Source organism: Catonella sp., assembly GCF_052173895.1.
GTDB lineage: Bacteria > Bacillota > Clostridia > Lachnospirales > Lachnospiraceae > Catonella.
Genome location: NZ_JBQMXS010000010.1, coordinates 1 through 57,671, shown reverse-complemented (window position 1 = coordinate 57,671; position 57,671 = coordinate 1). Strand labels below are relative to the sequence as shown.

General features: G+C 34.5%; 55 protein-coding genes and 1 tRNA gene (1 of these 56 running past the window's edge). 2 read left to right on the top strand and 54 right to left on the bottom strand.

The genetic code is table 11. From position 1 onward, the window contains the following. The 17 genes from der to yfcE form a co-directional block, all read right to left on the bottom strand. Positions 1-595 carry the 5' end (the start) of a ribosome biogenesis GTPase Der gene (gene der / locus ACTTG8_RS03950; RefSeq protein WP_442560822.1) on the bottom strand. The gene continues 743 nt to the left of window position 1, outside the view, so the window shows 595 of its 1,338 coding nt (coding positions 1-595); it begins with the start codon at positions 593-595; its stop codon lies beyond the left edge, outside the window. Positions 596-638: 43 nt separating this feature from the next. After that, complete coding sequence (locus tag ACTTG8_RS03945) at positions 639-1,019, bottom strand: toxin-antitoxin system HicB family antitoxin (protein WP_442560821.1); 381 nt, start codon at positions 1,017-1,019, stop codon at positions 639-641. Beyond that, a complete protein-coding gene (locus ACTTG8_RS03940; protein WP_442560820.1) occupies positions 1,006-1,257 on the bottom strand; it encodes a type II toxin-antitoxin system HicA family toxin in 252 nt (83 codons plus the stop codon). The genes ACTTG8_RS03945 and ACTTG8_RS03940 overlap by 14 nt, the downstream gene beginning before the upstream one ends. 61 nt (positions 1,258-1,318) lie before the next feature. Continuing rightward, positions 1,319-1,789, bottom strand: coding sequence for a hypothetical protein (locus ACTTG8_RS03935; protein WP_442560819.1), 471 nt, complete (start codon positions 1,787-1,789; stop codon positions 1,319-1,321). Further along, positions 1,786-2,250, bottom strand: a complete 465-nt coding sequence (locus tag ACTTG8_RS03930) for a DUF3990 domain-containing protein (RefSeq protein WP_442560818.1) — start codon at positions 2,248-2,250, stop codon at positions 1,786-1,788. The genes ACTTG8_RS03935 and ACTTG8_RS03930 overlap by 4 nt, the downstream gene beginning before the upstream one ends. A gap of 204 nt (positions 2,251-2,454) precedes the next feature. Further along, entirely contained in the window at positions 2,455-5,055 is a 2,601-nt protein-coding gene (locus ACTTG8_RS03925; RefSeq protein WP_442560817.1) for a hypothetical protein, read from the bottom strand. A gap of 25 nt (positions 5,056-5,080) precedes the next feature. Then, the gene (locus tag ACTTG8_RS03920; RefSeq protein ID WP_442560830.1) at positions 5,081-5,344 is read right to left on the bottom strand and encodes a putative toxin-antitoxin system toxin component, PIN family; all 264 of its coding nucleotides are present in this window, start codon (positions 5,342-5,344) and stop codon (positions 5,081-5,083) included. A 157-nt stretch (positions 5,345-5,501) separates the two neighbouring features. Then, positions 5,502-6,152 carry a cupin domain-containing protein gene (locus ACTTG8_RS03915; RefSeq protein ID WP_442560816.1) on the bottom strand — a complete coding sequence of 217 codons (651 nt, stop codon included), beginning with the start codon at positions 6,150-6,152 and terminating at the stop codon, positions 5,502-5,504. Positions 6,153-6,340: 188 nt separating this feature from the next. Further along, positions 6,341-7,006: a Crp/Fnr family transcriptional regulator gene (locus ACTTG8_RS03910; protein WP_442560815.1), complete on the bottom strand. Its 666-nt coding sequence runs from the start codon at positions 7,004-7,006 to the stop codon at positions 6,341-6,343. Next, on the bottom strand, positions 6,978-7,586 hold the full coding sequence (locus ACTTG8_RS03905) for a YdcF family protein (protein ID WP_442560814.1): 609 nt from the start codon (positions 7,584-7,586) through the stop codon (positions 6,978-6,980). Before ACTTG8_RS03905 ends, ACTTG8_RS03910 begins: the two co-directional genes overlap by 29 nt. 612 nt (positions 7,587-8,198) lie before the next feature. Continuing rightward, positions 8,199-10,283, bottom strand: coding sequence for an elongation factor G (locus ACTTG8_RS03900; protein WP_442560813.1), 2,085 nt, complete (start codon positions 10,281-10,283; stop codon positions 8,199-8,201). Between the two features lie 161 nt (positions 10,284-10,444). Continuing rightward, a complete protein-coding gene (locus tag ACTTG8_RS03895; protein WP_442560812.1) occupies positions 10,445-11,323 on the bottom strand; it encodes a DUF5688 family protein in 879 nt (292 codons plus the stop codon). A gap of 119 nt (positions 11,324-11,442) precedes the next feature. After that, positions 11,443-12,912 (bottom strand): diguanylate cyclase domain-containing protein, encoded by a 1,470-nt coding sequence (locus tag ACTTG8_RS03890; RefSeq protein WP_442560811.1) that lies wholly within the window; start codon positions 12,910-12,912, stop codon positions 11,443-11,445. Positions 12,913-13,153: 241 nt separating this feature from the next. After that, on the bottom strand, positions 13,154-14,554 hold the full coding sequence (gene gltA / locus ACTTG8_RS03885) for an NADPH-dependent glutamate synthase (protein ID WP_442560810.1): 1,401 nt from the start codon (positions 14,552-14,554) through the stop codon (positions 13,154-13,156). 26 nt (positions 14,555-14,580) lie between these two features. Next, positions 14,581-15,477 (bottom strand): sulfide/dihydroorotate dehydrogenase-like FAD/NAD-binding protein, encoded by an 897-nt coding sequence (locus tag ACTTG8_RS03880; protein WP_442560809.1) that lies wholly within the window; start codon positions 15,475-15,477, stop codon positions 14,581-14,583. A 144-nt stretch (positions 15,478-15,621) separates the two neighbouring features. Further along, the gene (locus tag ACTTG8_RS03875; RefSeq protein ID WP_442560808.1) at positions 15,622-16,290 is read right to left on the bottom strand and encodes an HAD family hydrolase; all 669 of its coding nucleotides are present in this window, start codon (positions 16,288-16,290) and stop codon (positions 15,622-15,624) included. After that, entirely contained in the window at positions 16,283-16,843 is a 561-nt protein-coding gene (yfcE, locus tag ACTTG8_RS03870) for a phosphodiesterase (protein WP_442560807.1), read from the bottom strand. Before yfcE ends, ACTTG8_RS03875 begins: the two co-directional genes overlap by 8 nt. A gap of 292 nt (positions 16,844-17,135) precedes the next feature. On the opposite strand from yfcE, the gene ACTTG8_RS03865 reads away from it, so the two are divergent. Next, on the top strand, positions 17,136-17,312 hold the full coding sequence (locus tag ACTTG8_RS03865) for a hypothetical protein (protein ID WP_442560806.1): 177 nt from the start codon (positions 17,136-17,138) through the stop codon (positions 17,310-17,312). Here the strand turns inward: ACTTG8_RS03865 and ACTTG8_RS03860 are convergent, their stop codons facing one another. The 26 genes from ACTTG8_RS03860 to ACTTG8_RS03735 form a co-directional block, all read right to left on the bottom strand. After that, a complete protein-coding gene (locus ACTTG8_RS03860) occupies positions 17,313-19,088 on the bottom strand; it encodes a helix-turn-helix domain-containing protein (RefSeq protein WP_442560805.1) in 1,776 nt (591 codons plus the stop codon). 78 nt (positions 19,089-19,166) lie between these two features. Beyond that, positions 19,167-20,966: an oligoendopeptidase F gene (pepF, locus tag ACTTG8_RS03855; protein WP_442560804.1), complete on the bottom strand. Its 1,800-nt coding sequence runs from the start codon at positions 20,964-20,966 to the stop codon at positions 19,167-19,169. A 38-nt stretch (positions 20,967-21,004) separates the two neighbouring features. Further along, on the bottom strand, positions 21,005-22,726 hold the full coding sequence (locus tag ACTTG8_RS03850; RefSeq protein WP_442560803.1) for a phospho-sugar mutase: 1,722 nt from the start codon (positions 22,724-22,726) through the stop codon (positions 21,005-21,007). A gap of 9 nt (positions 22,727-22,735) precedes the next feature. After that, positions 22,736-23,983: a peptidase U32 family protein gene (locus tag ACTTG8_RS03845; protein ID WP_442560802.1), complete on the bottom strand. Its 1,248-nt coding sequence runs from the start codon at positions 23,981-23,983 to the stop codon at positions 22,736-22,738. A 19-nt stretch (positions 23,984-24,002) separates the two neighbouring features. Next, positions 24,003-24,656: an O-methyltransferase gene (locus tag ACTTG8_RS03840; RefSeq protein ID WP_442560801.1), complete on the bottom strand. Its 654-nt coding sequence runs from the start codon at positions 24,654-24,656 to the stop codon at positions 24,003-24,005. Beyond that, complete coding sequence (locus ACTTG8_RS03835) at positions 24,653-25,087, bottom strand: hypothetical protein (protein WP_442560800.1); 435 nt, start codon at positions 25,085-25,087, stop codon at positions 24,653-24,655. The genes ACTTG8_RS03840 and ACTTG8_RS03835 overlap by 4 nt, the downstream gene beginning before the upstream one ends. Continuing rightward, complete coding sequence (locus tag ACTTG8_RS03830; RefSeq protein ID WP_442560829.1) at positions 25,074-26,792, bottom strand: ribonuclease J; 1,719 nt, start codon at positions 26,790-26,792, stop codon at positions 25,074-25,076. The genes ACTTG8_RS03835 and ACTTG8_RS03830 overlap by 14 nt, the downstream gene beginning before the upstream one ends. A gap of 244 nt (positions 26,793-27,036) precedes the next feature. Further along, positions 27,037-27,498: a Fur family transcriptional regulator gene (locus ACTTG8_RS03825; RefSeq protein WP_442560799.1), complete on the bottom strand. Its 462-nt coding sequence runs from the start codon at positions 27,496-27,498 to the stop codon at positions 27,037-27,039. A 41-nt stretch (positions 27,499-27,539) separates the two neighbouring features. Further along, positions 27,540-27,848 carry a DUF1292 domain-containing protein gene (locus tag ACTTG8_RS03820; RefSeq protein ID WP_442560798.1) on the bottom strand — a complete coding sequence of 103 codons (309 nt, stop codon included), beginning with the start codon at positions 27,846-27,848 and terminating at the stop codon, positions 27,540-27,542. 20 nt (positions 27,849-27,868) lie between these two features. Beyond that, the gene (ruvX, locus tag ACTTG8_RS03815) at positions 27,869-28,291 is read right to left on the bottom strand and encodes a Holliday junction resolvase RuvX (protein ID WP_442560797.1); all 423 of its coding nucleotides are present in this window, start codon (positions 28,289-28,291) and stop codon (positions 27,869-27,871) included. Further along, positions 28,291-28,584 (bottom strand): IreB family regulatory phosphoprotein, encoded by a 294-nt coding sequence (locus tag ACTTG8_RS03810; RefSeq protein WP_442552865.1) that lies wholly within the window; start codon positions 28,582-28,584, stop codon positions 28,291-28,293. Before ACTTG8_RS03810 ends, ruvX begins: the two co-directional genes overlap by 1 nt. An 85-nt stretch (positions 28,585-28,669) precedes the next feature. Continuing rightward, positions 28,670-29,518 (bottom strand): YitT family protein, encoded by an 849-nt coding sequence (locus tag ACTTG8_RS03805; protein WP_442560796.1) that lies wholly within the window; start codon positions 29,516-29,518, stop codon positions 28,670-28,672. 119 nt (positions 29,519-29,637) lie between these two features. Continuing rightward, on the bottom strand, positions 29,638-30,369 hold the full coding sequence (locus ACTTG8_RS03800) for a pseudouridine synthase (RefSeq protein WP_442560795.1): 732 nt from the start codon (positions 30,367-30,369) through the stop codon (positions 29,638-29,640). Positions 30,370-30,436: 67 nt separating this feature from the next. After that, entirely contained in the window at positions 30,437-31,765 is a 1,329-nt protein-coding gene (locus ACTTG8_RS03795; protein WP_442560794.1) for an ATP-binding protein, read from the bottom strand. A gap of 417 nt (positions 31,766-32,182) precedes the next feature. Next, positions 32,183-32,401 (bottom strand): DUF1902 domain-containing protein, encoded by a 219-nt coding sequence (locus tag ACTTG8_RS03790; RefSeq protein ID WP_442560793.1) that lies wholly within the window; start codon positions 32,399-32,401, stop codon positions 32,183-32,185. A 134-nt stretch (positions 32,402-32,535) separates the two neighbouring features. Continuing rightward, positions 32,536-33,942, bottom strand: coding sequence for an RsmB/NOP family class I SAM-dependent RNA methyltransferase (locus ACTTG8_RS03785; protein WP_442560792.1), 1,407 nt, complete (start codon positions 33,940-33,942; stop codon positions 32,536-32,538). 6 nt (positions 33,943-33,948) lie between these two features. Continuing rightward, entirely contained in the window at positions 33,949-34,764 is an 816-nt protein-coding gene (locus tag ACTTG8_RS03780; RefSeq protein ID WP_442560828.1) for a GTP pyrophosphokinase, read from the bottom strand. 22 nt (positions 34,765-34,786) lie between these two features. Further along, positions 34,787-36,151, bottom strand: a complete 1,365-nt coding sequence (locus ACTTG8_RS03775) for a PFL family protein (protein ID WP_442560791.1) — start codon at positions 36,149-36,151, stop codon at positions 34,787-34,789. Positions 36,152-36,235: 84 nt separating this feature from the next. Then, positions 36,236-36,508, bottom strand: coding sequence for an ACT domain-containing protein (locus tag ACTTG8_RS03770; protein ID WP_442560790.1), 273 nt, complete (start codon positions 36,506-36,508; stop codon positions 36,236-36,238). A gap of 65 nt (positions 36,509-36,573) precedes the next feature. Next, positions 36,574-37,407, bottom strand: a complete 834-nt coding sequence (locus ACTTG8_RS03765) for an MBL fold metallo-hydrolase (RefSeq protein WP_442560789.1) — start codon at positions 37,405-37,407, stop codon at positions 36,574-36,576. Further along, positions 37,400-39,706: a cell division protein FtsA gene (locus tag ACTTG8_RS03760; protein ID WP_442560788.1), complete on the bottom strand. Its 2,307-nt coding sequence runs from the start codon at positions 39,704-39,706 to the stop codon at positions 37,400-37,402. The genes ACTTG8_RS03765 and ACTTG8_RS03760 overlap by 8 nt, the downstream gene beginning before the upstream one ends. After that, positions 39,690-40,304: a dephospho-CoA kinase gene (gene coaE / locus ACTTG8_RS03755; protein ID WP_442560787.1), complete on the bottom strand. Its 615-nt coding sequence runs from the start codon at positions 40,302-40,304 to the stop codon at positions 39,690-39,692. The genes ACTTG8_RS03760 and coaE overlap by 17 nt, the downstream gene beginning before the upstream one ends. Positions 40,305-40,319: 15 nt before the next feature. Then, the gene (polA, locus tag ACTTG8_RS03750; RefSeq protein ID WP_442560786.1) at positions 40,320-43,199 is read right to left on the bottom strand and encodes a DNA polymerase I; all 2,880 of its coding nucleotides are present in this window, start codon (positions 43,197-43,199) and stop codon (positions 40,320-40,322) included. Beyond that, on the bottom strand, positions 43,189-43,626 hold the full coding sequence (locus tag ACTTG8_RS03745) for a hypothetical protein (protein ID WP_442560785.1): 438 nt from the start codon (positions 43,624-43,626) through the stop codon (positions 43,189-43,191). The genes polA and ACTTG8_RS03745 overlap by 11 nt, the downstream gene beginning before the upstream one ends. A gap of 61 nt (positions 43,627-43,687) precedes the next feature. After that, entirely contained in the window at positions 43,688-44,206 is a 519-nt protein-coding gene (locus ACTTG8_RS03740) for a peptidylprolyl isomerase (protein ID WP_442560784.1), read from the bottom strand. Between the two features lie 93 nt (positions 44,207-44,299). Continuing rightward, entirely contained in the window at positions 44,300-45,508 is a 1,209-nt protein-coding gene (locus ACTTG8_RS03735; RefSeq protein WP_442560783.1) for a ribonuclease E/G, read from the bottom strand. A 146-nt stretch (positions 45,509-45,654) separates the two neighbouring features. On the opposite strand from ACTTG8_RS03735, the gene ACTTG8_RS03730 reads away from it, so the two are divergent. After that, the gene (locus ACTTG8_RS03730) at positions 45,655-46,215 is read left to right on the top strand and encodes a hypothetical protein (protein ID WP_442560782.1); all 561 of its coding nucleotides are present in this window, start codon (positions 45,655-45,657) and stop codon (positions 46,213-46,215) included. Between the two features lie 85 nt (positions 46,216-46,300). Here the strand turns inward: ACTTG8_RS03730 and lysS are convergent, their stop codons facing one another. The 11 genes from lysS to ACTTG8_RS03675 all read right to left on the bottom strand — a co-directional run bounded on the left by lysS (position 46,301) and on the right by ACTTG8_RS03675 (position 57,413). Next, positions 46,301-48,211 carry a lysine--tRNA ligase gene (lysS, locus tag ACTTG8_RS03725; protein WP_442560781.1) on the bottom strand — a complete coding sequence of 637 codons (1,911 nt, stop codon included), beginning with the start codon at positions 48,209-48,211 and terminating at the stop codon, positions 46,301-46,303. Then, a complete protein-coding gene (gene greA, locus ACTTG8_RS03720; protein WP_442560780.1) occupies positions 48,186-48,692 on the bottom strand; it encodes a transcription elongation factor GreA in 507 nt (168 codons plus the stop codon). Before greA ends, lysS begins: the two co-directional genes overlap by 26 nt. Positions 48,693-48,804: 112 nt before the next feature. Next, positions 48,805-48,875 (bottom strand) — tRNA-Gln (locus ACTTG8_RS03715). A gap of 136 nt (positions 48,876-49,011) precedes the next feature. Continuing rightward, positions 49,012-50,322: an alpha-amylase family glycosyl hydrolase gene (locus tag ACTTG8_RS03710; protein WP_442560779.1), complete on the bottom strand. Its 1,311-nt coding sequence runs from the start codon at positions 50,320-50,322 to the stop codon at positions 49,012-49,014. A 13-nt stretch (positions 50,323-50,335) separates the two neighbouring features. Continuing rightward, positions 50,336-51,676 carry a serine hydrolase gene (locus tag ACTTG8_RS03705; protein WP_442560778.1) on the bottom strand — a complete coding sequence of 447 codons (1,341 nt, stop codon included), beginning with the start codon at positions 51,674-51,676 and terminating at the stop codon, positions 50,336-50,338. Positions 51,677-52,043: 367 nt separating this feature from the next. Beyond that, a complete protein-coding gene (locus tag ACTTG8_RS03700) occupies positions 52,044-52,238 on the bottom strand; it encodes a hypothetical protein (protein ID WP_442560777.1) in 195 nt (64 codons plus the stop codon). Between the two features lie 97 nt (positions 52,239-52,335). Further along, complete coding sequence (locus tag ACTTG8_RS03695) at positions 52,336-52,935, bottom strand: zinc-ribbon domain-containing protein (protein ID WP_442560776.1); 600 nt, start codon at positions 52,933-52,935, stop codon at positions 52,336-52,338. Between the two features lie 6 nt (positions 52,936-52,941). Continuing rightward, entirely contained in the window at positions 52,942-53,571 is a 630-nt protein-coding gene (locus ACTTG8_RS03690; RefSeq protein ID WP_442560775.1) for a zinc ribbon domain-containing protein, read from the bottom strand. Positions 53,572-53,618: 47 nt separating this feature from the next. Further along, entirely contained in the window at positions 53,619-55,514 is a 1,896-nt protein-coding gene (locus tag ACTTG8_RS03685; protein WP_442560774.1) for a hypothetical protein, read from the bottom strand. A 52-nt stretch (positions 55,515-55,566) separates the two neighbouring features. Beyond that, positions 55,567-56,928 carry a WG repeat-containing protein gene (locus tag ACTTG8_RS03680; protein WP_442560773.1) on the bottom strand — a complete coding sequence of 454 codons (1,362 nt, stop codon included), beginning with the start codon at positions 56,926-56,928 and terminating at the stop codon, positions 55,567-55,569. Positions 56,929-56,930: 2 nt separating this feature from the next. Next, positions 56,931-57,413, bottom strand: a complete 483-nt coding sequence (locus ACTTG8_RS03675) for a zinc-ribbon domain-containing protein (RefSeq protein ID WP_442560772.1) — start codon at positions 57,411-57,413, stop codon at positions 56,931-56,933. Between the last annotated feature and the right edge of the window lie 258 nt (positions 57,414-57,671).

Genomic DNA, 57,671 nt, shown 5'->3' with positions numbered 1-57,671 from the left:
CACCTAAAAGCCTATTTATAATAGAAGATTTACCTACATTAGGCTTACCTATTATTGCAATTTTAGGAGTATCATCTTCCTCGGCCTCTGGGCTGTCCTCAGGAAAATACTTAATTACCTCATCAAGCATATCACCTATTCCTGTCTGGTTTACAGAAGATATTGGAAAAGGCTCACCAAGTCCAAGGTTATAAAACTCAAATACATCAGCCTGCTGTTTAACAGGATTGTCTACCTTATTAACTACCAAAACTACAGGTTTTTTAGACTTTCTAAGCATCTGAGCCACCTGATTATCCGAGTCTACAAGTCCGGTTTTTACATCTGTTATAAATATGATTACATCTGCAGTATCTATAGCTATCTCAGCCTGCTTGCGCATATTGGCAAGCATCATATCACTTGTATTCGGCTCGATACCGCCAGTGTCTATCATTGTAAATGCTTTGTTAAGCCACTCCGCATCTGCATAAATCCTATCTCTTGTGACACCCGGAGTATCCTTTACTATGGATATTTCACTTCCTGCAAGTTTATTGAAAAGTGTGGACTTACCCACATTCGGTCTTCCTACTATCGCTACTATTGGTTTCAAATTTCACCTCTAAATCTATCTTATTTTATACTACTCTGTAATTTTACCTTATTGGTGAGTTTTTGTAAAGGTTGGAAGCATTATTCATTGAAAGTAAGTACACGCAGTACTGATTCATACTTACACCTTCTTCCTTAGACTGATCAGCCAGTAATTTATGCAAGCTTTTTGGCAATCTTAACTTAAATTGTCCGGAATAATCATCATAGGTTGAAGGTTCAGGAATAGTGTTTCCATCTTCCAAAGCTGCAGTAATCCATTCTATTTTTGCATCATTCAAATTCTTAACAACTGCTTCAATTGTATCACCAACCGTTATACATCCCGGAAGCTCCGGATATCTTGCCACAAATCCTCCTTCATCTATGTCTGGAACGATTTCCAACTTATATGGAAGCTTCAAGTAATAATCAATTGTCTTCATATAACATTTCCTCCTCAACTATATCTCGCACCATTTCAACATATATCTTTTTAATTGGTTCATGTTTAGGAATTGTAATCGGATTCTTACCTGATTTACGAAAAGTATAATGGCTACTTCCACTTCTCGGTGCATTCATAACATATCCATAGTATTCCAAGATTTTTTGTAATTCATTAAACCTCATATCTTTTGACAAAGATAATAACTTTTTTAAAAGTTTTTCCCATTTGGACATTGTAAACTCCTAACATTATTATAGTTGGTGTCGTATTTGGTGTCAAGTTTACCTTAAAATTTTAGAACCCACCCTGATTATAAGCCCTTGCTATGAAATAAGACGGCTCATAATAGGCACTGCAGTTATAATCATCAAGTTTATCGCAAAGCTTATTATTATAAACTCTTATAATTCCTTCAACTTCACTCTCATTCGGCTGCGCTGTATTATAAATCAGGCGTTCATAAACTTTGCCCATTTGGAGAGGAGTAGGTATTCTATCCACCAGTTCATAATTCACATCAGTCACATCTACATTGCCCTTTTCTAAACCATACTCACTAATCCACTCATCTTCTACATCCAAAGGATTTTTGGAATGAAGTACATTAGCCACACTTATAAGATGATTCAAATTTTCCTCTCCCAGCTTATTTACAACATAACTATTACGCTGATGAAGCCTTCTTGCTACACGCTCTATCATATAACATATAAATTTTACATCATCTCTTGTTATTTCTTCATCCGGGAAATATATATTTGTCATAATTCCTCACTTCCTTCAAAATTTAAAGTTTTCAAAGCTTCTTCTGTACAAAAAACTATCTGATGTGTAGGATATTTGAACTTAACCAGTTCCCAAAAGGCTGCTTTTGAAATATTGCCGTCTATATAATCTTCTACATAGTCCCAAACCTGATCATCTGCCATAGGTCCTTCTACAATATCAAAATTATGTTCTTTTCCTAAACGGCAGTTCACCACAAATTCCAGCCATTCTTCCGTCATAGTTTCAAATATACAAATTTTTAATTTAGAATTTTCTTTATATGTATAATTATTAACATATGATTTACCAGACTTAGAACTTGCCCACCTCATAGCCTGTCTTTTTATATTAGTACAGTAAAATCCATATCCAAAGTCTTTATAATGACTGTTTATTAATATTTTAGGATTTTGCACTATAACATTACTTCCATGATAGAGTATAATGTTTTTGTCCATATATTTAACTCTCCTGTTTTAATATACTACTTAGCTCTTTCAAAAGAAGTATAATGTACTTTCTAACGTACTTCAACATATTTTTATGTATAAATATAATTCTTCTCCCAGCTAAATAGTCCACATTCTATGGAGTGTTTAAAAAATGAGATTCCTATAGACTACCCATTATCCGGTAATCTACAGGAATCCCTTTATTTTGCATTATTTTTTTGTATATCCTATTCCAAATACAGCTAAACTTTTTGTATTAAATACCATTGCACCGCTTTCTTTATCATAGTAAGAACCTTTAGCCTTCCTTACTTTTCCTTTTTTGTCAAGGTAGAAAACATACAGTCCGTCTGCCTTTTCATTTTTCTTAAGGTTATAAGGAATGGAGGCTTTTATGCTTCCTTTTCCAAGAGCGTTTATATTTTTCTTTCCCTTTGCATAGCTTATGCTTATGTCGTAAACTGGTCTGTTTCCGGTAATCTTTTTAACATTTTTAGAAAGCTTTTTAGCAGGAGTTACATTTAATAAAATATTTCCCTTGCTCTTTTTCTTAATTTCTGAAAGGGCTGTTTTATCAAATTCCATTTTTGAAAGAGGACTGTCTATAGTGAAATTGTTAATTTTTTCACTTGTAAGCGTTTCTAAAGCACCCTCGGTAAGATTTACCTTTACTTTATCAGTACCCTTTGGCATATCTACTTTTACTTCAAGAGATATTTTTTCTGCTTCCTTACCGTTTTTCTTAGCTTCTTCCAAAGCCTTTGTAATTGTATCCTCTACAGTTTTTTCAGAAATTTTGGCCGTTGCTGTTTTGTTTTTTCCTTTTTTTGCTTCTATGCTGACTTCTGCTTTTTCAGGTGCAGAGGCTTTTTCAGGTGCAGAGGCTTTTTCAGGTGCAGAGGCTTTGTCAGTATTTTCTGTTTTATTCTTATCATCTTTTTCATTTTTTTGTGATGAAGAAGCTCCAATCCAATAGCCTCCGCCTATACTCTCACCCTGCATTATTTCTATTTCTGCTGATTTACTCGCAAAGGCGGTGTCAGTTGCAGTTATTCTCACTAAATATTTGCCCGGTGCCAGCGAAATAACTGCACCTTCTGAACAGGTTTTCCATTCAGTCGAAGTAGAAAATCTGTACTGCATTTTATCTGTTGTACCTGTAATTTTGCCATCTTTTCTTCCTGAAACACTCTCTTTTTCAGCCTTTAAGCCTTCTGGAGCTTCTGCTCTTGCTTCAATAGATAAGTTTTGAGGTTGGCTTTCAAGTTTTCCTTCATCTTCTTTTACCTTAATTGATAAAGCTTTACCAAACCACTCATCAGCAATGTCTGTTTTCCCCTCAGCAGGGTTATTTACTGTCTGCTCAATACCGTCTTTAGGAGTGATTACATACGAAAGATTAGCATCAAGTCCTGTAAGCTTGCCGGATTTAAAATCTCTTACTGCAACAGGCTTATCATAACGGGTATTTAAGAACTTTCCTGTTCCGCTTACTTTACCCTCATCAGTAATTGTACCAAACTTTCTTATTTTTCCACTATTTGATAAAGTTCCATTAAGGGTAAGGGTTTTGCCTTCCGGAATAGTAAGTACGGTACCTTCTGGTACTATAAGGCTTTCTTTATCTGTAACTGTTAAATCCCAGCCCAGTTCATGATCTCCGTATACTTTTCCTATATTTTCTTCAAATATAATTCCTTTCCAAGAACTTTCATTTACCCTGTTCCTAATATTAGTAGGTTTTGACAACTTTGGGTCTGTGTTTTGCTCTTTTCTATTGGTTAGGGCTTTAATTATAGCTTTACCATTCTCTCCTGTAGTAAAAACGCCTGCTTTAGGTTCATGTTCAATGTCTTTATTACATTTGCCTATGCCTATTCCATCTCCCTTATCGGATATTGCCTCAACTATTCCTCCTGAAATCTCTATAGTGCTTATTGAATCTAGTTCTTGTTCATCACCTCCGCCTATGCCTGCTCCTCTAAAGGAGCTTGAGGATATTTCTCCTCCTGTAATCTTTATATTTCCTGCCGGATCACTTGAATTGCTGCCTATGCCGGCTCCATATTCGGATCTGGCTGTTATCTTGCCACCTTTTATCTCTATAGTTCCTATTTCTTCTTCTGTTATATTGTTGCCTATTCCCCCGCCCGAATGGGCCTTGGCATTTATTTCGCCTCCTGTAATCTCTATAGTGAAGGGAGAACCTCCACCGTCTCCAGTCCTTAGACCACTTCCTATTCCTGCGCCTGATTCATTTTGACGGCCGTATTGTGGTATAGAAGCGACTTCTTTAGATGATGCGTCTACTTTTCCTCCTGTAATCTTTATGTTTCCTGTGTCCTTACTAAGATTTCCTCCAATGCCTGCATCACCATTATCTCCTTCAGCTATTATTTTGCCTGTAGAAGTTGTAACCTCTTTATTCTCTCCATATACGATTAAAGAATTTCCTTTAAGCACCGCTATTCCTTTTTTAGCATCAAGTTTACTATTATCTGCTAAAATAAGATGTACATTTCCTGCCATGTTAATTCTTTCATTTACTGTTACATCGCCTTTAACTACATACCATTTAGGAGCCGTACTGTTCGCATCTCCAATGGTTGTCATACCGTCAGTTACAGCAGTTACATCTTCTGTTTTCAGGGTCACTTGTTCATTTCTTTCCCTGTCCCAGTATTTTACCACCTCCTCAGCAAAGGCTTCCACCTTTATCTGGGTAAATACCACTGCAAATGCTATAATACAGGCTATTACAGCCCGTACCCCCCCCCTCAATTTTTTCGCATCTCTGGTTTTTGTATGCATATTTTCCTCCTTTGGTCTGAAAATTTTATATTACTATACTTATTTTAATATAATTTTTAAAAATAACAAGTACGAAAAATGTCATTTTGCTTGACAGAATTCGTACTTGACAAATGAGGAAAAGTGTGTATTTAGCATAAAGCAAAAGATCTTTATCTCCGCTGACAATATATAAAGCCTTTGTATCATATGCACAAGATAAAAACTTATTATCATCCGGATCTCTACATATATCTGTATGAGTAACAGGCTCTATTAGTTCCAGTTTTGTTATAAATGGATTTAGGATATCTGTCCTTTAGATGACATTGTTAGTATATCTGCATCCATATTTTTCTTCTTTCAGGTAAGAATTTCTTACTTTTGTTATATATAACCTTTGAAATCTATGCTGTCAAGCAAGAAAATAATAATATAGTTATAAAATAATTATAATGCCTCGTTATTTATTTCACAAGCAGAAGAGCCATCTTAAATCTTCCAACTGCTTTTACACTATGAAGAGCATTTTTATCAAACTTAAAATTATCACCTTCATTTACTTCGTAATCTATACCCTCGTAATTTATAATACCCTTTCCTTCAAGAGCAAAAACAATCGCCTCACCCGGAGCACGATGTTCCGAAAGATAGCATCCCTCATCAAATGCCATTATCATAAATTTAAGGTTATCCTGACCTATAAGGTCTATATTTGCTATACTGCCCTTCTCATAATCAAGTAAATTCTTTAATTTTGTAACCTCTCCCGATTTCAATACGCTATTCATATCTATCTCCTTTTCTAATAATATTTCTATATATGACAAACCGATTTCCTCACCGGCAGACATACCGCATAAAGTCTTGGGTGATACATAAAGCAATGCATTTTCATACATTTCTTCAGTATCTTCCTCATTTAAATGAAAACTGCCAAATCCATCCGTACCAATATAAAGCACTGAACAGTCATAACTTTCTTTGCTTATATCTGTACCGTTTCCAAGTCTGAAATATGTAATAGGAGCATCTGCCAACCCCAGTTTAGTTGAAATTGTGAGTTCACTCTTTACCTTATATTCCTCCGAAAACTTAAATCTACCACCTTTAATCATAAATCTCTCCTTATTACAATCGAAATTACGCTCTTTTTCTTTTCACTCTTACATTCTCCCACACTTATAATAATCTCTACATAAAATGCTTTTTCAATATCATACTTATTTAAAACTTCTTTAGTATTACTACAAATATATTTTAGTCTTAATAATTTTTCTATTGCAGTTGCAACACTTTATATTTTTTAAATCAACCTATAATTCTTTTTATCATATTCAAGTATACCCTCACTTTTCATCCTTGATATTTCTCTTGATAAGGCACTTCTGTCAATTCCCAAAAAATTAGCAAGTTCTTGGTTATTCATAGTTCGCTTACCCCCTATACCGTCCTCGCTAAACTCCTCTATGTAAGAAATCAGCTTTGCTCTGATACTCTTTTGTCCCATCACCCTTATTCTTTTGTCTTGAAGTATATTTTCCTCTGCTATCTGTCGCAACAAATTAGCAGTCATCATAGATGTAAACATGCATCTCCTTGCATAAGATTTAAATAAATTAGAGAATTTTAAAAATAGAATCTTCGAATTTTTTTTTGCGACAGCACTTGCAAGATACTTTTGCCCTGCTATACAGGAATTTGCACAGGCAAAAAATCCGGACTCCATTATAGTTCCCATATTTGTCTCACTTCCATCGTACTCAGGAATGACTAAGGACAGTTTGCCCGAAAGCACAACTCCTGCATATTCAGTCCGACTTCCATAAGATAAGATGATACTCCCGGCTATATATTCTCTAGTATATCCCTCAAGACATCTTACAACATGAAGAATTGCCTCCAAATCTAAATCATAAAACAATTTAGATTTCCTTAAAATCTCATAATACTGCTCTATTTCCAAATTCATTTATATACTCCTCGAAATACTCTCCACATTTTCTAAGTTCTCCTAATACAACCTCGATACCTCTTTCTGTCTTATACCAGTTATCCTCGCTTATTCCCTGAGTATCGGTAGGAACAACATATAATTTAGTATTATGAAAGAGATGTGAATAAGTCATAAATGCCCTCCTTGCGTGAAAAGCTTGCGGACAAATGATTGCACTTTTCACCTCTATCCCGTTATTTTCAGCTAATTCCTTTGAAAATATAGCATTCTCATAGGTATTAGTAGCCTTCTCTTCCATTAAAATATCTTGATCTGATACACCGTTTTTAACAAGCACTGCACTCAAAAATTCCGCCTCAGTCCTATAATTGCCTTTGTATCTCTCATCTGTAACCCTTTCATTTAAAAACTTCCCTATCTTATAAAAATACATCCCCGATGGAATTATCTTATTTGATAAACCTCTTTTATAAAGCTTTGCAGCCGTTTCAGCAAGTCCCCAATTTGATGAACCGGGTATGAAAATAATATCCGACTTTTCAGGCTCATCTTTTATAAAAATAAACTTAGTTATATCTTCTATGTTTTTCCTCATCAATTTTCTGCTCCAATCTGTGATTTATTATAATTTTAATTTAAATGACAATTATGGTCAATATAATTTGCAAATTATCTGCAAATATGCACAATTTATCTTGAATTATCCGTATTTTTTTAGTTACTTTTATCAGATTAACTGCTATAATACAAATATAGCTTTTATGTAGGCTAATATTTCAAATTTCTGAAAGGAGAATGGTTATGAAAGGTTATGCAATGCTTAAAATTAGATAAATCAGAACACCTTACATATAGAGAGGCAAATAAGCTAAATGAGGAAATATCACAAATAAACAATTCTTGTAACGTGATTTCCAAACACTATTCCACTCTACCTAACAACTGGTGGGATAGTATTTTAGTTAAATATCTATATGGCAGTATCGAAATTCCTAAAAAAGATGAGTTTGATAATGTTTTTGACAGTTTCTCCTTAGAGCACATTTCTATACGATCTGTCGAAAAGTTTATCATTTTTTCTTTGAAAATTCTAACTTTATTAAAATAGGACTTAAAGAAAAATAACTATAATAACCCCAGTCTAAATTCTTATAAAATTCAGACTAGGGTTATTTGGCTATGACTTATACTAAATCTTATTTTTTACTTAATCTTCTTTTCCTGCATTAGCAGCATTTTCTTCTACTACCTTTGCCTGTACATCTGCAGGTGCAGCCTCATAGTGGCTAAATTCATAAGAAAACTCTCCTATTCCACCTGTCATAGATCTAAGGTCTGTAGAATATCCCATCAGACTTGCCTGTGGAATATCATCCAAAATTTCTGTTCTTCCATCATAAAGGGTATTCATGCCACTTACTCTTCCACGTCTCTTATTAAGATCACCCATCACATCACCGGTATATTCATCAGGAACTACAACTCTAAGAGTAACAATAGGCTCTAAAAGTATAGGCATAGCCTGCATAAAACCATCTTTAAAAGCCTGTGTAGCAGCTGTTTTAAATGCCATTTCAGAAGAATCTACAGGATGGTAAGAACCGTCTGTAAGTGTAGCCTTAAGACCAACTACTGGATACCCTGCAAGAGGTCCCTTTGTTACACACTCTGCTATACCCTTTTCAATAGCAGGGAAGAAGTTCTTTGGAATGGCACCACCAAATACTGTTTCTTCAAAAATATACTGTTTGTCAAGGTCATCCGAAGGTTCAAAGGTAATATGTACATCACCATACTGACCATGTCCACCTGTCTGTTTTTTGTACTTATTCTGTACAGAAACCTTCTTTTTAATTGTTTCCTTATAAGGAATACGAGGCTTAAGAAGTTCAATTTCAACCTTATATCTTGAGGCAAGTTTACTTACTACAACATCAAGCTGCTGCTCACCTATACCATAGATAAGTGACTGACGATTGGCACTGTCATTTACAATCTTAATAGTTGGATCTTCATCTACAATCTTAGATAACGCACTTGCAATCTTATCATCATCACCCTTATTCTTGGTTACATACCTCATATATGTATATGGAACTGAAAAAACAGGTTTATCATATACCACTGGTACAGCCTTTGTCGCAATACTATCACCTGTAGCTATATCAAGTTTACCTATGGCACCAATATCACCTGCATGAAGTTCTTTCACCTCTATCTGCTCTTTTCCCCTAAGCACATAGAGCCTTGAAATCTTCTCCTCAACATCCTTAGCCACATTATAAATAGTAGAATCAGCCTTAAGCACACCTGAGCAAATCTTAATAAGTGAGAATTTTCCAATAAAAGGATCTGCTATAGTCTTAAATACCTTAGCTGTCATCTCTTTATTCTCATCATAATCAGCATGGAAACTATTTCCGGTCTTCTGATTAATACCTGTAATTATGGTCTTATTAGGTGATGGAAAATAACTTATAATTTGGTCAATAAGGTTTCTTACACCCTTAGCCTCAGTACCTGATCCCATAAGTACCGGAACAAGACTCGCATCACCAACACTTTTTCTAAGTGCCGTAGACATCTCAGCCTGTGTAAATTCTTCACCGTTAAAGAACTTATCCATCATATCATCACTGGTCTCAGCTACTGCCTCCAAAAGAGCATCTCTATAAGTTTGTAAATATTCCATTGAATAATCCGGTATATCTGAATCTATATAAGTGCCGTCGTCATTAAATCTACGACCGGCCATTTTTACCACATTTACAAAACCAACAAACTTCTCATTTTCACGAATTGGCAGCTGAAATGGTGCTACTCTTGTTCCATAAAGTTCCTGAAGAGCCTCCACTACCTTTCTGTAACTTGCATTATCATCATCCATATCTGTTACAAAAAACATCCTTGGAAGTTTATATTTTTCACAAAGATTCCATGCTTTCTCTGTACCTACCTGTACACCTGCCTTAGCTGAAATTACAATCACCGCTGCATCTGCTGCACTTACTGCCTCTTCTGCCTCTCCAACAAAATCAAAATACCCAGGAGTATCTAAAATATTAATCTTCGTATCTTCACTGACAATAGGAATGACTGAAGTGTTTATGGAGAAAGTTCTCTTCTGCTCTTCTTTATCATAGTCACTGATAGTTGAACCATCTTCAATCTTTCCCTGCCTTGAAATTACACCTGTTACAAATGCCATGGCCTCTGCAAGTGTAGTCTTACCACAGCTGCCATGGCCAAGTAGAGCTACGTTTCTGATTCTTTCATACTTGAAAATGTCCATATTTTTCTCCAATCTGCCACAAACTTATGTAGCCTGAATTTTGGATTTATCACATATAGATATTGTACATTTTTTTATATGTTTTTTCAAGTATTATGTTAATATTTTACATAGCTTTACTTGTTTATTCTACTTTATTCGTATATAAATGTAGTATTTAGCTATGCTATTTCCAATTTTTTATTTCTCATGCTATAATGATAAATATTATCAGATAAAATATCCTCTGTAGAAACTACTGTATTATTTATACTCCGTACCATATCTTGCAGAGCAGATATGTCCTTATCTCCTTCATCACTGATTATAATGGTTTCATGGATTGAACTTGGAAGAATATATAAATCAGACTGCAATTTAGATGAAAGTTCTTCAAGAATTTTATCATACAAAATAACTCCGGCACCACCGATTTTTTTATTATTACAAATAATATACATTTCCTCTTCTTCGTCATATCTATCATTGTAAGGTATGAAATTTGACATTGGAATAATCTCAGCTTTAAGGAGCTTTGGAGTATTCTTTTTAGCTATATTCCAAAGCTCATCACCGGCAATTCCAAGTTGCTCTGCGACCTCATTTGTAATATGTACTACTCCAAAATCTCTTCCTATATCTGTTGCAACATAAGCAAAAATAACAGCTAAATCCATAATTTTAATAAATGGTCTGTCAGAAAGCCTAAGTTTATTCATCTCATAATTTACCAACTCAAAAATTATCCTATCCTGTATTAGATTAATATCTGTATAATCAGTTTGATAAATCTTCGGATAATCTAAATCTTTTAAAATACAGCGAAGTTCATCTACAATATTTTCAAGAGTATACTCTGCATTTTCTTCATATTCTTCATAAAAATCTTCAAGGTAAACTATCCTAGATACTTTTTTAGCCTTTTCCTTTGAAAATACTGAAAGTCCATAGCGATATACACCGTTGTTTTTAGCAACCTTCTTTAATACAACCTCATAATAAGGTTCTAATTTCGCAGACAAGCCCATTCTCACTGCCTCAATAAATTCATTATACTTCAAATTTCCTCACTTTCTTCCCATTTTTAGAATCAAATACAAGTAAATTATAAAGCATTAAAAAAATATCTACAACGGCATTTTCACTAAAATTTTACACTTATATTCAGCATTTTACACAATCATCTTATTTCATCAGCCTCTAATAACATTCCATAATATGTTCCTTCAGCCATCTTACCTCCACTTGCAACTACAACTCTCTCTACTTCATCATCAGATACCCCGGAAAAAGATATACTATGCCCTAATTTTTCAGCAACATCAACAACTATTTTTAAATATTCAATAACCTCTGCATCTTCATTTTCCTCTAACAGTCTGCTAATAGAAATAGATAATTGAACAGATGGAAGATTTTTCAATATATCCATAGACATTCCACCACTGCCATATCGTCCAATTCTAAAGCCAAAACCTCTTTCAAGCATTTCCTCTATAACAAAACTATATTCAGGCAAATCTTCCATCAAAATATTTTCATCTACTTCAATTATAATTTTTTTAACATTGATTCCAGCCTCTTCAACAATCGCATATAACTTATTTCTAAAATCATAATTTAAAACCAACCGCCTCGCAAGTGGTAGAACTACATTCTTATTCGGAAATTTCTTTATCTCTTCACAAACTCTTCTAATTGTATTTTCACCAAGTGCAAGTATCTGCCCTGTTTTTTCTGCAAAACTTATGAATTTCCTCGCTCTCCATACTCCCTTTTCTCCCCTATCCCATAACAATCTCAGCCTTACTGTATCATATGTCTTGTTGCTTATATCAAAAATAGGAGAGTACTTAATCAATATACTGTCATTCTTAATTGCATTAGTAAGGCTTGACTGTAATTCAATATTTTCAAGTTCTTTCTCAGACATTTCTTCACTATAATAACAGTAATTATCTTTTCCAAGATGTTTTGCCTCAGTTAATGCAGCCGTAACATTTTTAATAATTAAATCTGCTTTAACCCCATCTCTTGGTGCTACTGCCGCCCCAATACTTGTAGTTACAACCACCTGTCCAAATGAAGTTATAAAAGGAAATCTAAATGAAGTACCTATTCTCTTTATTTTTTCATTAAAATCTGTTAAATCAATTATATTTTGACTAAGTATCATAAATTCATCACCACTAAGTTTAGCCAAATAATCATTTTCATCAAGATTCTGTCTAAGTCTATGGCTAACATCCAAAATTAATTCTTCACATTTGGCATGACCCCACAAATCATCTATTTGTTTAAAATTATCCAAATCAACATACATAATTCCTATTGATTCTTCTTTTCTCAAAGTTTCCAAAATATGAGTAAGCATTTCGTTAAATGCTATGCCATTAGGAAGACCGGTTAAAGCATCTTCATAAGCAAGTTTTTTTATCTTATCCTCACTTGCTTTTATCTCTCTATATTTCATATTAAGCTCTTCTTGTGTAGTATTAATTTCACTATACACATTATCAAGAGCACTAAGTGTATCTTTTAATTTTTTTTCTGCATCTTTTTTTTCTCTTAATATCTTATTTCTTGAAAAAAATAAACCAGCTGCAATCACTGTCATAATGCCTATCACTGCATACAATAATGTTGTCAAAATATCTCCTCCTGCTTGAAACTTTTATCTATTAGCATTATAGCATAAATCTATCATAAATCTATACCTTGCTCTTAAACAATTCTTTAAGATTGGTATATCATCTTATTTTTGTACATTATGTATAATGTATAATTAAATTTTTGTGTAATCTGCAAGAAATTCCTATTAAGCAAGAAAACAGGGAGATTTTATCTTTCTCCCTGTTTTTATAAACAATAATTACTTACAAACTTTTTAATTATTCAGCCTCTGTAACTCCAAGGTACTCTAAAATACCCTTAGCAGCATTCTTTCCGGCACCCATAGCAAGTATAACGGTAGCAGCTCCGGTAACAGCATCTCCACCTGCATATACACCGGTCTTTGTAGTCTCACCATTTTCATCCTTAGCAACAAGGCAACCCCACTTATTAGACTCAAGCCCCTTAGTTGTAGAAGAAATAAGAGGATTAGGACTTGTTCCAAGTGACATAATAACCGTATCACATTCAATTATAAATTCAGAATTAGGAACTTCCTGTGGCCTTCTACGCCCTGATTCATCAGGCTCTCCCAATTCCATTCTTACACATTTACATCCCTTAACCCAACCATTTTCATCCTCAATAATTTCAACAGGATTGGTAAGTATATCAAATATAATGCCCTCTTCTTTAGCGTGATGTACCTCTTCCACTCTGGCAGGAAGTTCTTCTTCAGACCTTCTATATACAATGTGGGTTTCAGCACCAAGTCTAAGTGCAGTTCTTGCTGCATCCATAGCAACATTACCTCCACCCACAACTACTACCTTTGTACCTGGGTGAATAGGTGTATCATAGTTATCATCAAAAGCCTTCATAAGATTAGACCTTGTAAGGTATTCATTAGCAGAAAATACTCCATTAGCATTCTCTCCAGGTATACCCATAAACTTAGGAAGACCTGCACCGGATCCTATAAATACAGCATCAAAGCCTTCTTCCTCCATAAGCTCATCTATTGTAATTGATCTACCGATTACATAATCAGTCTTAATCTCCACACCAAGAGCTTTAACATTCTCAACCTCATATTTAACTACTGTCTCTTTTGGAAGACGGAATTCAGGAATACCATAAACAAGCACTCCACCTGCCTCATGAAGAGCCTCATATATAACTACATCACAGCCTGCTTTAGCAAGATCTCCGGCTGCTGTAAGTCCTGCTGGGCCTGCACCTACAACTGCAACTCTCTTACCATTTTTAACCTTTGCAGGCTCCGGACGAACTTCATTCTCACGAGCCCAGTCTGCTGTAAATCTCTCCAGTTTTCCAATAGATACAGCATCCCCCTTAATTCCTCTTACGCAGTATTTCTCACACTGTGACTCCTGAGGACAGACACGACCGCATACTGCAGGCAGTGCACTGTATTTACTTATAGTATCATAAGCCCCCTTAACATCCCCTTCTTTAACTTTCATAATAAATCCCGGAATATCAATACCTACAGGACAACCTCCTACACAGCGTGGATTTTTACAATTTAAACATCTTGTTGACTCATCCATAGCCTCTTCAAGATTATATCCATAACAAACTTCTTCAAAGTTTTTTGCTCTTACTTCAGGTTCCTGCTCTCTTACAGGAATTCTCTGCATTGGATTAACTGCCATTTTCTTATCTCCTTTATTAGCTTAACTTAGTCTACTTTCTGAGGATTAGGCGTAAGGCATCCAGATCCTTTGTGTGTATCGCCTTCCTGAAGTTTCAATATTTTTCTTCCCTCAACAGTCTTATACATACGCTGTCTGTTCATAGCCTCATCAAAATTGATAAGATGTCCGTCAAACTCAGGACCATCTACACAGGCAAATTTAATCTTATCTCCTACTGAAAGACGACAGGCACCACACATACCTGTACCATCCACCATAATAGGGTTCATACTTACAATAGTAGGTATACCAAGCTCTTTTGTGGTAAGACAGACAAACTTCATCATTATCATAGGACCGATTGCCACTACCCTTGTATACTCTTTGCCATGATTTGCAATGAGATCCTTAAGACAATCATTAACATTACCTTTAAATCCATAAGAACCATCATCAGTAGCAATATAAAGATTGCTTGCCCACTGTTTCATCTCATCTTCAAGAATGAGAAGATCCTTTGTTCTTGCACCTACTATAACATCAGCCTCATATCCTTGCTCTTTAAGCCATTTAACCTGTGGGTATACAGGTGCTGTACCAACACCTCCTGCCATAAAAAGAATCTTTTCCTTTGCAAGTTCTTCTCTTGGCATTGTGCAAAGTTCTGATGGCTGTCCAAGAGGACCTACAATATCCTTATAACCATTGTCATCTTCTTTTTCCATTCTCTTAGTTGATGCCCCAACTGACTGATATACGAGAGTAATGGTATTTTTCTCCCTATCATAATCACAAATGGTAAGGGGCACTCTTTCAGCTTTATCATCAAGTCTTACAATTACAAACTGTCCAGGCAGACAGGCCTTAGCTACATTAGGCGCCTCTACATCTACCAGCCAGATATTGTTTGCCAGGTAGCGCTTATTTACAACCTTAAACATTTTTTATCCTCCTAAAATACCATAAATTTTAATCCATCCCAATAATAATACCACAAATTCCCCAAAAATTAAACTATTATTAGAGTTTTTTATCAATAAAAGCAGGTATTCTACCTGCTTTTTAGTTAGTTTAGACTAATTTTTTCATTTATTTGTGAAATTTATTAACTTTTTCGTCAAATTTTTCATTGAATCTACAAAGATCCTTCCACCACACTCTTTTAAGTATCTTTCATCTCTGAATCCCCATAGAACTGATATACAAGGTATGCCTACATTAGATGCTGTCTGAATATCTACTTCCGAATCTCCTATATATATACTATTGTTATTATTCGCTCCAAGTTCCTGCATTGCCATAAACACCATATCCGGTTCCGGTTTATGCCTTATTTTGGGATTTTCTCCAATTGCCACCTTTATTCTGTCCTCAAAATATTTACTACTAAGCGACTTCACCGCTTTATCTATTTTATTTGATACAATAGCCACTTCAATACCATTGTCCCTTATCTTATCAAGCATTTCAAGTGTTCCTGCATATGGAGCTGTTTTGATATCAGAATGTTTGTTATAATATTGTCCTAAATCATAATAAAGTTTATCAATAAATTTCTCATCATATTTGAACTCTTTAGGCACTGCTCTCTCCACAAGTTTTCTTATACCATTTCCCACAAAACTTCTTATCTCATCTCTGGTTCTGATTGGAAAATTATTCTCGTTTAGTATGTAATTCATCGAATCCATAAGGTCATCTAATGTATCTAAAAGCGTACCGTCCAAATCAAAAATCGCATATAATTTAGCCATTTTCTACCTCCACATAATCATATCTGTTAAGGATATTACCGTCAAAATCTTTCCATGTAAATACCTTATTTTCATAGGTCATATAACCATGATGACTATTTTCTTTTGGTATAGAGGTTGAACCCGGATTCATATAGATATAATTTTCATAAACAGCACATTTAGGAACATGAGTATGTCCACAAAGTAAGATATCTCCCTTATTAAGTTTTGGTGGGTTAGCCTCACCATAAATATGCCCATGCGTAGCAAAAATATTAATTCCATCTACATTTATAAACGCATAATCTGCAAGGCAAGGAAATTCTAATACCATTTGGTCTACTTCTGCCTCACAGTTGCCCCTCACGCAGATAATTTTATCACTTAAATTATTTAACAACGCTATCACTTCCTTTGGATTATGTCCATAAGGCAAGTCATTCCTTGGTCCATGGTAGAGGATGTCACCTAGCAGAAACAGTTTATCTGCTCCCTCCTTTTCAAAACTTTTTACAATTTTTTCCGCATAATATGAGGATCCATGTATGTCTGATGCAATTAAAATTTTCATATAGTTGCCTTTCAAAATATAAGTTTATTTTTACAAAAAATTGAACTATAACAATTAAAGTTCAATTGATGACAAATATTTTTGACACCAACTTCATATTATCATAAAAAATATAATTTTACTATATTAACTATCGCATAGCATATTATTAGACAATTTTTTATTCAAAATGTCCGACATAATGCTATTTTCTTATCTCATGTTATACTATATAATAATTAATGTCAGATTAATTGTTTCCCTAAAACAAAATTTGAAAAATATATAAATTTATTTAAGTGAGGTAATTATTATGAAAAGAAAAGTATCATTTGTCTGTTTGGTTGCATTGTTATTAAGTTTTGCACTTCCAACCTTATCTTCTGCTAATAATGCAGATGGCCTTAAGCAGATTGCTCGTGGAGATAAAAAAGTCCACCACCCTATAAATGTTCATTCTACAACAAAATACTCTATTAAAATTATGTAATTAATACCATATTTTATTAGTTTCAAATATTTTTTCATAGTACGCTTTGATGCTTTTTGCATCATCATACATTTCGTATAATTCGGAAATATAAAACATTTCTTTACATATTCTGTCTGCCTCGGCTTTATTGCCGAGGTCTTCTTCTATTGTAGAAATAAAGTCTAATATATCCAGTAGCAAACCCTCTTCATTTTCTATAAATATTTTTTCTATCGCTCTTAAGGCAAGTTTACGGCATTTATCATACTCACCATTATTTTTCAATAATTTTATTAAATCTCTTTCTATAATTGCCGTTCTTGAATAATATGTTCCTCTATGACCTCTCTCCTTCTTCAATATGGTTTCTAAAAATTTTATAGCCTCTGCTAGACTTGTTTTAGCCTTTTCCCATACTATTAAACTTAATATCTCAAGTTCTTCTCTACTAAAAATATTTCTTTTTTCAAAGTCTTCCTCATTACAAAACATTAATTTCCAAAGTTTCTGTACATCGTCTTCATTTCCAAAAGAATTGTGTAATTTAGAAAAACCTATAATCTGCTCATTTATCGGAATAGTCATGTCTAATTTATCAGCTAGGTCGGCGTATCGTAATTCCGCCTCTTCATATCTACCGGTTGCTGCAAGACCTCTACACTCTGAATTTTTAATCAATATAGCATAATCATCAGTTTCGACTTCACTGCTATAATAAACTGCCCTAAGCCCCAATCTTTCTTTTAATAGATTCAAAGTAGTCCTACTTGGTGTATTTTTACCTGTTTCTGCTCTGGCATAGGTACTTACAGCACATATGTCTCCTGCTGCCTCTTCTATAGTAAGTCCTAATTCCATCCTTCGAAGTCTTAAAACATCGCTTAGTAAAAGATACTTCTTTCTTTCAACCCTCTGCAACTCCACTCTAAAATCAGGACAGACACCATATTCAGTAAATACTGATACTAAAGCATCTCTTTGAAAACTGCGAATTTTTGACAATCCATAAGACATTTCGTCCTCAACCAAATATTTTAAAATCTCCGGCACTTCTCTAATAGCATAATTTTTCACTAATATTTTCAAAACATCATGTTCAATTTTCAGCCTAATATCTTTACTCAGAAGTTTAATATCATGCTTTAATAATACTATTGCAATTCTTGGTATTATTTTTCCTTTTATCAAATCATCCTTCAATCTATTGCTATAATATTTATAAAAGGAATATAACTTCGTACCATCAGTCATTTCCATTTCATAAAGCAAATCATAATAATTCGTCAAAATATGACCTTCAAATATAGAAAGCAGTCTTCTGTCTTCAACGATTTTATCAATATCATTTATTGTATGAGTTAAAGACATTTTTATATGATAAAGAGCCTTACTCAAATCTTTATTTACAAATCTTTCAATTATATAATCTATAAAATCCCTGTACTGATATTGTATCTTAGTATTGATTTGTTTCAGCAGTTTAAATTTATTTCTTTTATCTATAAGTCCTTTCCAGTCATTATTTTCTATACTAAGCAGACAGCTATTATACCACTCATAAAATCTATGCACATCCTCCGGAACTATGAACTCAAATCTGTATGATGATACCCCCATTCTCTCAAGTAAGGTAATGAATGTAATCATATCCGGAATCATAATATCCGATTCGTAATTGCACCAAGTACTTCTCGTAAGGATACCTTTAAACACATCTGTCTGAGTAAGTTTTAAATTTTCTCTTATGTTTCTAAGTGTATATCCAAAGTTATCTGTTAAATATTTCACCATCATATCCCCATTAATAACAAAAGACTGCCGACCTAAGAAGTCTTCCTAAGCCAGCAGCCAATCTATAATCCTTATCTTTTATTACTTTGTGAGTTCTTCCATTTCTTCTATCACTCTCTCAAATACTTCAAGTGCAGAGTTAATAGGCTCTTTTGTAGCCATGTCTACTCCTGCTATTCTAAGGAGACTGACAGGATCAGCGGTACATCCACTATGTAAAAATTCCATATAATCCTTTAATGCACTCTCACCTTCTTTTAAGATACGGTGTGCAATAGCAACAGCTGCCGAATAGCCTGTCGCATACTGATAAACATAGAAGTTATAGTAGAAATGAGGTATTCTCATCCACTCGTAACCTATCAATTCATCACTCACCATATCTTCACCAAAATACTTTTTATTTAATTTTAAATAAAGTGCAGTGAGGTTCTCATGTGTAAGAGGCTCACCTCCCTCAGCCATCTCAGTTGCAGTTTTTTCAAATTCTGCAAACATAGTCTGCCTGTAAACAGTGCCTTTAAAACTGTCCATATAATGGTTAAGAAGATAGGCTCTTTCTTTATTATCCTTAGCATTTTTAAGCATATACTCCATAAGAAGTACTTCATTTGTAGTAGAGGCAACCTCAGCTACAAAAATCTTATACTGTGAATCCATAAAGTGCTGTTTTTCATTTGAAAAATATGAATGCATAGCATGTCCCATCTCATGGGCTAGAGTGAAAACATTATCAAGCGTTCCGTTAAAGTTCAAAAGAACAAACGGATGAACCCCATAAACTCCTGAGGAATAAGCTCCTCCACGCTTTCCTTCATTTTCAACTACATCTATCCAACGCTCTGTAAAAGCCTTTTTTAAGAGGTTTACATATTCAGTTCCAAGAGGCTCCACTGCCTTAAGTACAAGCTCCTTCGCCTCTTCAATAGTATACTTTACCTCATAATCTTTAACTATCGGCACATATACATCATACATATGAAGTTCATCAACTTCTAAGAGTTTCTTTCTAAGTCTTACATATCTATGCATCTTGTCAAGATTGTCATTTATTGCCTCTACAAGATTTTTATAAACTTCAGGTGATACATTATTACTGTCAACAGCAGCCTCAAGTGTTGAAGAATACTTTCTTGCTCTTGCATTAAACATAAGTTGTTTAACCTGTCCTGCATAAAGAGTTGCCCAAGTATTTTTGAAACTTCCAAATGTTTCATAATATTTTTCAAAAACTTCTTTACGCAAATTCCTGTCTTTGCTTTCCTCAAGTGGTACAAATCTACCATTTGTAATCTGTATTTTTTCACCATTCTCACCTGTAATCTCAGGGAACTTAAGGTCAGCATTTGAAAGAGTTGCAAAGCCTTCGTAAGGGAGTTCGGAAATTTCATTTGTTCCTGCAAGCAGTCTTTCAAGTTCAGGGCTTAAAGAATGCTCCTTCCCCCTCCTTACTTCTGTAATAAATACCTTGTATTTCACAAGTTCAGGCTCTTCTTTATAAAAATTCTCTATGACTTCATCGCTTACAGCTATGATTTCAGGTTCTAAAAAGGATAGTTTTTCAGAAATGCCTACTTCTAATGACATTGCCTTTGAATAAAGTGTCTGCCCCAAAGTAGCTGTGGTATCCACATCTCTCATTTTAAATGCATATCCAAATACAAGATGGCATTTCAAATTACACTTTTCAACCATTTCAAGCACCTGATACAGGTTTTCTGCACTCTCAGCTGCCTTGCCTAAAAACTTTACAATTTCATCAGCTAAACTTACAGCCTCATTTAGAGTTTTTTCCCAATCTTTTTCAGATGCAAATATGTCCTCAATTTTCCAAGTAAGTTCTGTGGCAACTTCACTTCTCTTTGGCAGTTTATTTTCCATTGGTCTGTCTCCTTAATATTTATATGAAATCTATTTCATCAATCTCCAAGTTTTTTAAGCTCTGCAAGTACCTTATTTAACTTATCCTCAGCATCCTCTAAGCTATTTCCTTTTATTCCTGCATAGAACTTAATCTTTGGCTCAGTTCCTGAAGGTCTTACACAGAACCATGCATCGCTTGTCATATCAAAATAAAGTACATTTGACTTAGGAAGTCCTGTTGTTCCTGTTTCACCTGTAGTTAAATCCTTAACAACATCATTTGCATAATCTCTTGTCTTAAGCACCTTATACCCTGCAAGCTCTGTTGGAGGATTTTTACGAAGATTATCAAGTATTTCATTGATACGCTTAGCTCCATCCTCACCTGCAAGAGTCATTGTATAGATGCCCTCTTTGAAGTATCCGTACTTCTCATACATATTTAACATCTGATCCCAAAGAGTAAGTCCTTTATCCATATAATATGCAGCAGCCTCACAAAGCCCTACAACTGCCATAATTCCGTCCTTATCTCTCGCATGAGTTCCAATAAGGCAACCATAACTCTCTTCAAAACCAAATTCATAAGTTCCTCTACCTTTTTCCTCAAAGCCCTTAATCTTCTCACCTATGAACTTAAAGCCTGTAAGTACCTCAATTAAATCCAAATTGTAGTATTCTGCTATCTTAAATGCAAGATTCGTGGAAACTATTGTAGTAATAAGGGTACTGTCATCTTTAAGAAGTCCCTTATCTTTCTTCACTGACAGCTCATATTCAGCAAGGAGCATACCTGACATATTTCCGGTAAACTGAATATATTTTCCTGTTTTCTTATCCTTTGCATATACACCAAGACGATCTGCATCAGGATCATTTGCAAGAACTATGTCTGCATCCTTTTCTTTTGCTAATTTAAGTGCAAGTTCAAATGCCTTTTCATCTTCAGGGTTAGGATAATCAAGAGTAGTGAAATCTCCATCCGGCTCTTCCTGCTCCTTAACTATATAAACTTCCTTAAATCCTAATTCCTTAAGCATTCTCTGTACAGGTACATTTCCAGTACCATGGAAAGGAGTGTAAACTATTTTTAAGTTCTCTGCCTGTTTCTTTATAATTTCAGGACTGAGAATGAGTTTCTTAAGTTCAGCCACATACTTATCATCCATTTCACTGCCAATTACATTGAAAAGCCCTGCTTTAACAGCCTCTTCCTTATCCATAGTCTTTATGTCTGAATATGCTGTATCTTTAACAAGATCAATTATATCCTTATCTACCGGTGCTGTTATCTGGCATCCGTCATCCCAGTATACCTTATACCCATTGTATTCCGGTGGGTTATGGCTTGCTGTAACCATTATTCCTGCTGTGCACCCCAGTTCTCTTACAGCATAAGAAAGCTCAGGTGTTGGACGAAGTGCATCAAAAACATAAGCCTTTATGCCGTTTGCATTTAATGTAAGAGCTGCTGCCTCTGCAAATTCAGGTGAAAAATGTCTTGAATCAAAGGATATTGCAACTCCCTTAGCCTCTGCCCCCTTATTTAAGATGTACTTTGCAAGTCCCTGAGTCGCTCTTCGTACAGTATAAAGGTTCATACGATTTGTACCTGCACCGACTACACCTCTGAGTCCTCCCGTACCAAACTCCAGATCCTTGTAAAATCTGTCTCTTATTTCTGCATCATTACCGGCTATTGCCTTAAGCTCTGCCTTTGTTGCCTCATCAAATACAGGGCTTGTAAGCCACTCTTCATAAAGTTTCTTGTCGTCCATACCTTCCTCCTATTCTGTTTCTGCACTGCGCATTATGTCCATAACTTCTACTGCCGTATCAAACTTTATCTTAACTATGGACTGAGGATGTGGGCAAGCTTGTATCTCGACCCCATTCTCATCCCACATTTTAAGAACTTCTGCATCTATATCTCTGCCATCAGCCTTCATAATCTGAATCTTATCACCGACACTGAATTTATTTTTCTGCTCAAAAATAGCCGTTCCATCTTCATTAACTTTATCTATGTGTCCATAATACTTACATCCTGTTACATATGTATTATTGTCATAAATCTGCGAATTACTGTCAGGCTTATTGAAGAAAAATCCGGTTGTAAAATTACGATAGGTACATTTTTTAATTTCTTCTGCATACCAATCTTTATTGGCCTCAAATAAAACAGTGGACTCAAACCAGTCATCAATAGCCTTTCTATAGGTTCTTGCCACTGTAGCTACATAAAGAGCAGTCTTCATACGGCCTTCAATCTTAAAGCTGTCTATTCCGGCCTTAACAAGTTCCGGTACATAGTCTATCATACAAAGATCTTTAGAGTTAAATATGTATGTACCTCTTTCATTTTCTTCAATAGGCATATATTCTCCGGGTCTGTTTTCTTCAACTACATGATATTTCCAACGGCAAGGATGGGTACAAGCACCCTGATTGGCATCCCTTCCAGTCATATAATTAGATAGCAGACATCTACCTGAATAAGCCATACACATTGCTCCATGCACAAAGGTTTCTATTTCTCTGTCAGCAGGAATATTTTTTCTAATTTCTGCTATCTCATCTAAAGAAAGCTCCCTTGCAGATACCACTCTTTTAGCACCAAGTCCATACCAAAAATTAAAATCAGCATAATTTACATTATTTGCCTGCGTGCTGATGTGGATTTCTATTTCAGGAACTACCTCCTTAGCAATCATAAACACACCCGGATCTGAAATAATGATTGCATCAGGCTTTATTTCTTTAAGCTCCTTAAAATATTCTCTTACTCCATCCAAATCTTTATCATGTGCTGTGATATTTGCTGTAACAAACACTCTCTTTCCCTTTTCGTGGGCATACCTTACTCCCTCTTCCATGTCTTCTCTTGAAAAGTTCTTCGCCTTTGCCCTCAGTCCATACATTTCTCCACCTATATATACGGCATCTGCACCATATTTAATAGCAAGCTTAAGTACTTCAAGACAGCTTGCCGGAATCAATAACTCCGGTTTCTTTAATTCAATATTTTCTTCCATCTAATCTTCCATTCTAAATTTACTTTTTAATAGACACTGCCATACCGTCACCTACTTCTAAAAGCATGGTTTCAAAATCCTTATCCTTAAGAAGTACATTCACATACTCCCTCATTCTGGCATGAATCGTCCTATCTCTTCTTACCACTGTGTACCTTGAATCAAGAAGTCTGCCCTCCTGGAGCATATTATCCGTAATAAGTATTCCCTGAGGTAATAACAGTTCTTTTATATTTTCAAAAAAATTAATATACTGCCCCTTTGCTGCATCCATAAATATAAAATCGTATGAGTTTCCCTTAGATACAAATTCATCTAAAATCTCTATAGCATCACCCTTTATAAGAGTTATCTGCCTGTTTTCATCAAATCTTTTAAAATTCTCCTTCGCCTTTAAGGCTCTTTCTTCCATTTTTTCGATGGTAGTTATTTTAGCCTTTTTATCCAAAAATTCAAGCATAAATAAGGACGAAAAACCTGTGGCAGTACCGACTTCAAGTATATTCAAAGGTTTTTTTAGCTCCAGCATAAACCTTATCAGATGTTGACTTCCTTTCCTTATAATAGGAACATTCTCTTTTATGCTTTGAATTTCTAACTCTGCAAGATGCTCCGGTAGCCCATCCGGAATACTTTCCAAGAAGTTTTCAAATCTTTCATGCTCAACCATCATTTTTTCTTCTCCGTACTTTTACTTGGCGTAGTTATTACTTTAAAAATCTGGTCATAATCCATGTCACTGCTGACCTTATAAGTTCCGGGCAAAATATTGAGTTTAGTCAACTTAGCTCTAACATAAAAAGAATACTTATTAGGTATTACCTTCTTTACTTCAAGTAGCCTTGCTACCTCCATTGTTGACTCACCTTTATTTATAGTAAGTTCTGTAATATATCCTGAGTCCTTGGTAACAGATACCGAGCCGAATACCTGGTAAGCAAAGTCATAGGTATAATTACTGGCTTTAATGACCATGTAAACTATTACCATATAAAATATTATATTCAGAAAAATATGTATAACTGCTCCAAATATATTTAATACAATCCTTCCTGTTCTTCTACCGGCTGCCACCAATTCACCTCCTACATCAATATTCGACATCTGTAATTATAGTAATAATCATTGGAGAGCGCTTTGTCTGTTTCCAAATAAAATCACTTAATGCATCTCTTATTTCATTTCTAATTCTATTTCTTTCAATAGTTCCCTTATCCTGGCACCTGATAAGTGCCTCATTTACAGTATTCATTGCTTCTTTCAGTATTGTATCTGATTCTTTTACATAGATGAATCCCTTTGTTACAATTTCTGCATCAGAAACCATAAGGTTACTTCCCTTTTCCATAGCAAATGTTACTATAACAAGACCATCCTCTGAAAGTTTTTGCCTATCTCTCATCACAGCATTGCCTACATCACCTATTCCAAGTCCATCAACCATGATTCCCTTACATTCCACTTGGTCAACAACTTTTCCACCATCCTCCTTGATTTCAAGTACATTACCATTTTTGAGTATGAAAATATTTTCTTTTGGTATACCCATTTCTTCTGCAAGTTCAGCATGACGAACCAAATGTCTGTACTCACCATGGATAGGAATAGAATACTTTGGCTTAATAAGTGAATACATAAGCTTTATTTCTTCTTGGCAGGCATGACCCGAAACATGGGCATCCTGAAAAATTACTTTTGCCCCTTTAAGATATAATTCATTAATCACCCTTGAAACTGATTTCTCATTTCCCGGAATTGGTGTAGAGCTAAATACTATGGTATCACCGGGCTTAATACTTACTTTCTTATGGATAGATGCAGCCATTCTTGAAAGTGCAGCCATAGCTTCCCCCTGACTTCCTGTAGTTATAAGTACAAGCTGTTCATCCGAATAATCCTTCATTTGGTCTATATTTATAAGGGTATTTTCTTTTAAGTTAATGTAGCCAAGTTCTCTTGCTATGGTTATTATATTGACCATGCTCCGTCCGTCTACAACTACCTTTCTTCCAAAGTTCTCAGCTGAATTTATAATCTGCTGAACTCTGTCAACATTTGATGCAAAAGTAGCTACTATAATCCTGTTATTTTTATTTTCAGCAAAGATATTATCAAAGGTTTTCCCAACTGATCTTTCAGACATTGTAAATCCCGGTTTTAAAACATTAGTAGACTCACACATAAGTGCCAGCACACCTTTACGGCCTATTTCACCGAACCTCTGTAAATCAATCGGATCTCCAAATACAGGAGTATAATCAACCTTAAAATCACCTGTATGAACTATCGTACCAACCGGAGAATATATAGCTAATGCTGCTGCATCACTTATGCTATGGTTAGTCCTTATAAATTCAATCCTAAAGCAACCTAAATTAATTGACTGTCCATATTTTAATATCTTTCTTTTAGTACTCTTAAGCATATTTCTTTCGCTTAATTTGCTCTCCAAAATCGCAACTGTAAGCCTTGTAGCATACACAGGCACATTAATATCTTTTAATATATACGGAAGTGCGCCAATATGATCTTCATGGCCATGTGTAATAACAAAGCCTTTAACCTTATCTATATTCTTTTTTAAATAATTGACATTAGGAATCACACAGTCTATTCCAAGCATATCATCTTCCGGAAATGACATTCCACAATCAACGATTATAATGCTATCCTCATATTCAAAGGCAGTAATATTCATGCCTATATGCTCAAGTCCACCAAGTGGTATAATCTTCAGTCCCTTAACAGGTGATTTTACCTCTTTTATATTCTTCCTTGGCTTTATTTCCCTTGAAACTTCTTTTCTCATTTTAGAAACAGCCGGAAGTTTATCTATGTCTATGCCTTCATCTTCCGGTCTTATTTTACGGCCTTTGTCTGTTTTATTTTTTATAATTTTCTCTGTTTTGCTTGCTGATTCTTCAATTTCTCTTTTTGTACGCCTATACTTATTTGTAGCTTTTCCTATGCTCTCTACCAATTTTCCAAATTTCTTATCGTTCTTTTTGTCATTATTATTTTCCGACATTTTACCTCCTTAGTTTAGGAGTAAATCAGTCCTGATTTTTAGCCTCTCTGCAAGCCTTACAATATCCGTAGAGTTTAACCTCATGGTTGACAACCTGAAAACCTGTGAGCTTATTAATCTCATTTTCAAGCGGTTCCATAAAATCCTTTTCAAATGAAAATACACCGTTACAGCTAAGACAAATCAGATGATGGTGTCTATGTCCACTTGCAGACGATTTTCCAATCTCATATCTGATAAATCCATCATCAAGACTCAGTTTATCTATAATACCCATGTCTGAAAGCAACTGAATTGTACGATATACAGTTGCCAGTCCAATGTCCGGATGATCCTCTCTGACCAAATCAAAGATTTCTTCTGCTGTAAGATGTTCATCCTCTCTCTGTTGCAACACTTCAAGGACAGCTAATCGCTGCCCTGTTACTTTTAAGCCCTTTGACTTAAGTAATGCCTTAAAATTCTCATTTCCTTTTTCATTCTGCATGGCTTCACCTATTCCTCAGGTTCTGATATACTTCGTTTACATTATTCCTCTTCTATCTCAAAATCTACATCGTCCATCATTTCTTCAAATACCTTAGACACTGTAAGAATTTCCTTTTCGTCCTCAACTAGCTTATAAACTACATCTTCACCATCTTCTGAAACACTATCTTCTTTGATAATAAATACATCGACTGTCTCATCATCATTTTCTAAATCTTCCATTTCAGCATCTGAAACCAAAAGATAATTTACACCTGCTAACCTTGTTTGACAAAGCACTATGTGATCTTCACGTTTTCCATCCTCGTCAACAAACTCGATTGTTCTCAATTCTTCATTCTCTAACATAGTTTCTCCATTTCTTATTTTTATTTTTTATTTACATTCATATAATCTTCTAAAATAAATACAGCAGCTACCTTATCCACAATTTTCTCTCGCTCTTCTCTTTTAAGGCCTGCCTCTATCATAATCTCATGCGCACTTACAGTAGTAAGCCTCTCATCCCAAAGTACAACCTCTATTCCTGTTCTTGCTGTAAGTTTTTTAGCAAATTCTTCCGAAAGCTCACACCTTTTACTTATAGAACCATCCATATTCTTCGGATAACCTAATACTATTTTACAAACCTTATACTCCTTAACCAACTCAGCTATCCTTGCCAAGGTCTGACGGAGTTTGTTCTCTTCTTTTCTTCGAATAACTTCAAGTCCCTGTGCCGTTAAACCTAATTCATCTGTAACAGCTACACCACAGGTCTTTGAGCCTAAATCAAGTGCCATTATTCTCATTAACGCTTACCTTTGAACATAGACTTTTTAGTATGGGTAAATGAATCTATATAATGTTCCATAAGTTCTTCTACCAGTTCATCTCTCTCAACCTTCATTATCATACTTCTTGCATTATTATGGTTTGTTATATATGTAGGATCCCCTGACATAATATAACCTACAAGCTGATTGACAGGATTATATCCCTTTTCATTAAGAGCCTCATATACCTTTTTAATTACATCCCCTACCTCTATCTCAGGAACAGCACTTACTTCTTTAAAATATTGTGTGTTATTTATATCTGCCAATTCTTTTTCTTCCTTCCAAATAATTCTGTTAAATATATATTACTTTAATTCTAATATAAGTAGAGATAGATTGCAAGCAATAAGTTTAGCACTTAGGCTTGTACATAATCTCATTAATTGTCGATACTGTCAAAAATGCATCAGGATCTGTCATTCTTACATACTGCATAAGCATTCCATACTCCCTTTTATTTACTACTGCCACTATTTCTTCCTGCTCAGTATTATTATAAGCACCCACAACTTTGTACAAGGTAGCTCCACTATGCATATTTTCGAGAATAAACTTCTTAATATCCTCTCTTTTATTAGATAAAATACAAACCTTCTTTTTAATATTTGTTCCAAACAAGAAATAATCCAGTATAATTCCATTTAAATAAGTACCAAGCACGCTTAATACCACCGTTTTAGTATCATAAGCAAAAATAGCTGAAAGCGAAACCAACATTCCTGCAAGTGACATTGCCCTTCCCTTATCTATATGAAGATACTTATTGAGAAGTTTTACTATTATGTCAAGTCCTCCGGAAGATGCATTGTGATTAAATAAAAGACTAAGTCCTATACTTACTACGAAGATATAGCATATCATATCTAAGAATGAATCATTGGTAAGTCCATTGTATGACGGAAATATCTTTTCCAAAATTCCTATGAAAATAGGTAAAATTATTGATGTATATACTGTTTTTCCTCCAAATTCCTTACCAATAAAAATAAATCCTATAATTAAAAGCCCTATATTAAATATTAAGCTTATGGTTGCTACACTAAGTGGAATAAATTTCTGTAAAACTATTGCCAGTCCAGCTATGCTTGCAATCGCCAAATTATTTGGCATCATAAAAAAGAACACAGCCACTGCCACTATGAAAGTAGCAAAGGTAATGACTGCCATATCCTGAATGTAATACCGGTATTTGTCTTTCATGTTTACTCCTAAAAATCCAATTTATATTTTCTGTCTGATAAAATCTATGTTTATTTTTAAAATTATAGCATATTTTTATTTGAATGGCAATTTATCCCAAATTATTCAATACTTTTTCCCTATATTTCTTTTAATCTTATTATTTCTTCTGCCGTAAGTTCTCTTACTTCACCTAATTCCAAATTTTCATCAAGTACAAGACTTCCCATAGAAAGCCTCTTTAAGTACATAACCTCATTGCAAACAGTCTCAAACATGCGCTTTACCTGATGGAATTTCCCTTCCGATATAGTAATTTTAGCTACAAATTTATTTTCGGAATCACAGATTTCAAGCTTAGCAGGTTTACAAATAAAGTCTCCCAAATCTAACCCACTTGAAAAAATCTCTATATCAGATGCTTTGACAGGGTTTCTAAGCTCTGCATAATAAACCTTATCCACATGATTTTTAGGAGAAAGAAGTTTGTGGTTTAATTCCCCGTCATTTGTAATAAGTAAAAGCCCTTCTGTATCCTTATCAAGCCTTCCTACAGGAGAAAGCTCATCAAATCTCGGACAGTTTACTTCTGTTTCCTTAAAAACATCCATAACTGTCTTGGTTTTTCCCTTCTCTGTAGAGGTAATTACTCCCTGTGGCTTATTCATCATATAGTAATAATATTCTACATATCCCACCGGTTTACCATCTATGCAAATTTCATCATTATCTGTATCTACCTTTGTTTCAGGACTTTTAATAACAACTCCATTAGCCGTAACCCTGCCTTTTCTTATATATTCTTTAACCTTACTTCTGGTTTCAGAAGTCATATCTGATAAATACTTATCAAGTCTGATAGTTTTTGACATTGGTTGCTCCGTTTCATAATATTTATTCAAACTGGAAAGTTAAACCCCAATTTGAGATTAAAGTATCCTAAAAAAATTGTGCCATATACATCGGAAAATACTCCAGATTACCATCCTTGAAATAGTCCTTTGTATAGAGCAAAATTTTGTTGGAAATTCTTTCAGAAAATTTTAAGGAAAAAGCATCTATTGAAGAATGACTCCTGTATCCAGAACTTTTAACCTCTATTGGGCTTATCTTGTTTTTATTTGATATCAAAAAATCAATCTCATAGTTATGTCTTGTCTTTTCATTTAAAAAAGTATGGTAATACAGCTCATGTCCATTTGCCTTCAAAGTCTGGGCAACTATGTTTTCATATAAATATCCGAGATTAGCTCTCGTCTTATCATTTAACAAACTTGAATATATATAATTATCAATAAAGTTTCTATCTTTAAATGCCAGTGATACAAAAAGTCCCGAATCAGCCACAAACAGCTTAAATTTCGCCAGATTTTTATTATGTGCCATTCCAACATTAGGATCATTTACATTATATGACACAAGTACAGTCCTTGAATCTTTTAATTCTGCTATCTGTTCTAAAATATCTCCGGCTCTGTTTCCGGCAATAACACTGGAAACCTGATATCTTGAAGCGTTTCCCATAAGTTGTGCAGGGATGGCATCAAATAGTGCAGATATCTTGCCTGTAGCATCAATCTTTCTAAAATCATCTTCATACAAAGATAAAATGTCCCTTTTCACATTATCAACTTCGTTAAAGTTATTACTATTAATAAAAGCTTCTACAGCCTGCGGCATTCCGCCTACCAACATATATAGCCTGTAATCCCTCATTATCTTACGGTGTACAGCCTGACCAAGCGGTTTTCTTAATTCATAAAATTGTCTGAGCATCGGTACTGATATCTCATCGCCCAGAGCCCACCTAAATTCCTCAAAGTCCATAGGATACATATGTATTTTCCGTTCTTCACTCGGTATAAGTATATCCTTAACATTTTTATGGATTGATATCAGAGATCCTGTCTCTATATAATCATAACTTCCATCTTTTACAAGTGCTTTGATTGCTTGTCTTGCCTTTGGACACAGCTGTACTTCATCAAATACAATGCAAGAAGCTCTTTTATTTAATCTTACCTGATACTGTAACTGTAACTGTAAAAAAATATAATTCAAATCTGATAAGTCATCAAACAACTCTTTAGTCTCATGTGAAGCAGTAAAAAAATCTATAAAAATATAACTCTCATACTCATTTTTAGCAAATTCTTCTACAACAGTTGATTTACCTACCCGCCTAGGACCTTCTACCAATGCGGCAGTTTTCCCTCCCGACATTTCCTTCCACTCTAACAATTTATCATATATTTTCCTTTTGAACACAATACATACAGCCCTTTCCTCAAATTCGTTAATTTTATTTTACCATTTTACCACATATTCGTCAATTTTATTTTGTTGTTTTTTTGTATTTTCGTTATTTTATATTTACATATTTTTATAATTTTTTCAAAATAAGTTACAATGTATTTTAATGATTAGATTATCCATATGCATTCATTCTATATCAAGTTCATAAATTAGCAAGGAGATATAACAACAAAAAGCAGTCGTTCTAATTTTCATTAAAACAACTGCTCAGATATTATATTAAATTTCAATAAGTTTGCACTTCTACCTATGTATGTATAGTCTGAGTTACTATCATGGTATTGTCAACCCCTCAAATTATTTTTTACAATTCTAACACATTTTTTTATTTTTGTCCAATATTTTTTACTTCCTTTTCATATTCTGCCATTATGCACACACCTCTTCACGTCTCTCGGACTTAAAAAGTAAACTGGCATGTTCAATTGGCTGATGGTTGAGTTCTAAGAGTTCCGGTGCAACAGTTCTTACACGTTCTATTAAAACATCAAGCGACCCACTTTCTAGTACAAGTCCTATTATATCATCACTTGTGGCAACCCATACAGCTGCTTCACTATCCCACATTAAATTAACTGTATATTCCATTTTGTCCTCCTATCCTTTCCGAATCTTGAGCCTCTATATTTAAGTTAGTGCAAATTTTGCACTTTTAATACATATAAGGTGTAAATAATATGAATTCAAAATTTAAATCTAAGATAGAACTTTCCCATTAATCCCTACATCATCCTCCAGCCCGAAAAGTACTTATTCTTTATCGTAGTACCCGAAAGTTTTCCAAATCCCAACGGAAAACCATTAATTCCAATCAGAATAAAAGCTCCCTTTTCTGCCTTGTCAAGCTTATTTTTTACAATTTCATCCTTTGTCACTTCTATTGTTTCACATTTTAAATATTTAATTACCCTCTCATCATCTACATCTAAATCAAGAAAATACTTTGATTCTTTCTTGGTACGAGACATAGCAAAAGGTTCGCTTGGTTCAAATCTTCCTTTTTTCCTATCTCCAACATAAAGCCCATTTCTAAGAATTCTAAGTCCGGTAACATCAGGAATTCCTTCAGGAATAAGATAGAGCTTTTCACCATGCAACTCCAGTCTCTCCAGTTCTTCACTTGTTAATCCCCAGCTTTTAAGAAAATTTTCTTCCTCAGTAGACAGCTTTACTCTCTTTACATTAGTTTCAAAATACCTTTGATATCCGGTGCTTTTCTTATGTAGAAGACAAAGAAAATGTCCTTCTCCATCCATTCTATGTGGCCAGATACGCACAGCCCCTCTTATTTCTTCTTTATCCGAATTTATCCATTCAGGATGACCTGAGTCAAATCCTTCATATATCGCATTTATTGGAACTACCTCAAGTTCAGGAAACATTGTTAAAATATAGTCAATAGTTCCCTCATTTTCATCAGGCGAAAAAGTGCAGGTTGAATAAAGTAAATATCCATCATCAGCTAACATGTTAACTGCATTAGGAAGTATGTCTTTTTGTAAATCATTATAATAGCCGGTACCATACTGTTCCCAGTTTTTTATAATGGCAGGCTCTTTCCTAAACATTCCTTCACCGGAACATGGTGCATCTACAAGAATTTTGTTAAAATATCCTGTAAATACATCACTTAGATTTTTCGGCGTTTCGCTTGTAATCAACGCATTTTTAATTCCGAATACACCTAAGTTTTTAAGTAGAGCTTTTGCTCTGGTAGCAGATATATCATTTGATACCAATACACCTTTTCCATTTAACTTAGCTGCAAGCTCTGTACTTTTACCACCCGGTGCAGCACAAAGGTCTAATACCCTGTCTCCCGGACTAACTTGAAGGATATTCGCCGGAGTCTGTGCAGACGGCTCCTGTATATAATAAAGTCCTGCATAATAATAAGGATGCCTAGTTGCTGCAAACTCATTTCCATCAAAATAAAAACCATTATCTATCCAAGGTATAGATTTCATTTTAACCACAGAAAGTCCCTCCCAAGCATCGGGAGAGACCTTAGTTCTATTTAGCCTAAGTCCCTGTAGTGGACTTTTATTATAGCTTTCAAGGAAATTATCATATTCCTCTCCAAGCATATTTTTAATTTTTTCTAAAAAACTCTCAGGTAAATTTATCATTAAATATTATAAATTCCTTTCCGGCAGGCTCTGACTTCTATATCCTTCTGCTATTACATCCAAGTCTTTACTAAATTTTATTAGAGTATTTAAATCACCTGCTGCATAAATCTCATAAAATTCATCCTGTATCTTAGCTACTTCCCTATCGTTTGCTACCTTATAAAGATTTTGAATGTTATTAAGAATTTGGGATACAATTCCTGCTCTGATTCTAAATGAATTCTGTGCATCCACAATCTCATTTCTGATTGCAGACATTTCAACATCCAGCTGAACTATAGCAGCTGCTGCATTCTGAAGTCTTTCAGATATATTCTTAGGCATATTTCCCTTATACTTATACTGAAGAGAATGTTCTATTATAGCCCAAAAATTCATAGCAAGGGTTCTAATCTGTATTTCAACCTTGACCGTCTTCTTTCCACTCAAAGTTTCTACATTATAGGAGGCTATTATATGATAACTTCTGTAACCGCTTTTCTTTTGATGACTTATATAGTCTTTTTCCTCATGTACAATCAGATCAGAACGATTTTTAATCATTTTTATTACACTCGCAATGTCATCCTCAAATTGACAAATTATTCTTATTCCGGCAATATCTTCCAAATTATTTTCAACATTGTATAATGGGATTCCTTTTTTTCCTGCTTTTTCTATAATGCTGGAAATCCTCTTTACCCTTCCTATTACCTGTTCAATAGGAGAATACTGCCCCATGGCTCTATATCCTTCAATTATATGATTGAATTTTACAACAAGTTCATCCACTGCAAGTCTGTAAGGTACCAAAAATTCACTCCACATTTTAGTTTCCATAGGATAAACCAACCTTTTTATATTAATTCTTAAAACTATGTATTGGAGCAGGTATTCTTCCGCCTCTACCAATAAATTTTTCACAAGAAAACTTATTTACAGGCATAATTGGCGCATAGCCCAAAAGCCCACCAAACTCAGCCTGTTCTCCAACAGTCTTCCCTGCAACAGGTATGAGCCTTACAGCCGTAGTCTTCTGATTTATCATTCCAATTGCCATTTCATCTGCTATTATTCCTGAAATAGTGGCAGCTGATGTATCTCCCGGAATCGCTACCATATCAAGTCCTACTGAGCACACACAGGTCATGGCCTCCAATTTTTCAAGACTCAATGCTCCATCCAATACAGCATTTATCATACCTTGATCTTCACTCACAGGAATAAAAGCTCCACTAAGTCCTCCTACATAAGAAGAGGCCATAACTCCACCTTTTTTGACCTGATCATTTAATAGGGCAAGTGCTGCTGTTGTCCCCGGTGCACCGGCTCTTTCAAGTCCCATTTCATAAAAAATATCAGCAATGGAATCCCCTATTGCAGGCGTAGGTGCAAGTGATAAATCAACTATGCCAAAAGGAATACCCAGTCTTCTTTCAGCCTCAAGTGCCACTAGCTGTCCTATCCTTGTTATTTTAAATGCAGTCTTTTTAATCTTTTCGCAGAGTGTACCAAAATCATCACCATCAGAATTTTTAAGCACTGCCCTTACAACACCCGGTCCACTTACACCAACATTTATTATCTTATCAGCCTCAGTCACTCCATGAAAAGCACCGGCCATGAAAGGATTGTCATCAGGAGCATTACAGAAAACTACAAGTTTTGCACAACCTATTGAATCCCTATCTTTTGTAAGCTCAGCAGTTTCTTTGATAATTTCTCCCATCAACTTAACTGCATCCATATTTATTCCGGTTCTGGTAGAGCCTAAATTTACCGAACTGCATATATGCTCAGTTTCATTAAGTGCCTTTGGAATTGATTTTATCAATAATTTATCAGCAGGAGTACTTCCCTTAGATACGAGTGCAGAATATCCACCTATGAAATTAACACCAGTGTCTTCTGCTGCCCTATCAAGGGTTTTTGCAATCGAAACAAAATCCTCTTCAGACTTGCAGGCAGGATTTCCTACAAGAGCTATAGGAGTAACCGATATTCTTTTATTTACAATTGGAATTCCAAATTCCTTACCAATTTCATCTCCTGTTTTTACCAAATCCTTAGCTGTTTCAGTTATTTTTTTATAAATGTTATCATTTAATTTATCTAAATCATCTGTAATACAATCCAAAAGACTAATTCCCAGTGTTATGGTACGTACATCTAAATGTTCATTCCATATCATTTCATTTGTCTCAAATACCTCACCTAATGTAATCATAAATTTCTCTTAACCCCCATATCTTTGATAATTTTTTATCAATACGGTGACTGCACTCATTATTTACTTTCATTTCCTCAAACATTAAACACGATGCATTTTATCAAAAATTTCTTCTCTCTGAATATTTGTTTTAAATCCACATTCTTCACCCATTTTCATAAAACCATCTACTACAGTTGCAAATTCATTATCCACATCTGTAACATCAACTATAATCATAAGATTAAAAAAACCACCTACCAGAGTTTGAGATACATCAAGTATGTTAATCTTCTTTTCTGCAAGGTAATTACAAATTTCTGCAAGACGCCCTACATTGTCTTTTCCCACCGCTGTAATTATTGCTCTTTTCATATCTTCTCCATTCTTTGGTTTTATACCAATGTTATAAATTCTTTTAAACTAAATAATACAATCTATTAATTCATAGAAGATTTGATTATAACTTTCTCTGAAATCTTATTTCTATTTGCAACTACAATCTTAGTGTAGTCCTCATAGTTCTTGTGTTTCATAAAAAGCTCATATTTTACCGTTTCAAGTGCTAATTCAGGCATATTATTCTCATCACTCAGATGACTTAAAAATATATGCTGTATATTCTCATTCCATATTTTTGCTATCAGCTTTCCTGAATTTTCATTTGATATATGCCCCTTATCTCCCAAAATCCTTCGTTTTAAATGAAATGGATATCTCCCTACTTCAAGCAGCCTTTCATCATGATTTGCCTCAACTACCATTGCGTTAGAGCCTCTAAGGCCTTCTTCAATTTCATCAGTCACTATCCCAAAATCAGTACACACTGATACCTTTACTCCATTCTTTATAAAACTGAAACCTAAAGGTTCAGCGGCATCATGAGGAATATTAAAGCAGTTTACTTCAAAACCACTTAAGTCGAATTTACAGCTTGAGTCAAATTTATGCATTATTTTTTTGTAACTATTATCAAACCCCTTATTCTTTGTTATTGCCAAAAGCGTTCCAAGGCTTGCAAATACAGGTATCTTATATTTCTTCATAAGCATCATAAGTCCGTTTATATGGTCTGTATGCTCATGAGTAATGAAGATTCCCTTTATATCTTCAGCTGCAACAGAGAGTTCATTTAAGCTGTCCACTATCCTTTTACAACTTATTCCACAGTCTACAAGGATACTATTTCCCTCACCATCTCCTACAATACTTGAATTGCCACTGCTGCCACTGGCTAATGTTGTAAACCACAAATTTTTTTCAATATTACTCACTCCACGCTATCCTAATCTGATCACCATCATGTACCGGCGAAGTAAAGTCCATATCACTCACTCCATTTATTTCAAGTATCAGCCTTCCTCTATATTCACTCATATCAAAAGGATAGAAATCAAGCACATCTACCAGTAGATAATGTATCTTTCCCTTAAGTGTAACCCATGTATCATTTACTTTAACTGTCACATCTTTTGCTGATGGGTTAGATATTTGCTTTGATTCCTGTTCAAACTCATTAGTCTGATTAGAGTCATCTTCTAATTTTTCAAATGGTGCCTCCATAACTGCCATTCCTGAACCTAAACTAAAGGTGTCGACAGGCTTAGCTATATTTGTTTCAGGCTGTGGCAAGTCAGTTTTTTCCGGAGCTGCAATCGGTATCGAAATCGCATCCTCTCCTGTACCAAAGGTGATTGCATCTGCTGTTTCTGTATAAGAAGGCTCCGGTACAAAATTAATATCTATTACAGGCTCCTCTTCTATGTAATCATCAGGTAGTTCATCATAACTGCTGTAAGCCATCTCCTGCTCTACTTCGTCTTCAGTATAAGAGGCATTATCAGTAACGGTAAAATTAGCATAAATCTTCGTATTCTCATTCGCTGCCATATTATTAACCATAATACCGCTATGATATGGAAGATCTAACATTTCCATAATCTGCTGTAATGTATAAAAATTCCTTATAACTACATCATCACCATCAGCTATTTCATAGAAACCCGACACCAATTTCCCATTTACTTCTGCAAGCTTTGGACAGCTTAATTCTTTTCCATTAAAAATTATATTAAATGAACTATCCATCTCTCTAATTTTACTTACCAAAAGCTTAGCAGGACTTCCTTCTGTAGAAGGCTTAATTGTAATAATATCATTTTTAGAAATAGGTTTGCTTATACTTACAATATTGCCGTTTAACCTGATTTCAGCAGGCTCTCCCACCTCACCTCTTTCGCTTCTTCTCGAACCATCCAAGGTATAATGTATAGATTTTCCACGCTTAGGAAAGAGGTCATCATTTGAAAATCCGTCACGACTTAATACATCATATATAGTAAGCCTGTTATTATCATAAAGCTTAATTCTATTTCCGTTTAATGTAACATAGATGAAATTATTTCTAGCCTCATAGTAGCTGTAACATATACCTATAGGAGTAACTAAAAGTGGATCTTTTACAATGCTCTCATCTGCAAATTCAACCTCTCCAAGTACCTCTTTACCTCTAAGTGCTACCCTGTCATTTTGAAGTCCAAGTACCTCTGCTATATGCTCTGTAAAGCCTTTTACCTTACCTCCGCCTCCAACTACAAATACTGCACTTACAGACTTTCCTCCATTTAATTCCTTAATCTTCTCAGCTATTTCTTCTGTAATGGAATTTAATGTTGGAGCTATTGTCTTAAGAATATCATCAGCCTTCATAGTCTGAGTAATATCCATTATATCCTTAAATTCCACCTTGTCATTTTCAGTAAGATCTCTTTTAATCTGTTCAGCTGTATTAAAGTCAACAAGACAAAGCCTTGCTATTATTTCTGTTATCTCATCTCCTGCATGAGGAATCATTCCATAGGCTATTACACATCCGTCATTTGTTATACAAATATCAGAAGTACCTGCTCCGACATCCACAAGAGCTATGTTAAGAAGTCTGAACTTTTCAGGAATAGCTACATCTATAGCTGCAATAGGCTCCAAGGTAAGATTTGCTACATTCAGTCCTGCATTTTCCACAGCTGCATACAAATCATCTACTACATCTTGTGGCAGAAAGGTAGCTATTAATTCTGCATCTATTCTTGTACCCTTATGCTCCTCAAGATTAGTCATCTGCTGCCCATTTATATAATAATGCATTACAGAATACCCTACACAATAAAAATCGTTACCATTATCTTCAGCTGCCCTAATAGTCTTATATGCCTCTTCAACACCGAGCATTTCAAGAGTATGGATTTCATCATCATGTATTACTGTTTCTTCAGTAAATTCTATGAACGGACTTACATTTACAGTCTTAAGCACACGCCCTGCAGCCGCTATAGAAACTTCAGTAAGTTCCCTGCCAAGCTTAGATTCAAGCCTCTTTTTCATCTTCCTTATTGATGCTGATACCTTAGGTATATCATGAATCTGTCCGTCAAGCATAGCCCTTGTGTCATGTTCAACCTGATCTATGGCAAAAACTTTAAATTGATGCTCATCCTCTCTTGCACCTACAGTTCCAACCAAACTCCTTGTTCCAATATCAAGACCAAATACCAATCTTTCAGGTAATTCCTGCATGGTGTCCTCCTCTATAGCTTTCTAATATATTTTTTATCTGAATTTCAGTTTCTGATTCAGTGCCTGAATTATCTATAACATTATCTGCAATCTTTCTAAATTCTTCTTCTGAATTTTGGCTTTCAAAGATTTTTACAGCCTGTTCTTTAGTTATTCCTCTATTGTCATAAAGCCTTTTAAACCTCACATCACTGTCAGCATATACAAACCATATCTTATCACACTTTATATTATACCCTACTTTTATCAAAAGTGCAGTCTCTAAAGCAATATAATTATAATTTTTTTTCTTAAATTCTGCTATCCTGCTATCAACCTCTAACTCTACAGCAGGATGTATTATGTTATTTAGCTTAAGCAGTAACTCCTTGTTACCAAATACTATACTCCCAAGTTTTTTTCTATCAATAGAATTATCATAATCAAGGACTTTCCTTCCAAAACAACCAACAACTTGATTATAAGCCTTCTTCCCTACTTCCATTACTTCATGTCCTATAGTATCAGTATCTATGATAGCCGCATTAAACTTATTATGTAACAGTTTTGTAACAACAGATTTACCCGAACCTATTCCCCCGGTAACTCCAATTACCATCTTCTTTACCTCCGGCTAATGCACATCATACCAGTTATATCCAAGCTTTACATCCACTGATAACTTAACCCTAAGTTCTGCCGCCTTCATCATTTCTTCTCTAAGCAACTTGGCAACCTCTTCTTTGTCATCATCTTTAGCTTCCACTAAAAGTTCGTCATGAATTTGAAGAATAAGCTTTGAATCCGGAAATTCTTTCTTAAGCCTTGCATTTACATTATTCATAGCTATCTTAATAATATCCGCAGCAGTCCCCTGTACAGGTGAGTTCATTGCTATTCTCTCACCAAACTGTCGTTTCATGAAGTTATTACTCATAAGTTCAGGTATAGGGCGGATTCTTCCAAAATATGTCTTTACAAATCCTTCCTCTAAGCCTTTTTCTACAAGTGAATCCAAATATTTTTTTACCTGTGGATATGCCTTAAAATAATCATTTATATATTTTTCAGCGTCCTTCCTTGAAATGCCTAAATTCTCTCCAAGTCCAAATGAACTTATACCATATATTATTCCAAAGTTTACAGCTTTGGCATTTCTTCTCTGTAAATCTGTCACTTCATCTAGAGGCACTCCAAACACATGGGATGCTGTTATCCTATGAATATCCTCTTCACTCTGATATGCCTTTATAAGTTCTTCATCCTCAGATAAATGAGCCATTATCCTCAGCTCTATCTGTGAATAATCTGCATCCACAAATATATATCCTGCTTTAGGAATAAACGCCTTTCTTATCTTCTTACCAAGTTCCATCCTAATTGGAATATTCTGCAAATTAGGTTCGGTACTTGAAAGCCTTCCTGTAGCAGTTACCAATTGATTTAACTTACAATGTATCCTTCCATCTTCTCTTACAAAGTTCTCAAGTCCATCTGTATATGTGGATTTTAACTTTGCCACCTGCCTATAATTAAGCACTTTTTCCACTATCGGATCTTCTAATCTTATTCTTTCCAAGACATCAGCAGAAGTAGAATAACCTGTCTTCGTTTTCTTTCCATAAGGAAGTCTGAGCTTTTCAAAAAGAACAATACCAAGCTGTTTAGGCGAATTTATATTAAATTCTTCTCCTGCAAGCTTATATATCTCCTCTTCATAATTCTTAATTAATACATCAAGCTCCTCAGAGTATTCATGCAGTTCTTCTTTATTAAGCCTAATTCCTCTTTTTTCCATCTCATACAAGGTAGATACCAAAGGCATCTCTATTTCTTTGTACAGATATTCCATACCAAATCTATTTATTTCCAAAAACAGCTTTGGTGCTGAAAGAAGAGAAGTCCTCGCAACAAAATTAGCATTATCCCCCAAAAGCAATTCAGGATAATCATTTATAATCGCTTCAATATCATGCTCTGCCGACAATGGATTTATTAGATAATGCGCTACCGATAAATCATATACATTATTATAATAAGTGTGCTTTAAAAATTTTAATTTTTCTTTAAGTGAAAATGTTACAAATTTTACATCCTTGCATCTATTAAAAAGTTTATCAAGATTTTCCTTAATAAAGTCATCATTAATAAACATTTCTTTCTTAATAAAAATATCTTTACTTGCCTCTACTAATGTCAATCCATCTTCATCTACATCAAAGCCTACAAATCCATCACTAGAGCTGATGCTGTCCAAGCATTTAAATGCATCTTCTATATCAGAAATCTCTATTCTTTCAAAACATATTTTGGGTTTTGTTTCCTTTTGAACAACCTTAATAGCCTTCGCCTTTTCACGCAGTTTGTTTATAAGGTTTATTCCATTTTCTGAAATCAGTTTTTCTTCAATAGCTTTATAAAGGCTATAAGGAAGTTCTTTTTTCTCTTCCCTACTCTCATCATTTCCTAAATCGCTAATATCTACCGAATTAAACTCAAGTGCCTTTATAATCTTTGTACCTACTTCAAAGTCAATGTTTGTCCTTAAATCAGACAATTCTACTCCTGTAGTATCTATATCTGTTTTAATGGTAGCAAGCATTTCTGAAAGTCTAGCAGACTTCTCTCCCACCAGTTCAGTTTCGGAAGTCTTTATAAGATACGAAATCGGAGAACGGTTTATTCCCAGTTCTTCCTTCCAAATCTTCTTAATCTCATCTAATTCCTTCTTATCTTTTCCATTAATTAGCTTATAAATTTCATCTACAGTATGGTATTTACCTATAAGTAACCTAGCCGTTGTTTCGCCTACACCCGGCACTCCCTTTATATTATCTGAAACATCTCCCATAATACCTTTTAGAGAGTTCACATTTTCAGGTTCTACTCCAAATTCTTTCTTTACAAGTTCCCTATCATAGACAAAACACCTGTCAGGAGCATTTATACCTGACTTATCTATCCCATATTTCTTATATAATTCATCAGTCTTTTCCGCAGAGCTATGCATAAGCCAAAGTTTAGTCCTATCGTCTATAAGTTGGAGATAATCATTGTCTTTTGTCATAATACAAACCGGGATTTCAGCCTTAAATCTCGCAGCCAGCGTACCACAAAAATCATCTGCCTCGTAAGTTCCGGACATAAACTGCGTTATACCAAAGGCTTCAACTACCGCCTGACAGATAGCAAACTGGTCTGAGAGCGGTGCCATTGTTTCTCCTCTATTTCCTTTATATTCAGGATATAGTTCTCTCCTAAATGTATTTCTGCTCAAATCCCAAGCTATAGCTAAATGACTAGGCTTTTGTTCTCTTATAATCTTAAGCAGATATTTTACAAAACCAAATACTCCATTTGTATAAAAGCCATCACTGGTCTGAAGAATTTTATCAAAAAATTTTTCTTTCTCTTCTATAGTCTTTGCAAACAAAATTTGTCTCGGAAGGCTGCCGAAAAACTGAGTAGATAAAAGACTTGAACCATCTATTAATAAAAGATAATCATTTTTCATACAGTCTTCTCCTAAGTCCTATTTCTCTAGCTAATTCATCCATATCCATAAAAATATCCGGCAAAACCTTGCTATCACTGAACCTAAACCTCATACTGAGGTCATTGTTTATTAAAGTCTTGCTTTCCTTTACTTCTGCTATTTTTACATCGGTTTCTGTTTTTATGTTTACTCCTGTCAATAGCATTGCCGCTCCGACAACTCCCGGAAAAGCAATTCTGCGTTTCAGCATATTATTTTTATACTTTCTAATGTCATTCTTTGTTTTTTCTATAAACTCTGTATATTCCCCATGATAATTATCTGAAGTTTCTATCTTACCTTCAATTTCCTTCAAACAATTAATTATCGTATAGTAAATTTCAAGTTCATCATTACATTCTTTACACGACAAAAGATGCTCAACCATCTCTTCTTTCTTACACATGCTGAGCTGTCCATATATAAAAGGCTGGATACTTTTTTGAAATTCACCACAGTCCATACTATCACATCTTTTCCGGTTCAGGGTATTCTTCTCCCTTAGTATCTACGGTTACTTTTGCTATTCTTTGTTCTTCTTTCGGCCTGTCCTCAAAGTCAGTCTTTGTTCCTGCTATTTCATTTACTACATCCATACCCACGATAACCTTACCAAAGGCTGCGTATGCTCCGTCTAAGTGAGGTGATTTCTCATGCATAATAAAAAACTGAGAACCTGCTGAATCCGGATGCATAGCCCTTGCCATAGAAAGCACTCCCTTATCATGTTTTAAGTCATTTTTAAATCCATTCTGAGCAAATTCTCCCTTAATATCGTAGCCTGGGCCGCCCATTCCTGTTCCGTCAGGACAGCCGCCCTGTATCATAAAACCTCTAATCACCCTATGAAAAATAAGCCCGTCATAATATCCTTTTTTTATAAGCGAAATAAAATTATTCACTGTATTTGGAGCTATTTCAGGATAAAGCTCAGCCACTATTTTTTTACCACTTTCCATCTCAATTGTTATTTCCGGATTTGACATATACATACCTCTTTCTAAAATAAATTTATTTATATATTACACAAACTCTAACTTAAAGTGCTTATGATTTCTCTTAATAACCTAACATATTTCTTATCTATTATCAATTAGGATTTCATGAATCGGTCTTCCGGTTCTTCTTCTAGTAATTTCCATAAGTCCCAGCTTTGTTATATCTACTACATCTGCCTTTATGCTATCTTCTTTCAAAAAAGCCTCCATTGCATTTATAAGCTCTTTTTCTTTTGACTTAGGTATTTCTATAAAATCAACCAATACAATTCCTGAAACATTTCTTAGTCGCAGCTGGTCAGCTATTTCTCGTGCTGCCTCAAGATTTATTTTCATAAATGTTTCTACACTTGTAGTCTTACCTGCAATTGCCTTACCCGAATTCACATCTATGATTGTAAGGGCTTCAGTATATTCAATTATTATATATGCTCCTGACCTTAGCCAAATCTTTTTACCCATTGCCTTGTCAAGATTTGTTCCAATCGAATAAAGTGCTGAAAGGCTCATCATTTCATCATTGTAGAAAAACAGTTTATTAATATCATCTTCTGAAAATTCCCTCAAGTATCCCTTATACTCCTCATAAGTTTCCTTGTCATCCGTCATTATCTTTTCAATATTAATACAATTATCTCTTATAAGACTCAGGTGCTCCGGAAGTTCTTTGAATATCCTCTCATATTTAACTCCATGTTTTCCACGATTAATAATAGAAATAAATTTCACATATATATCATAAAGGCTATCCTCAAGCTCTTTATCAGATAGATTAATTGCTGATTTTCTAATAATTACACCCGAACCCGTTTCCCTTACAAATTTTTCTCCTAGAGGCATAAACCTTGATTTTATCTCTCCAAAATTCTCTGCCTCTTTAAACTTTGAAGAAAGGTGTACTCTATTCATATTAGTCTTAAGCACTGCATACTTTCCTATAAAGGTAAAATCTGCTGTAACCGAATATGACTTAGTTTTAGTAGGCAATTTTGCAATCTGCACCAAAATCAAGTCATCCATCACCGGAGTACCGCCCGGCTTACCATTTGCATATATTATCTTTATGTCATCGCTAAGTGGTAGATATGCCTGTATCCCCGGAAAAATTTCCACAAAGCAGGCATTAATATTTTTCACTATATTCTCTACCCTGCCAATTATTATATCTCCAATATTGAAAGATACCTTATTATCCGTTTCTTCCGATATTTTAAATTCTTTTATATCAAAATCATCTGTAAGTGCAGAAACCAATCTACCTTTTAACTTTGTCGAAATTATTCTATACATATTCGCCTCCATTTATCATTATATCAAATTTCATTAAAAATTTCATCTTTTTTGCTGGATATATATTATTTTATTTGGTACAATAACTTCATTAAAGTTTGAATTAAATGTTAAAACAAATTTAAAAAATGATATGGGAGTTTAAAATGACTGAAAAAGAAAATAATATTGGTGAATTTGACAAAATATATGTAAATGAAAGCCCTATAGGGTATAATGAAAGTCTTGAAAAAGCAAAAAATGTTGAAATTGCTCGTAATACTTATGTGTATACTAACGCCGAAGATTCTTTTCAAGAAAATATGTCTACAGCTTGGTCTTTTCTTGGAATTGGTATAGTGGGTGCTATATTTACATTACTTAACTTGACAGGTGTTTTGCACATTATGCAAGGCTTTATGCAAAAAGGTGTTTCACTTGCCCTCTTTCTAGGTTTTATAATATATGGAATTATGGTTATTAGAAGTAAAAAGGATATGCTCGCTAAGGTTGAAAAAGAAAAAGCGGATAGAAATAAGTTCAAAGATTGGATGAAAACAAAGTTTACAGAAGAAGTACTTTCAAACTTAGGCTCTGTAGACAGTTCACCTGAAGAACTCGAACTTATTCAAATTAATTATATGAGTGAAGAGCTTATAAAACACTTCCCTGAAATCAACCCAAATTTCGCCGACAGACTTGCCGAAGAATTTTTTGATGAAAAATAATAAAAAATACTACTAATTAATAATCCCCTGACTCATTCCAAGTCAGGGGATTATTAATATTATATTTACAATGTAAAATCAAATATTAGTACAGCTTAGCTCCTGCAGGTATCCTATTATCTACCATAAGCAGGTTAAGTCTCTCCTCGCCCTCTTCACTATGAATAGCACTAAGGAGCATACCACAAGATTCAATTCCCATCATAGCTCTTGGTGGAAGATTAGTAATTGCAACAAGTGTCTTACCAATTAAATCCTCAGGCTCATAATATGCGTGAATTCCAGATAGAATAGTTCTGTCTGTGCCTGTACCATCATCAAGAGTGAACTGTAAAAGTTTCTTACTCTTAGGTACTGCTACACAGTCTTTTACCTTAACAGCTCTGAAATCAGACTTGCTGAAAGTCTCAAAATCTACTGTATCACTAAACAAAGGCTCTATTTCAACTTTAGAAAAATCAATCTTCTCAACAGGCTTATCTGCTACAGTTATATCTGAAGAAGTCTTTTTCTCAGGATTAAGACTCTTTAAGGTAGGGAAGAGTAATACATCCCTAATTGATGCAGAATCGGTAAGGAGCATTACAAGTCTGTCTATACCATAACCAATACCGCCAGTTGGTGGCATACCGTATTCAAGAGCATTAAGGAAGTCCTCATCTGTATGGTTTGCCTCTTCATCTCCTGCTGCCGCAAGAGCATCCTGAGCTGCAAAACGCTCTCTCTGATCAATAGGGTCATTAAGCTCCGAATAAGCATTACACATTTCCCATGTATTGATAAAAAGTTCAAAACGCTCTACCCTATCCTCTGCATCAGGTTTTTTCTTTGTGAGAGGAGAAATCTCAATAGGATGATCCATCACAAAGGTAGGCTGAATCATTTTTTCCTCACAAAATTCCTCAAAGAAAAGGTTTATAATGTCGCCCCTCTTATGATGTGGCTCAAAAGCTATATTTTTTTCCTTAGCTATCGCCTTTGCCTCTTCATCTGTAGTTATTTCACTAAAGTCTACACCTGAATACTCTTTAACTGCATCAAGCATAGTTATGCGCTTAAATGGCTTACTGAAATCAAGTTCTATTCCATTGTATGAAATAACTGCACTGCCACAAACTTTTTCAGCAAGATATCTAAACATTTCCTCAGTAAGATCCATCATGCCGTTATAATCTGTATAAGCCTGATAAAGCTCCATAAGAGTAAATTCAGGGTTATGCCTTGTATCTACTCCCTCATTTCTAAATACTCTGCCTATTTCAAACACTCTTTCAAAACCGCCAACTATAAGGCGTTTCAAATAAAGTTCAAGAGATATTCTAAGTTTTCTTTCTTCATCTAAGGCATTGTAATGTGTAAAAAACGGTCTTGCAGCCGCTCCTCCAGCATTTTCAACAAGAAGAGGCGTTTCCACTTCCATAAAGTCTTTTTCTGCAAGGAAAGAACGAATTTCTTTAAGTATCTGCGATCTCTTTTCAAATGTACTTCTTACATCCTGATTCATAATAAGATCAAGATATCTCTGACGATATCTCGCCTCAGTATCCTTAAGTCCATGATACTTCTCAGGAAGAGGTCTAAGACTCTTTGTGAGAAGAGTAACCTCTTCAACATGTACTGAAATCTCACCCATCTTAGTCTTAAACACATATCCCTTAATGCCTATAATATCACCGACATCATACTTCTTAAACTCAGCATAAGCCTCTTCTCCGATTGAATCCCTTGTTATATAACACTGAATACTTCCATATCTATCAGAGAGATTACAAAAACTTGCCTTACCCATGATGCGTTTAAACATCATTCTACCTGCTATTGCAACCTGCTTATTCTCAAAATTTTCAAAATCATTTCTAATATCTACTGAATGATTTGTCACATCAAATTTAGTTGTTACAAAAGGATCTTTTCCCATCTCTTTAAGAGAGGCAAGTTTTTCTTTACGTACCTCAACCAACGTATTAGTGTCAACTACCTGATTTTCCTGTGCCACTATTCTTCTCCTTATTATGTATCTTGATTACCTTATACTTAAGTTTCCCTACCGGAGCATCAATTTCAACTACATCACCCTCTTTAGCTCCGATTATCGCCTTTCCGATTGGTGATTCATTTGAAATTTTGCCACCAAGGCTATTTGCCTCTGTCTCGCCACCAAGTTCATACACCAACTCCTCATCATACTCTAAATCTAAAAGTGTAAATGTTGAGCCAATGTTTACAACACCACTCTCAATATCCTCTTCCGAAAATACTTCAGCATTTTTAAGTATTTCCTCTAATTCTGTTATCCTAGCCTCCATATCACGCTGTTCATTCTTTGCAGCATCATACTCAGCATTTTCTGAAAGATCTCCCTGCTCACGAGCCTCTTTAATCTTTTCTGCTATATCTCGTCTCCAGTTTACTTTAAGGTCTTCCAGCTCTTCTTCAAGTTCTCGAAGTCCTTTATAGGTCATTACATTCTTAGCCATATTCCCCCCTAATTCAACTTATATTTGAAATCAATTATTTAATAAATAAGATATAATAAATTACCTATTAAATTAAATAAAAAAGCACTCCATATGAGTGCTTTAATCGCAACTGGGCTAAAAGGATTCGAACCTTTGATGACGGAGTCAGAGTCCGTTGCCTTACCGCTTGGCGATAGCCCATCGACAACGATATGTAGTATAGCACAGTCGAGAATAATTTGCAAGTGTTTTTTTTATTTTCTTTTTTTAATCACAAAATCCTGTATTAAACTAAATGTCAGAGTGAACATTTTGTCAAATACAGGATATGTTCTAACTAAACTTCAAATATATAAGCCCTAAAGCCTTCCATCTCAATTCCTGAATTAAATTCCACCTTATCGCCTGTAATTAAATCAGTAAGACCTCCATTTACTCCATCAATGTGAAAATTAAGCCTTGCATTTCCACCATCTAAATTCACTGCCATTACAATGCGTTTTCCATCTTTCTCCCTTAAGAATGCACACTGCTTATTTGCAATCTGTAAAGCCCTAAAACTTCCATACCAAAGTGCAGGTTTTTCATTATATATCTCTGCCAATTTGGTTATATACTCTGTAAGAGCATTATATTCAGGCTTTCCAAATGCAGGTCTTAGAGCAGGGTCTCCTTCTTTTTTATCTGCCTTAAAGCCCCATTCACTTCCGTAGTAAATCATAGGTATACCAGGCATTGTAAACATAATCGCATAAGCAAGTGGTATATGTTTTTCTTCGGTAAGGATACTTGCAAGCCTTGATACATCATGATTATCTACGAAACTTAAAAGATGTTTTCCCCTGTATAAAGTCCAGTTCTCCGCCCCAAACTGACGGTTAAGAGAGTGCATTATTTCAAAAAGATTTAAGCTGTTCAGACTTGAATAAATGCCTTTGTAACACTCATAATTTGTAGCTGAGTGGCACATTTCATCATTCATAATCTGGTTGTAATCTCCACCTATCATCTCTCCTGCAAGGAAAAACTCTGACTTCATCTGACTGGTTTCATATCTTAGCCTCTTTAAGAAATCTCTGTCTACCATATAAGCCACATCAAGTCTAAGTCCATCTATATCAAAGTCCTTCACCCAGCCTCTTACACTCTCTATAAGATAGTCTGTAACTGTGCTATTTCTGAGGTTTAGCTTAACCAAATCGTAATGACCTTCCCAACCTTCATACCACAATCCATCATTGTAGTTACTGTTTCCTCCAAAATTAATGTTGAACCAATCCTTGTACTGAGAATTTTCTCTTTTTTCAAGTACATCCTTAAAACCAAAGAAACCTCTTCCTACATGGTTAAATACTCCATCAAGAACTACCTTAATTCCTTCTTTGTGAAGTTCTTCACAAACTTTTTTGAAATCATCATTTGTTCCAAGCCTTACATCTATTTTTCTATAATCTCTTGTATTATAGCCATGAGTATCTGATTCAAATATTGGCGAAAAATATACTGCTCCTATGCCCATCTTTTTTAGATGAGGGATGAAATCAATCACCTTCAGTATCCTATGCTCCAACTTCCCATCATTTTCAAATGGTGCACCACAAAATCCCATAGGATAAAACTGATAAAACACTTTTTCATAAGCCCACATTTACAACTTCCTCCTAAAAATTATTATTAAACGCATTTATCATTGTATCTATCATTTTAAAACTGTCAACTATATTCATCTTCATTTTAGGTTTAAAATAGTTATCCGATGGTTCTGGAATTATATTATTTGCAAGAAGTTTGATAGCTATCTTATAATATCCTTTTGAAAATTCTGTCTGATCAGCAATTTTTTCTTTTGTATCAAATTTTTTATAATTTTTATCTAATCGGGTACTTTCATCTTTATATTCTTCAAATATTTCCTTATATAACCCGATATATGCTTTTTCGATATAATATGCCGCCTTTTCCTTTGTAAGTATTGCTTTTTCTGAATAAGACCTATCCAACATTCCAAGTTTTTTGGCTAAGTCAATATAGTTATTCTTCTTTACATTATAACCATATTCTTTAGATATGTACTTCGTTAAAGCTGTAACAAACTCTTTTTCAGTAATTTTTTTGCTTTTAATATCTACATCACTTTTTCCCTTTATTATGTCCAGTTTCTTACCTTTTGCTATTAATTTCTTATCTTCCTTAGTAACAATACTCCTATTTTCATTCTCAATAATCCTCGCAAGCCCTGCCATAAAAGAATCCGACTTACTATACCCTCCCATAGATCCTGTATAAATATTTAATATATAAGGGCTTTCATTCATTACAAGGGCAATATCATGATTTAATCCTGACTTTGGCAAATCTCCTGCCTTATGCAATACTCTATAGTCTTTATCAATCCCCTTTGGTATACCATCATTATATATTGTTGTGGAAAAATACCTGCTCAAATCTTTGCTGTACTTATCTTTTTTTTGTATAAAACTATACAGCCTCTTTAAAAAATCTTTCGCCTCAAGTGGGTTTACAGACCTTTCATCTGAACCTGTTACATACGACAGCCTTCTACCCATATACTTCTGTGTCATTATATAGGCTGCATTATCACTGTATCTAACGGCATATTCCGCCAGCTGACTAAGTGTATATTGCTTATTATATCCTTTTTTTATGATAATACCTGAACCTCCATGATAGTCAGCAGGCATATATGTCATCTTAGTATTTTCATTATACTTTCCATTTCTAATCTTATCATACAAATTCATTATCCCTTTTACTTTAATTGTGCAACAAGGATAGTATCCTTTATTTTTTCTATAATAATAAGTAGTTCCATTTTCCAAGTTTTCATAGTAAAAAGCAATATCAGGATAGTTCCACTTTTTCATATACTGCTGTAAACTCTTACTTAATTTAGTATTGGCATCTGCCCATACATCATTTCTAAATAACTGACAAGCAAATAAAAAAACCAGTGATAAAGCCATTATTTTTTTCAGTTTCATGTCATTTCCTCTCTTGTTGTAAAATTATTCTATTAATCTTTATCTCGTACTTGTACATTATATTATATTTACCCTTTTTATGCAAATTTACCTTTAAATATTTGTTGATTTTTATGCACTTTTGTTTTTCATAAATTTATTCTTTTAATATTTTATACCAATAGGCTATATTTAAATTCAAAAAAATGCAGAAGCAATCTGCCTCTGCCCTCTAAATTATAAAATAATATATATAACTATTAGAAATTTAATTTAATCACCTGCTGTTAGCTGTCTAAAGTCCTTGGAGTTATAAGTATCCCTGCATTTTTTTTAATTAATTTCAATTATTCATATAATCAATGTACATAACAACTCTATTCATAGCTCACTCTTCTATATTATCTGCATCTTCAGTCCATACAACTATCCTCGATATTCTGGTATCATTACTTATCAGTTCAAAATAGGTATGTACCTTTATGCTATTGTCCCAGGCATCAGTCCCTGAAAAATCATAGGTGTAGCCATTATGTTCCTGCCTTAATCTTTCTGTATACACTGTTGTAGGGGCAGTATCCACTCCCCAGCCTCCTAAATAAGACCTTACTGTATTTACAAAGGGAGATACATCTTTTTCAGTAGGCCAGTAACGATCATAGTAATAATCAAAAAAGTAATCATGATTTTTGATAGGTCTCTACAGGCTCTTCCACTATTTCCTCTTCTTCATCCTCATAGCTTATTCCTTCATCACTGCCTATAAGTCTGGCACCGGAGTCCTCTGCTTCACCTTCATCACTAAGGCTGCTGCTTATGTCAGAATCATATGTATCTTCATCTTCTGTGTCTTCCAATTCTGCACTTGCAGCATCGGAAGTTTCTGAATCATTCGCAGAACTTAAAGATGATCCGCTTAAATCCAAATCAGTTTCCGATGATATTATTAACGAAGATGTTGCTATCAACGAAGCTGTCTCTATTTTAGATGGTTCACTATCCCCTACTTTGCCTTTTTGATTAAATAACGGAATTAAAACTACCATAAATAAAACTATTCCCAAACCGCCTAACACAAAGTATTTACGCTGTTTTATCCTACTTAACAAAACAGAGATTATACTGTCTTTTCCTTCTGTAACTTTAGACATTTTCTGCAAATTACCGGTAGATTCTACACCAGAGAGAGTGCTACTTCCCTCTTCCTCAACTTTTTGTCCACATTTACCACAGAACTTTGCTCCGGTTATAAGTTCATTGCCACATTTATTACAGAACATGTATTTCTACTCCTCTTTATCAAAAGTAAACTCACCAAAGCCAAAGTTTACTGTTAATTTTTTATTCTTCCAGTCAAAATGAGCCTCACAACCAACTTCTCCAAGTGAAAAACCTGATATTTCAGGAACTTCACCGCTTATGTAATAATTGTCACCCGAAGTTTTTTTCCACTTCAGATTACCGGCAAAGATTCCATAAGCTCCCATCTGTAATTCACCATCTTCCAGAAAATTCATTTCTATAGGTGTATCTGCTGACTTCCAGCTTCCTATCGGTAATAAAAAGCGTTTTTCTACTTCCTTATAACCAAAGTAACAAGCCACAATAAAAACCGCCAGTATAACAAGCTTAATAAAGCCAGAACCTGATTTTTTTGCTACCAGCTGATTATATGCAACCTGATTTTCTGCATTGTAATTTTGATTATACTGATTGTTGTTTGACTTGTTGTAGGTCATATTTGGCTGTCTGTTATTTACAGCAGTATAATTAGCCGGTTGTTCACTGCTTGGGTTATTACCGATAACAGGCTGATTAAAACTAAATTTCTGTGCTTCTGCCAAGACCTTATTTCCGCATTTCCCGCAAAACTTGGCATTATCTGCTATTTCATTTCCGCATTTTGTACATCTCATAATTATTTCTCTCCATCAAAGGGCATTGATCTTTTAACCCCCTAGTATTATATTTCCAAAAATTCTCCCAGTTTTTCAATAAATTTTAAAGTATTTTTCTCGCTCGCTATCTTTTCTACAACCTTTTTAGATCTTATCCTATCCTCTAAGCTATCTGCTATACTTCCTCTGTAATTACCTCTTCCACTACCCCAATATCCTTTAAGTTCTTCCCATATATCATCATTTTTAATATTGTCCTGCAGAATACCCTTATATACTTCTTCATTCTGTTTTCTATAATACATATAAAGTTCATAAATTTTCTGCATTATACCTTCCAACAATGCCTTTGACAAATCATCATCCGCATTTTTGCCAAATATTGATTCACTTCTCTCCAAAATATAATAATAAATACGATCAAGTGCAGAATCATATTCTTTAATCGATATAATGCCAGCCTCATCATATACATCAAAAGAACCATTATAACTACCTCTTCTTCTTACAGAGGCATTTAATGTTGATGGATGTATGGATACAATCTTACTCCTAAGCTCAGAGAATAGCAGGTCATAATTGCTATTTACCTGTGTTTTCCGGTTATCTACTTCCACAATCATTTCCTTAAATAGCTGCATATGAATTTCTTCCAGCTTATTATTTTTAAGACTGTTTATGCTGACTGATATATTCTGCAGTTCTTCGTTGTAAGCTATATACATATTCTTTATAAAATTCTCTAAATTATTTAATATGTTCTCTCTCTCTTCTTCATAGTCTCCGTTTTTTTCAATAACTAGCTTCCCATCATTTTTTAAGCCAAATAATGGGTTATAGAAGAGCATATTAATCTTATCTAGTCCAACTTTTTCTGAATTCCACTTATCTATAGCTTCATCTTTCTTTATATCTTTACCTCTTTCTCTTCCTAAAGCATCATTTACATTTTCCAGTTCATATCCTCTTTCAAGTCCCATTACAATAGTCCTGTATTTCAAGTCTCTTTCCTGAATAGGATATTTTTCTTTAAGCGGGCTTGATGCCAGCCTGTTGCCATAAGTTGCTATTTCATCACAAATAATGCAGAAGTTATTTATATCATCTATTATCTGTGATATATCCTCTCTCGCTACTTCTCCATCCAATCCTCTTGTATCAAATACCCCATTCATATATAGAGGCAGACCAAACTCTTTCCTGTTTAATTTTATAATTATCTTATCAGGATAAGGTACATCAGAAGATTTTCCATCATTTATAGCTACTAAAGTTTCCTTAAGCCATCTTTTTAGAGTTTCTCCCTCGCTCTTTAATATAATATTCTTTCTGTTCTTATAATCTATTTTCTTTAATACTGCTTCCAATAAGTCTTGTAGCTTATCCTCCTCATTCATCTCTTTTCCAAGTGCCCCTTTTATATATACTTCATATTCTTCCTTATTTTCATCCCAGTTTTTGCTGCACTTTAAGCCTGCCATATTGCTTATAGCTCTCTTTACTTCACTTGGGCAGTTAATTTTTTCCTCAGTTTTACTGTCTTGCAATATGCTCCTACAGAATTCTTCTACTATATTATTAAATTCTTCTTCCTCAAGAGGCTTAATCTCTATCTCTACTCCAACTCGGTCAAACATCCTGATCTCTGTAGCACAAAGAGTAGTCTTACCCGATGCCGTTTTTAGTAAAGGAATCTTATCTATCTCTCCCTGCTCTTTTAGCTCTTCTTCATCTACTAGTCCCAAAAGATGTGAAATTGCTGTCGATTTGCCTATTCCTGCCTTTCCAATAAAGCAGATATTATATTTTTCTACATTACATATTTCCTTAATTTTATCTACTCTTTTCATTAAGGATTCGGCTGCTTTCTTTACCAATAGATGTTTATTAGTATCGGTATTAATTCCGTTTATAACTGACAATATTTCATCACATTTTCTAATTATTTCATTTCTTTGCATATCTTTCTCCTCTTTTCTAAATTTTTGTATTTTATTTTTTAATATTGTTACTCTAACGCCTTGTTATAGATATATAATCATATATAGTAGGAATTATAACTTCTCCTTCCTGATTTATAACTCCGACTTTACCATCTTTTATTACTGCTATCAAACCGTCGCTAAACTCTCCTTCACCTTCATCTTCATCTTCATCTTCATCTACATATCTAAAACTCACCATTAACCTTTCTGTATTTTTTCCAAAATACCTACTTTCTTCATACTTCGGACTTATTACCTCCTTTCCTTCCTTATCTATATATCCCCACTTTCCATCTGCTTCTACTCTCGCCAGACCTTCTCTAAAGTCATATGCCCCTTCATATTTAGGACTTACTACCTCCTTTCCTTCCTTATCTATATATACATACTTTCCATCTGCTCTTACTATCGCCATACCTTCTCTAAAGTCACCTGCACCTTCATATTTAGGACTTACTACCTCCTTTCCTTCCTTATCTATATATCCCCACTTTCCATCTGCTACTACTATCGCCATACCTTCGCAAAAGTCATATGCCCTTTCATATTTAGGACTTACTACCTCCTTTCCTTCCTTATCTATATATCCCCACTTTCCATCTGCTTTTACTCTCGCCAGACCTTCGCTAAAGCCATGTGCCCCTTCATATTTAGGACTTAATACCTCCTTCCCTTCCTTATCTATATATCCATACTTTCTATCTGCTTCTACTACCAGCAGACCTTCTCTAAAGTCATATGCCCCTTCATATTTAGGACTTAATACCTCCTTCCCTTCCTTATCTATATATCCCCACTTTACACCTGCTTTTACTAACGCCAGACCTTCACGAAAGTCCCATGCATTTTCATACTTAGGACTTACTACCTCCTTTCCTTCCTTATCTATATATCCCCACTTTTCATCTGCTTTTACTAACGCCATACCTTCTCTAAAATAAGCTACATATTGATAATTAAGTGATTTTATTAACTTCTCATTAATATCAATTAACCTTATCTCATTTTCTTCCACTACAAATCTTTCTTCCCCTATATACCGTACACTGTTATACTTTGCTGACATATTAAGCTCTTTTAGTTTGCCATTGTACTCATATACCTTTGCATTACTTCCTTCAAGGTCACAAGAAATTATAGCCTCATTTTTTTCCATATTCTTTATCTTAAATATTCCAGATAACAAAGCAGATGTTCCTGCTATTATCAAGATTGCTACAATACCTATTATCTTTTTAGGCTTCATCCCCTGTTTTTCACTGTTTTGATTCTCACTTGCAACCTGCTCTTTAGAAGAAAATTCCTGTGTTTCTGCCAAGACCTTATTTCCGCATTTACCACAAAACTTGGCATTATCGACTATTTCATTTCCACATTTTAAACATCTCATAATTATTCCCCTCCATTTATCTTAGTTCCACAATTAGTACAGAAATCACTTACTTTTTCTACTTTCTGACCACAGTTAGTGCAGAAAACAAAATCAGGTACAAAGCTTTCGTCTACTTCCATAGTTTTACAGCCACAATTGCTGCAATATATGCTTCCATAAGATATCTGGCTTTTACAATTAATACATTCCATAAGCCCCTGTAATTGCAAGTAATTTTTATAAAAAGCCTCTTTATTGGCTTTAGCCTTGTTAACCTTATCAATTAAAACTTTATAATCAGGTTTTAGCTCTTTTAACTTTTCTAATTCTTCATTTCCCTTTTCTTCCAAGTCAAAGATGAGTTTGCCAAGGTTTGCAAGATTTTTTCCTATTTCTGCGTCTGCCGAAGCTATACTCTGCTTTGCCATTGTTAATGGATCATTCTTTACCTCTGTCCTTCCATTAATCTTATCCATAATTTTCATATTATCTAAAATTCCCATATTCTTACCTTTCTTTAATTGTGTTGTTTTATTGATACATAATTCATTTCAGTGATTCCGGATTTCCCTCCTCTCCAAGATAATTTAAAAATTAAAAAGACTGCCTGAGAGTTCTGCCCTCAAGCAATCCTTAGTTTACATAGATTATCCTTATTTAATTGTACGAAAACACACAAACAAAACTGAGATAAAGTTAAATTACCTCTGTCTGTCTGTCTGTCTGTCTGTCTGTCTGTCTGTCTGTCTGTCTGTCTGTCT

Bases quoted from the DNA above. Each gene is read 5' to 3' on its own strand.
- ACTTG8_RS03675 (WP_442560772.1), bottom strand. From the start codon at position 57,413: ATGGGAATTTTAGATAATATGAAAATTATGGATAAGATTAATGGAAGG.
- ACTTG8_RS03915 (WP_442560816.1), bottom strand. From the start codon at position 6,152: ATGATTAAAGGTGGTAGATTTAAGTTTTCGGAGGAATATAAGGTAAAG.
- ACTTG8_RS03710 (WP_442560779.1), bottom strand. From the start codon at position 50,322: ATGTGGGCTTATGAAAAAGTGTTTTATCAGTTTTATCCTATGGGATTT.
- ACTTG8_RS03745 (WP_442560785.1), bottom strand. From the start codon at position 43,626: ATGTGTAAGAAAGAAGAGATGGTTGAGCATCTTTTGTCGTGTAAAGAA.
- ACTTG8_RS03740 (WP_442560784.1), bottom strand. From the start codon at position 44,206: ATGTCAAATCCGGAAATAACAATTGAGATGGAAAGTGGTAAAAAAATA.
- ACTTG8_RS03850 (WP_442560803.1), bottom strand. From the start codon at position 22,726: ATGGACGACAAGAAACTTTATGAAGAGTGGCTTACAAGCCCTGTATTT.
- ACTTG8_RS03930 (WP_442560818.1), bottom strand. From the start codon at position 2,250: ATGGACAAAAACATTATACTCTATCATGGAAGTAATGTTATAGTGCAA.
- ACTTG8_RS03805 (WP_442560796.1), bottom strand. From the start codon at position 29,518: ATGAAAGACAAATACCGGTATTACATTCAGGATATGGCAGTCATTACC.
- ACTTG8_RS03840 (WP_442560801.1), bottom strand. From the start codon at position 24,656: ATGATGGTTGAGCATGAAAGATTTGAAAACTTCTTGGAAAGTATTCCG.
- polA (WP_442560786.1), bottom strand. From the start codon at position 43,199: ATGAAAAATGATTATCTTTTATTAATAGATGGTTCAAGTCTTTTATCT.
- ACTTG8_RS03680 (WP_442560773.1), bottom strand. From the start codon at position 56,928: ATGAGATGTTTAAAATGTGGAAATGAAATAGTCGATAATGCCAAGTTT.
- ACTTG8_RS03845 (WP_442560802.1), bottom strand. From the start codon at position 23,983: ATGGAAGAAAATATTGAATTAAAGAAACCGGAGTTATTGATTCCGGCA.
- ACTTG8_RS03790 (WP_442560793.1), bottom strand. From the start codon at position 32,401: ATGGAATATACAGTTAATTTAATGTGGGATAGTGAAGCAGCTGTATGG.
- ACTTG8_RS03690 (WP_442560775.1), bottom strand. From the start codon at position 53,571: ATGAGATGTACAAAATGCGGAAATGAAATAGCAGATAATGCCAAGTTT.
- ACTTG8_RS03925 (WP_442560817.1), bottom strand. From the start codon at position 5,055: ATGCATACAAAAACCAGAGATGCGAAAAAATTGAGGGGGGGGGTACGG.
- ACTTG8_RS03770 (WP_442560790.1), bottom strand. From the start codon at position 36,508: ATGAAAAGAGCAATAATTACAGCGGTGGGAAAAGACAATGTAGGGCGT.
- ACTTG8_RS03730 (WP_442560782.1), top strand. From the start codon at position 45,655: ATGACTGAAAAAGAAAATAATATTGGTGAATTTGACAAAATATATGTA.
- ACTTG8_RS03760 (WP_442560788.1), bottom strand. From the start codon at position 39,706: ATGCAGGAATTACCTGAAAGATTGGTATTTGGTCTTGATATTGGAACA.
- gltA (WP_442560810.1), bottom strand. From the start codon at position 14,554: ATGGCAGTTAATCCAATGCAGAGAATTCCTGTAAGAGAGCAGGAACCT.
- ACTTG8_RS03860 (WP_442560805.1), bottom strand. From the start codon at position 19,088: ATGATGGTGAAATATTTAACAGATAACTTTGGATATACACTTAGAAAC.
- ACTTG8_RS03830 (WP_442560829.1), bottom strand. From the start codon at position 26,792: ATGAGAAAAGAAGTTTCAAGGGAAATAAAGCCAAGGAAGAATATAAAA.
- ACTTG8_RS03945 (WP_442560821.1), bottom strand. From the start codon at position 1,019: ATGAAGACAATTGATTATTACTTGAAGCTTCCATATAAGTTGGAAATC.
- coaE (WP_442560787.1), bottom strand. From the start codon at position 40,304: ATGGTAATTGGAGTTACCGGGGGAATAGGTTCGGGTAAATCTGTTGTT.
- ACTTG8_RS03835 (WP_442560800.1), bottom strand. From the start codon at position 25,087: ATGTCGAATATTGATGTAGGAGGTGAATTGGTGGCAGCCGGTAGAAGA.
- pepF (WP_442560804.1), bottom strand. From the start codon at position 20,966: ATGGAAAATAAACTGCCAAAGAGAAGTGAAGTTGCCACAGAACTTACT.
- ACTTG8_RS03735 (WP_442560783.1), bottom strand. From the start codon at position 45,508: ATGTATAGAATAATTTCGACAAAGTTAAAAGGTAGATTGGTTTCTGCA.
- ACTTG8_RS03705 (WP_442560778.1), bottom strand. From the start codon at position 51,676: ATGAAACTGAAAAAAATAATGGCTTTATCACTGGTTTTTTTATTTGCT.
- ACTTG8_RS03910 (WP_442560815.1), bottom strand. From the start codon at position 7,006: ATGAATTTGGAAATAGAGCAGTATTATGAGATTTTAAGGAAATCTAAA.
- ACTTG8_RS03935 (WP_442560819.1), bottom strand. From the start codon at position 1,789: ATGACAAATATATATTTCCCGGATGAAGAAATAACAAGAGATGATGTA.
- ruvX (WP_442560797.1), bottom strand. From the start codon at position 28,291: ATGAGAATAATGGCACTTGATTTAGGCTCAAAGACCTGTGGTGTAGCT.
- ACTTG8_RS03800 (WP_442560795.1), bottom strand. From the start codon at position 30,369: ATGTCAAAAACTATCAGACTTGATAAGTATTTATCAGATATGACTTCT.
- ACTTG8_RS03695 (WP_442560776.1), bottom strand. From the start codon at position 52,935: ATGTTCTGTAATAAATGTGGCAATGAACTTATAACCGGAGCAAAGTTC.
- ACTTG8_RS03865 (WP_442560806.1), top strand. From the start codon at position 17,136: ATGAAAAGAAAAGTATCATTTGTCTGTTTGGTTGCATTGTTATTAAGT.
- ACTTG8_RS03825 (WP_442560799.1), bottom strand. From the start codon at position 27,498: ATGCAGAATGAAAAAGGAAATGAGAATTTTAAGGCATTACTTAAGTCA.
- ACTTG8_RS03900 (WP_442560813.1), bottom strand. From the start codon at position 10,283: ATGGACATTTTCAAGTATGAAAGAATCAGAAACGTAGCTCTACTTGGC.
- ACTTG8_RS03940 (WP_442560820.1), bottom strand. From the start codon at position 1,257: ATGTCCAAATGGGAAAAACTTTTAAAAAAGTTATTATCTTTGTCAAAA.
- ACTTG8_RS03785 (WP_442560792.1), bottom strand. From the start codon at position 33,942: ATGATAAATTTACCTGAGAGTTTTTTAGAAAAAATTAAAAATATGCTT.
- ACTTG8_RS03905 (WP_442560814.1), bottom strand. From the start codon at position 7,586: ATGAGGAAAAACATAGAAGATATAACTAAGTTTATTTTTATAAAAGAT.
- ACTTG8_RS03880 (WP_442560809.1), bottom strand. From the start codon at position 15,477: ATGTTTAAGGTTGTAAATAAGCGCTACCTGGCAAACAATATCTGGCTG.
- greA (WP_442560780.1), bottom strand. From the start codon at position 48,692: ATGGCTAAGAATGTAATGACCTATAAAGGACTTCGAGAACTTGAAGAA.
- ACTTG8_RS03820 (WP_442560798.1), bottom strand. From the start codon at position 27,848: ATGTTAGAGAATGAAGAATTGAGAACAATCGAGTTTGTTGACGAGGAT.
- yfcE (WP_442560807.1), bottom strand. From the start codon at position 16,843: ATGAAAATTTTAATTGCATCAGACATACATGGATCCTCATATTATGCG.
- ACTTG8_RS03685 (WP_442560774.1), bottom strand. From the start codon at position 55,514: ATGCAAAGAAATGAAATAATTAGAAAATGTGATGAAATATTGTCAGTT.
- ACTTG8_RS03775 (WP_442560791.1), bottom strand. From the start codon at position 36,151: ATGATTACATTAGGTGAGGTATTTGAGACAAATGAAATGATATGGAAT.
- ACTTG8_RS03780 (WP_442560828.1), bottom strand. From the start codon at position 34,764: ATGGAAACTAAAATGTGGAGTGAATTTTTGGTACCTTACAGACTTGCA.
- ACTTG8_RS03875 (WP_442560808.1), bottom strand. From the start codon at position 16,290: ATGGCTAAATTATATGCGATTTTTGATTTGGACGGTACGCTTTTAGAT.